The following is a 54,759-nucleotide window of genomic DNA, read 5'->3' as shown; positions in this document are numbered from 1 at the left end:
GTACGGCCAGCCGTCGAGCACGCCGAGCTGGAACGACCAGCAGCGCCACGACCAGCACCACGACCAGCAGCCGTACGCCGCCGCGCCCGCGCACGCCGGTGCCCCGGCCTGGCAGAGCCACGACGAGCCGAAGCCCAAGAAGAAGACCCTCGGTGTCGTGGCGTTCTTCCTCGGACTCGCCGCGCTCGTCATCGGCGTCATCGGCGGGTACGTGATGGGGTCGGCGCTCGCCAACAGCGACGCGATCAACAACCTCGTACCGAGCAGCGGTGCGACCCCGGACCAGCAGGAGCTGCAGCGTCAGCTCATGAACGACCCGGCCGTCATCTCGCAGATCGGGGTCGGTGCGGTGATCGCCGGCGTGGCCGCGATCCTCGGGCTCTGGGCGCTCGTGCAGGGCATCATCGCCGCCGTGACCAAGCGTGGTCGCGGCTGGGGCATCTTCGCGATCATCCTGGCCGTCGTGGCCACGATCGCGACGCTGGTCACCTACGTCGGCGTGGCCGCTGCCGCCGCGGTGGCCGCCAACTCCTGATCGACCGCTCGGAACGGCCCGTCGTGCTCCGGCACGGCGGGCCGTTCGTCGTCCCGGGCGGCACGCGGGGACGGCCGCACCCGCGCAACCTGAGCGCGTCGCACCGACCGCTCCCGGGAGACCGCGGCTACCCTCGAACCGATGTCCCTCCCGCCCGACGACCGCCAGCAGCCCGACCTGTCCGACCGTTCCCGTGAACCGCGCCACGCGGCTCCCGTGACGGCCGGAGTCAGCCCGGGCAGCACCTTCGCGCCCATCAGCCTGCGACCCGCGGTCGACGTCGACGCCGTGCACCAGCGGCTCCGTGACCTCGGCCAGAGCCGCAGCACCGACGCCCTCGCCGAACGGGCCGAACTCCTCCGCCTGCTCGGTCGACTGGACGAGTCGCTCGTCATCGCCGAGGAGGTGTTCCGCCTGGCGATGTTCACCGGGGAGCGCCAGGACAAGGTCGCCGCGCGGATCCGTCGTGCGCACGTCCTGCACGACCTCGGGCGGCACGACCGCGCCGCCACCGAGGCCGCCATGGCCCGCGACACCGCCGCCACCGAGGAGTGGCCCGAACTCGAGGGCGCCGCAGCCGAGATCGAGGGCTGGTCGCTGTTCGAGAACGACCGCTTCGACGAGGCCCGCGCCGCACTGTCGCGGGCGTACCAGGCCTTCCGACAGGCGGGGGCGCCGTCCGAGCGCACCGACGCGTTGCGCACCGCGGTCGAGGCCGCCATGCGGGCCTCGATCACCAACCCGGCGGAACCGTCCGACAAGCCACGGACCGCCCGCGAGGTCGCCGCCCGCCGTGCCGAGGACGAGGAACCCACCACCCGCGTCGCCGAGCCGGTGAAGCAGATCCCGCCGATCCGCCGCCGCGTGCTCGGTGCGCCCGACGCCGCACGGACCGAGGCCGACGACATCTGGGGCCGGATCGCGGCCCGGGCAGCGAAGAAGGGCCAGGCCGACCCGCGCGCCGAGCAGTGACCGCGCTCGAGACCGTCCGGCTCCGTGCCGAAGCGCTCATCGCCGAACACCTCGGTGCCGGCACGTGGGCGTTCGGCTTCGACCACGCCAAGACCCGCGCCGGCCAGTGCGACTTCGCGCGGAGGCGGATCACGGTGAGCCGTCACCTGGCCGCCCGGTTCTCCGACGACGACGTCGAGCAGGTCCTGCTGCACGAGGTCGCGCACGCACTCGCCGGCGCCCGGGCGGCACACGGACCGAAGTGGAAGCGCACGGCCGCGGCGATCGGGTACACCGGCTCCCGGCTGCACGACGGGCCGATCGCCAGTGAGCTCGCCCCCTGGATCGGCACCTGCCCCGCGGGGCACGAGCACTTCCGGTACCGCACGCCCACCCGTCCCCTTGCCTGCGCCCGCTGTTCCCGGCGGTTCGACGCCCGGAACGTCATCACCTGGCGGCGCCGGACCGCGGACGACGACGCGGCCACGATGGCGTCGACTACCGCATGAGGGTCCCGACGCACGGAGGCGCGCCGGTAACCCGTTAGCCTGGGCGGATGCACACGGGGCAGCACATCCGCACGGACGCCGGTTCCTCCTGGTTCTTCGACGCCGGACGGATCGCGCTCGACTTCGCGCACACGGGTGGCTTCGCCGACGACCCCACCGGACGCCGACCGCGGTCGCAGCTCGGGGAGCTGCTCGCGAGCCCGGCCGACCTGGACGAGTGGCTCAGCGAGCACACCGAGCCGATCGACGTCGGCGCCAGCGCCCGCGAGCTCCAGGACGCCCGGGCCCTGCGTGCCGCGATCGCCCGGCTCGCCGTGGCCGCCGCCCCCGCGCCGGCGAGCACCGCCGCGGAACGCACCGCCGTGGCGGCGGGCCTGCGTGCCGGAGCCGGCCGCACGCGCCCCGCGCCCGACGACATCGACACCGTCAACCTGTTCGCCGCCCTGCCGGACGTGCCCCCGAGCCTCCCGGGTGGCCGACGCCGCGCCGGAGCCAACCGGGTCCGCCTGGCGCAGGCCCTGTCGAGCGTCGCGCGCGACGCCGTCGCGCTCTTCACCGAGGTCGGCTTCGACGACGTCGAGGCCGACGGCCGGCCGACGCGGCTGAGCCGGTGCTCGGCCGAGGACTGCGGCCTGGTGTTCTACGACTCGTCGCGCGGTGGGACCCGTCGCTGGTGCTCGATGCAGCGGTGCGGCAACCGGGCGAAGGTCCGGGCGCACCGCGCCCGCCGCGCCGCGGAGTGACCACGAGCTGAGCACGAGCGGTCACGACACCCCGCTCACCCCCGCCGAGCGGTCACCAACTGTCGCCCGACGGCGTCGCAACCGACAGGTCGTGACCACCCGACGCAACGCAAGCGACGAGTCGCGACCACCCGACACACGCACGCTCGAGCGGCGGCCGGCCAGCGTATCAACACGTCGAATAAAAAGATTCGGGACGCCGAATTCTCTGGCAGGATCGGTGCATGACCGACACTGCCAGCCCCCGGCTCGACGAGCATCCATCCGGTGCCCCGCGTCGCCGCGCAGCCGGGCTCACCCTGCTCGGACCGGCCTTCGTCGCGGCCATCGCGTACGTCGACCCGGGCAACGTCGCCGCCAACCTGACCGCCGGCGCCGAGTACGGGTACCTGCTGCTCTGGGTGCTCGTGGCCGCGAACGCCAGCGCCGTGGTGGTGCAGTACCTGTCCGCCAAGCTCGGGGTGGTGACGGGCAAGTCGCTGCCCGAGCACCTCGGCCTGCGGATGCGGCGCACCCCGCGCCTGCTGTTCTGGGGTCAGGCCGAGATCGTCGCCGCCGCGACCGACATCGCCGAGGTCATCGGCGGCGCGTTGGCGCTCTCCCTGCTCTTCGGCCTGCCGCTCGTGGTCGGCGGGATCATCACCGGGCTCGTCTCGATGCTCCTGCTGACCCTGCACAGCCGCCGGGGCACGCGCCTGTTCGAGACCGTGGTGACGGCGATGCTCGCGATCCTGACGGTGGGCTTCTGTGCCGGGCTGCTGTTCGCCCGGGTGTCCCCGGCCGACCTGGTCGCCGGGCTCGTGCCGCGGTTCGAGGGCTCCGGGTCGGTGCTCCTGGCGGCCTCGATGCTCGGCGCGACCGTGATGCCGCACGCGGTGTACCTGCACTCGGCGCTCGCCCGGGACCGCCACGGGGACGTCCCCGCCGGGCCGGAGCGTCGCCGGGTGCTCGTCGCGACCCGGTGGGACGTCGGGCTCGCGCTGATCGTCGCGGGTGGGGTGAACATCGCGATGCTCGTCCTCGCCGCGGCCACCCTGCCGGGAGTCGAGGGCACCGACTCCATCCCCGGTGCGCAGCGCGCCATCGCCGAGAACGTCGGCCCGGTCGTCGGGGTGCTCTTCGCCGTGGGCCTGCTCGCGTCCGGCCTGGCCTCGACCTCGGTGGGCTGCATGGCCGGCGCGGAGATCATGCAGGGCCTGCTGCACGTGCGGATCCCGCTCGTGGCCCGGCGCGCGATCACCCTGGTGCCGGCGATCGTGCTGCTCGCGCTGAACATCGACGCGACGATGCTGCTCGTGGTCAGCCAGGTGGTGCTGAGCTTCGGGATCGCCTTCGCGATCGTGCCCCTGGTGGTCTACACGTCGCGACGGAGCGTGATGGGGACCGATGTGAACGCCGCGACCACCCGCGTGGTGGCGTGGGTGATCGCGGCGGTCATCGTGGCGCTCAACGTCGCGCTGGTCGTGCTCACCCTGACCGGCTGAGTCGCAGCCGGCCAGGGTGACGGGCGGTCGTCACTCGACGACCTGGACGTCCTTCCAGAACGCGACGTAGCCCGAGTAGTCCTTGCCGACGCGGTCGAACGACGACGGGATCGGCGTCGGGTACGACCACGCGCGGTCCTGCAGCGCCTGTCCGTCGACGTTCACCGTGAAGTACTGGGTGTCGCCCTTCCACGGGCAGTGGTACTGGGTGGGGCTCTCGGTGAAGAGCTCGGTCTTCACACTCGACGGCGGGAAGTACCAGTTGCCCTCGATCTTGATGAGGTCCTCTTCGGGGGCCTCCGCGATCACCGTGTCGCCGACGACTGCCTTCATGGCGTTGCTCCTTCGCTCGCTGGTTCCGTGACGGGGCGAACGCTACGCGCGCTCCCCCGATTCCCGCAGGACGGGCAGGTCGGGGCCCGCGGCGAGCGCCGCGTGCACGTCGTCACGGCTCAGGACGGCGGCTCCCTCGGACGCGCTGACCAGGTGCCGCACGGCACGGCGCAGCCCCGTGTACGCCGCGCAGGCCGCAGCGGCCTCGGGTGAGGTGTGGTCGATGCCGACCTCGGTGAGCGCGTCGACGACGGCTCCGGCGGCGAGCAGGTCCTCGACGGCGAAGTCGGGTGCGTCGGCCACGTCGACGGACTCCCCCGCCGCCTCGGCCGCGTCGTCGAGGGCTGCGGTGTGGTGCAGCCCGGCGGCCACGATCGCGACGACGCACCGGTCACCGCGTGCGGCCTGGAGGCTCGTCACCCGTTCCGCGACCGCCGCCGCGTTGCCGAGGTGGCCGAGCACGACCTCCGGCCCCTGCGGCAGCTGGGCGGTCACGTTCCGCAGCGCGCGCCGCTGTGCTGCGGCGTCGGGGGTCGGCGGCAGGGCGTCGACCCAGACGAGCAGGTGGGTGCCGTGGGCGATCCGTGCCGCACCTCCGGGACCCCACGCGAACCGGACCTGGTACTTCTCCTGGGTGCGTTCTGCCACGTCCGTCACGATAGCCGCCCGGGCGATGCTGTCCTTCTCCACAGGGTCGCCGTCCGACCGGGTTCCACCATGGTCGCCAACCCTAGGATGCATGGTCATGGAGATCGCCCCCGTACCCACCCTGACCGGCGACCGTGTGACGCTCGAGCCCCTCGGGCACGAGCACGCGGAAGACCTGCGGGCGGCGGTCGCGGACGGCGATCTGTGGCGCACCTGGTACACCTCGGTGCCCGCCCCGGCACAGGTCGAGGCCGAGATCGACCGGCGGCTCGCCGAGCACGAGGCCGGACGCATGGTGCCCTTCGCCGTGCGGGACCGCCCGACCGGCCGGGTGGTGGGTGCGACGACCTTCATGAACATCGACCCGGGCAACCGCCACGTCGAGATCGGCAGCACGTTCCTGGCCCGGTCCGCGCAGCGCTCGGGGATCAACACCGAGTCGAAGCTGCTCATGCTGTCGCACGCGTTCGAGGCCTGGCAGTGCATCGCGGTCGAGTTCCGCACCCACTGGCACAACCTGCAGTCCCGGGCGGCCATCGCGGGCCTCGGCGCGAAGCAGGACGGCGTGCTCCGGAACCACGCGATCGGCCGTGACGGCACGCTGCGCGACACCGTGGTGTTCTCGGTGATCGCGTCGGAGTGGCCGGCCGTGCGGCTCTCGCTGGCCGAGCGGCTCCGGCGGCACGACCGCGCCGAGGGGTCCCGCCGCCGGTCGGCCCGGCACGCCTGAGGCGTCGCGCCTGCGTCGTCGCCCAGCGCGCCACGGCGCACCGTCCAGCCCGCGGGCGTAGCGTCACCGCCATGCACGTCGGCCTCCGGATCGTCCTCGACGCGCCGGTCGACGCCGTGCGCGATGCCCTGCTGTCCCCGTCCGTGATGGTGGCGGTGACGAAGCCGTTCCTGGCGTACCGCTCGCGCGACCCCCGGGGGTTCCCGGAGCGCTGGGAGCCGGGACACCCGCACCCGATCACCGCGGACGCCTTCGGACTGGTGCCGAGCGGCGACACGCACGTCGACCTCGACCTGTACGAGGTCCGGGGAGTCCCCGTGCAGCGCGACAACGGCGGCGGCACGTCCGGGTTGTTCGGGCGGATGACGATGTCGCACCGGATGGCCGTCGTCCCCGCACCGGGTGGCCGGACCCTGCTGCTCGACCGCCTGACCTACCGGATGCGACCGGCCGTCCTCGGAGTCGCCCTGTGGCCCGGCATGTGGGTCACCTGGCAGTGGCGGGCGTTCCGGATGCGCGCCCTCGCGCCCACCTGGCGGACCAACGGCGAGTGACGTGACGCGGGTCGGGCCTCCCGTCCACCGCGGAGCGGGCGTAGCCTCGACCACGTGAGCCAGACGCGCCCCCAGGAGCCGACGACCGACGACCGCGTGCGCAGCACGCTGGCGACGACGGATTGGCGGCGGATGACGTTCGACCTGTACCGCCGCGTCCGCGCCACCCCGGACCCCCAGACGGCGCACGCGCTCTGGCGCGAGACCCGTGACGCGATGTTCGCGGAGCACCCCGCCTCGCCGCTGCTCGACGAGGACGCCCGCGACTTCGAGTCGCTGCCGGTGCCGGACTACGACCCGGCGTGGCGGTTCCAGGTCCGCATCGAGGCCACCGAGCCCGCCGAGTTCGACTTCGAGACCGGCACCGACGGTGTCGTCCACTTCGACCGGCTCGGACTCGTGCGGGTCCCCGGTGTCGGCACCCTCGACGTCTGGAAGCACGGCGGCTACGCGGGCGGGGTGTTCGTCCCGGTCAAGGACGCCAGCGCCGGCAAGGCCCGCGGCACCTACGGCGGCGGGCGCTACCTGCTCGACACCATCAAGGGCTCGGACCTGGGCGGCGACGACCTCGGGTCGCTCGTGCTCGACTTCAACTTCGCCTACAACCCGTCGTGCGCGTACGACCCGGCGTGGGCGTGCCCGCTCGCGCCTCCGGGCAACACCGTGCCGGTCCCGATCCCCGTCGGCGAGCAGTACGACTTCTAGGGTGGAACGCATGACAGGACTCGTCGCCCTCGACGTCGGTGGCCGCGTGCCGCCGTTCGAGCAGGTCCGATCGCAGATCGCCGCGCAGATCACCGCCGGGTACCTGGTGGACGGCGAACGGCTGCCGAGCGTGCGCGGGCTGGCGGACGAGCTCGGGCTCGCCGCGGGCACCGTCGCGAAGGCCTACCAGCTGCTCGAGGAGGCCGGGCTCGTGCACACCGCACGGGGCGCCGGTACCCGGGTGGTGCGGCCGGCGGCGGTGCCGGACGCGGTGGCCGAGGCCGCTCGTGCCCTGGCCGCCGCGGCGCGCTCGGCGGGGCTGTCGGCGGACCAGGCGGCCACCGCGTTGCGCGAGGCCTGGCCGGCGTAGCGCTGGCGGGGCTGGCGCTTCCGGGCGTACCTGGTCGTTCCGGGCGTACCCGGTCGGAAGTTCTGACCCGGTACGCCCGATCCGACCAGGCATCGCAGGCGTTCTGGGAAGGAACGTCCCGAGCGCTCAGCAGTGCTCGTACACGTACGCGTCGTCCTTCGGGGTCACCAGGTCGCGGTCGCGCAGGATCGTCATGGCCGGACGGCTCTTCAGCCCGCACACCGAACCCCACGAGCGCTCGAGGGTGTCCGCGTACTCCACGTCGATGACCCGCTTGCCGTAGGCCTTCGTGTACGCAGCGCACTCCCGGTACTGCACGCACTCCTCGGCGACGACGAAGTCGAACCCGGTCTGCTTCCGGCCGGATGCCCCGAGCTGCGGCGTGTTCTTCTGCCCGACGGCCAAGCCGTGCCGGTGCCCCTTGGCGACGAGCGACTTCGCGAGCGCCAGGTTGCCGGCACGGGTGAGCCGCTTGCCGCTCCGGGTCCACGAGTCGAGGTTGTCGAACTCCACGGCGTCGAACCCGCGGTCACCGCAGCGGGCGACGGTCTTCGCGAGCACCTTCGTGATCAGGGCACGCTTGGCCGCGGTCCGGGTGTCGAGGAGCATCTCGTCCGGCCACCCCGGGTCCGAGACCGGCTTGCCCGCGCGGTCGCGGAGGATCGCCGACGGGTACGACTTCTTCCACGTGCGGGCGGCCTCGGGCTGCGTCTGGAACCCGTTGACGTAGCAGATGTTGTACTTGCCCTTCGCCGGGCGGTCAGTGCTGTCGCGCTCGACGATCGTCACGCCGGCGGGCGGTGTGTACCCGCCGCCGAGCTGGTAGTCCACCCGGCCCGAGGTCGGCAGGTTGCGGTAGCTCGCGGCCGCGCTGGTCGTGGCGGCCTCGGCGCAGCCGGCCGTGCCGAGGACGGCCACCAGGGCCATCGCGGTGGTCAACAGGACGGATCGCATGCGCACCCCGGAATCCTCGCACGCGCAGGGCGAACGACCCCGCCCTCGCTGTTCCGGGGATGTGCACGCTATGCTGGTCGTACTCGAGGCGCCGATCGCCTCGTGCGTCGTACGGACGCCCCGAACTCCCGACCACCTGTCCCCGGACTCTGGTCGATGATCGAGCACCTCACGAAGGTGCCCAGGCTTCTCTGCTGCGGCGACTGCGCCAGCCACATCCGTTGGCGCGCATCCCGCCCGCGCGCTGCCTCAGAGCGCGCCCACAGCCGGACTGCTCCGGCTCGAAAGGTCACCATGACCACCGAAGACATCCGTTTCTCCGACCTCGGCGTCCCCGCTCCGATGGTCTCCGTCCTCGCCGACCAGGGCAAGGACATGGCGTTCCCCATCCAGGCGGACACCCTCCCGGACTCCCTGCAGGGCAAGGACGTCCTCGGCCGCGGCCGCACCGGCTCCGGCAAGACCATCGCCTTCGCGATCCCGCTCGTCGCCCGCCTCGCCGCCAGCGGCCGCAAGCGTCGCGCCGGCCGCCCCCGCGCCCTGGTGCTCGCACCGACGCGTGAGCTCGCGACGCAGATCGACGTCGCCCTCGCCCCGCTCGCCAAGGCCATGGGCCTCAACACCACGACCATCTTCGGTGGCGTCGGTCAGGGTCGTCAGGTCGACGCCCTGCGCGGCGGCGTCGACGTCGTGGTCGCCTGCCCGGGTCGCCTCGCCGACCTGATGCAGCAGGGTCATGTGAACCTGGGCGACATCGAGGTCACCGTCCTCGACGAGGCCGACCACATGGCCGACATGGGCTTCCTGCCCGGCGTCACCAAGATCATGCAGGCGACGCCCGAGAACGGGCAGCGACTGCTGTTCTCCGCCACGCTCGACAACGGCGTGGACAAGCTCGTCAAGAAGTTCCTGCACAACCCGGTGATGCACTCCGTCGACGAGGCGAACAGCCCCGTCGAGGCGATGACCCACCACCTGTTCGAGGTCGCCGACGCCGACGCGAAGAAGCACCTCGTGAGCGCCCTCGCCTCGGGCAACGGTCGCCGCATCCTCTTCATGCGCACGAAGCACCACGCCAAGCGCCTCGCCAAGCAGCTCAGCAGCCAGGGGATCCCGGCCGTCGACCTGCAGGGCAACCTGTCGCAGGGCGCCCGTGAGCGCAACCTCGCGAAGTTCTCCTCCGGTGAGGCCCTCGTGCTCGTCGCCACCGACGTCGCCGCCCGCGGTGTGCACGTCGACAACGTCGAGCTCGTCGTGCACGTCGACCCGCCCACCGAGCACAAGGCCTACCTGCACCGCTCTGGACGCACGGCGCGTGCCGGTTCGTCCGGTGACGTCGTCACCGTGACGATGCCCGCCGAGCGTCGCGACGTTGCGCAGATGATGCGTGCAGCCGCGATCAAGGTCACGCCGCAGCACGTCTCGGCGACCTCCCCGGCCGTCACCGCGCTCGTCGGCGAGGTCGCTCCGATCCGCCACGTGGCCGAGGAGCAGCCCACCCAGCAGCGTCAGCCCAAGCAGCGCTCGGCCGAGTCCGCCGGTGACGGTGGCGGTCGTCGCCGTGGTCGCGGCGGTCGGTCTGGAGGCGCGGCGCAGCCCGCGCGCTCCGGCTCGGCTGGCGAGTCCGCCGGTTCGGCCGGGGGCCGTCAGGGCCGTCCGGCCCGTGGCGCACGGACCGAGGGTGCCGGGCGCTCCGGTGCCGCGGCCGCCGGTTCGACCGGTGGTCGCCGCAGCGGCGGCAACCGCCGCTCGGGCAGCAGCGACGTCGTGCGCGGCGGCTCGTCGGCCGTCTGGTCGTCCGAGGGCGGCTACGCCGCGGGTCGGTCCGGCAACGAGTCGGGCGGCAACCGTCGTGGTGGCTCGCGCCGCGCCTCCCGTCCGGCCGGCGCTGCCGACCGCCACTGACCTGCGCGCTTGACCCACGCGGTCTGACCCGCTCGGCTTGAGCGCGTCGATGCCCGCAAGACACCGGTGTTCACCTTTCGAACCCCCGCATCCCGGGGTGTGATCCGTGAACACCGGTGTTTTGCGTGACTGCGCTGGCGAACCTTGGCGGGGGCTGGGGGTGGGGTACTCCACCGGGCGTACGGTCTGCTTCACCGGATGCCGCGCAAGCGGCTGACGGGGAACACGTCCGCTTCTGGAAGGAGTGCCTATGGCTGGCATCGATGACATCAAGAACGCCGCTGAGAAGGCGGCAGGCAAGGTCAAGGAAGCCGCCGGCAACGCGACCGGTAACGACCGCTTGAAGGCCGAAGGCCAGACCGACCAGGGCAAGGCCTCGGCGAAGCAGGGCGTCACCGACGTCAAGGACGCCGCGCACGGCGTCGCCGACAGCTTCAAGGACGACAAGCACTGAAGCCGGTTCGCAACCGCGCTGCGAAGCCCCCGGATCCGATCGGATCCGGGGGCTTCGTCGTGCGCGGGCTTCGTCGTGCGCGGGGCTAGTGCAGGGCTCCGACCGATGCCAGGCCGGCGCGGAGCAGTGCGCCGCGGCCGCCTTCCATCTCGTCGGCGACGGCGTCGGACGCGGCTTCCATCGGGGTCATCCACGTGAGCTCGAGGGCGTCCTGCCGGGGCTCGCACGTCCCCGTGACGGGGACGACGTACGCCAGCGAGATCGCGTGCTGCCGCTCGTCGGTGTACACCGAGGCGCCGGGCAGCGGGAAGTACTCGGCCACGGTGAACGGCGTCGGGCTCGAGGGCAGCTGCGGGAACGCCATCGGCCCGAGGTCCTTCTCCAGGTGGCGGAACAGCGCGGTGCGGATCGACTCGCCGAACATCACACGGCCGGACACCAGGGTGCGGGCGATCGAACCGCTCGGGGAGACACGCAGCAGCACGCCGACCTCGGTCACGACGCCGAGGCCGTCGGTGCGGACGGGGACCGCCTCGACGTAGCAGATCGGCAGACGACGGCGGACGTTCGCGAGCTCCTCGTCGGACAGCCAGCCGGAGTCGGGATCGGGGGTGCGCAGCGAGGACATGCACCGTGTCTACCAGGGACGGCGGCGAGTTCGGCGGAAGGCGCGGGAGTTGGGGATGGTTAGCGTTGTCCACATGATCGATGCGGACCTGGTGCAGTGGACCCGGAGTACCTCGGACCGGCGGGGCACACCCCTGCTCGTGGCGATGCACGGGGTCGGGTCGAACGAGCACGACCTGCGCGGGCTCGCCCCCGCGCTGCCGCCCGCGTGGACGGTCGCGTCGCTCCGGGCGCCGATGCCGTGGGGGGCCGGCTTCAGCTGGTACCCGCTCGGCACGCCCGGCTCCCCCGCGCCCGAGGCGGTGGACGCCGCGACCGCCGAGGTGCTCGACTGGATCGACTCCGTCGCCGCCGACCACCCGCGGATCGGGCTGCTCGGGTTCTCGCAGGGCGGCTCGATGGCGCTCCAGCTGCTGCGCGCCCGGCCCGCGGCGTTCGCGTTCGCCGTGTCGCTGTCGGGGTTCGTCGTGCCGGGCGTCACGGACTCCCGCGACGAGGCCGTGTCGGCCGTGCGGCCGCGGGTGTTCCTGGGGCACGGCGACCTCGACCCGGTGATCCCGCCCGAGGCCACCGCCCGGACGCAGGCGTGGGCCGCAGCGCACACCGACGTGACCGACCGTTCCTACGCGGGCCTGCCGCACGCCGTGTCGACGGCGGAGCTGGCGGACGTGGCCGCCTTCGTCGGCGCGGGGTAGCGCTGCGGAGCGCGCTTCGTGAGCACGAATGGTCGGGTCCGACGTGCGGACCCGACCACAGCTGCTCACGATGTGCGGACGGACTGGAGGCCCGGTGCCAGCTGGCACCGGGCCTCCTGTCCGTCAGTCGGCGAGGATCTGGAGCAGGTCCTTGCGGAGCTGGTCCACCTTGGCCGTGGCGGCCTTGGCCTGTTCCTCGGTCGCGGTGCTGCGGTACATCTGCAGGACGCCCATGGTCTTCCGGAGCGCCTCGAAGAACTCGCGCTGGGCGTCCGGGATGCCCGGGGCCCCGTCGAGTGCCGCGGCGATCTCGTCGGCCTTGGCCTCGGTCTCGGCCTTGCCGGCGTCGGTGAGCTCGAAGAGCGTCTTGCGGCCGTCGCCCGACGAGACCACGAGGTCTTCGTCGACGAGCTGCTGGAGCGTCGGGTAGACCGAGCCGGGGCTCGGCTTCCAGGCACCACCGGTGCGCTCGGCGATGGTCTTGATCACGGCGTACCCGTTCTGCGGGCCCTCGGCCAGCAGGCCGAGGATCGCGAGACGGACGTCACCGCGGCGACGGCGTTCGCGGCCGAAACCGGGCCCGCCGAAACCGGGGCCGAAGCCCATGCCCGGGCCGAAGCCGGGGCCGAACCCGCGGCCACCGAAGCCGCGGCCGCCGTGGTCGTGGTCACCGCGGTCACGGCCGGGGAAGCCGGCGCCGTGGTGCTGCCGCGCGCCGCCGAAGCGGGGGCCGCGCGGGCCGAACCCGCGCTGGTCGCGGGGGGACGTGTTGCTGTTGTCGTCATACGAGGGGCGCATGAGGAGTCCTTTCGTCGTGCTGAGTCGGCTCGCGACCGGTCTGACCTGATCGTCTTCGTCGTATCGCGATGTGTTTACGATAGATCGGTAACTATTGCTCTGTCAAGGGGTACGTGCGCTCGGCCTGCTGTCGGTGGTGGCGGGCAGGATGGGACGGACCATGACGGACGTCTTCGAGCGCTTCTCCCCCGCGACCACCGAGTGGTTCCGCGGCGCCTTCGACGCACCGACGCCGGCGCAGGCCGGGGCGTGGGACGCCATCTCGACCGGGCAGCACGCACTCGTGATCGCCCCGACCGGCTCCGGCAAGACCCTGGCGTCGTTCCTGTGGTCGATCGACCGGCTCATCAGTGCGACGGACCGTCCGCCGGCGAAGCAGCGCACGCGGGTGCTCTACGTCTCGCCGCTCAAGGCCCTCGGCGTCGACGTCGAGCGCAACCTGCGGAGCCCGCTCGTCGGCATCACCCAGACCGCTCGGCGGCTCGGCACGGAACCGCCCGACGTCACGGTCGGGGTGCGCAGCGGTGACACCCCGTCGTCCGACCGCCAGAAGCTCCTGCGCCAGCCGCCGGACATCCTCATCACCACGCCCGAGTCGCTCTACCTGATGCTCACCTCGCAGGCGCGCGAGACCCTGGTGAACGTCGACACCGTCATCGTGGACGAGGTCCACGCGGTTGCCTCGACCAAGCGCGGCGCACACCTGGCCGTGTCCCTCGAGCGCCTCGACGACCTGCTCGACAAGCCCGTGCAGCGCATCGGGTTGTCCGCGACCGTCCGCCCGCCGGAAGAGGTCGCGCGGTTCCTCGGCGGCCGCGCCCCGGTGACGATCATCGCGCCGCCCGCGCAGAAGACCTTCGACCTGCGGGTCGTCGTGCCCGTCGACGACATGACCGAGCTCGGGGCGCCGCCGGTCGGTGCGGACGCGTCCGAGTCGCCGACGAACGGGTCGATCTGGCCGCACGTCGAAGAACGTGTCGTCGACCTGATCGAGGAACACCGCTCGACCATCGTGTTCGCGAACTCGCGACGGCTGGCCGAACGGCTCACGGCGCGGCTCAACGAGATCCACGAGGAACGCGTGCTCGCCGCCGCCGGTGACGGCGTGCTGGTGCCGGCGGGGGCGTCACCGGACGACGACGGCCTCCCGGTGGCGCGGGGCCGCCCGCAGTCACCGGCCCGCACCTCGGCGCACGCCGTCGCACCCCAGGGGGCCAAGCGCCCGCCGGCGCAGCTGATCGGCGGGTCCGGGCAGACGGGCGGCGGGGGCTCGGACGCCTCCGTCCCGGTGCTCGCCCGCGCACACCACGGCTCGGTGTCGAAGGACCAGCGCGCGATCATCGAGGACGACCTGAAGTCCGGTCGGCTGCGGTGCGTCGTCGCGACGAGTTCACTCGAGCTCGGCATCGACATGGGCGAGGTCGACCTGGTCGTCCAGGTCGAAGCGCCGCCCTCCGTCGCGAGCGGCCTGCAGCGCGTCGGTCGTGCCGGACACCAGGTGGGCGAGATCTCCCGAGGCGTGCTGTTCCCGAAGCACCGGGCTGACCTGGTCAACAGCGCGGTCACGGTCGAGCGGATGGTCACGGGCCAGATCGAGTCGATCTCGGTGCCGGCGAACCCGCTCGACGTCCTGGCGCAGCACACCGTGGCGGCCGGGGCGATCGACACCCTCGACGTCGAGCACTGGTTCGAGCTCGTGCGGCGGAGCGCCCCGTTCAGCGGCCTGCCCCGATCGGCGTTCGAGGCGACGCTCGACCTGGTCACGGGCCGGTACCCGAGCGACGAGTTCGCCGAACTCCGGCCACGGCTGGTCTGGGACCGCGTGCACGGCACCCTGACCGGGCGCCCCGGTGCGCAGCGCCTCGCGGTGACGAGCGGCGGGACGATCCCCGACCGCGGCATGTTCGGCGTCTTCATGGTCGGCGAGAAGGCGTCCCGCGTCGGCGAACTCGACGAGGAGATGGTCTACGAGTCGCGCGTGGGCGACGTCTTCGCCCTCGGTGCGACGAGCTGGCGGATCGAGGAGATCACCCACGACCGCGTCGTCGTGAGCCCGGCGTTCGGGCAGCCCGGACGCGTGCCGTTCTGGAAGGGCGACGGCATCGGCCGGCCCGCCGAGCTCGGCCGGGCGACCGGTGCGTTCGTGCGCGAGGTCGAGGGCGCCTCGGACGACGACGCCCGCGCCCGCGTCGCCGCCGGTGGACTGGACGAGCGCGCGATCACCAACCTGCTGACCTTCCTGCGCGACCAGCGCGCGGCCACCGGTCACGTGCCGAACGACACCACGCTCGTCATCGAGCGGTTCCGCGACGAGCTCGGGGACTGGCGGCTCATCCTGCACTCGCCCTACGGCATGCAGGTGCACGCGCCGTGGGCCCTGGCCGTCGCCGCACGGCTGCGCGAACGGCACGGCATCGACGGTGACGCGATGGCGGCCGACGACGGCATCGTCGTCCGCATCCCGGAGACCGACGCCGAGCCGCCGGGTGCCGACCTGTTCGTGTTCGAGCGCGACGACCTCGAGGCCCTGGTCACCGACGAGGTCGGGGGCTCGGCGCTGTTCGCCGCGCGGTTCCGTGAGTGTGCGGCGCGCGCCCTGCTGCTGCCCCGACGGAACCCCGGGCAGCGGTCGCCGCTCTGGCAGCAGCGGCAGCGGGCCTCGCAGCTGCTCGAGGTCGCGCAGAAGTACCCGACGTTCCCGATCGTGCTCGAGACCGTGCGCGAGGTGCTGCAGGACGTCTACGACGTGCCCGCACTGCTCGGGATCGCCGACGACATCGCCGGACGCCGGATCCGCCTGGTCGAGACGGAGACCGAGCAGCCATCGCCGTTCGCCCGGTCGATCCTGTTCGGGTACGTCGCGGCCTTCATGTACGAGGGGGACACCCCGCTCGCAGAACGCCGGGCAGCGGCCCTGTCGCTCGACTCGACCCTGCTCGGCGAGCTGCTCGGCCGTGCGGAGCTGCGTGAGCTGCTCGACCCGGCCGTCATCACCTCGGTGGAGCGCGACCTGCAGCGGCTGTCGCCGGACCGCCGAGCCCGTGACGCCGAGGGACTCGTGGACGTGCTGCGGCTCGTCGGCGCGCTCGACCTCGACGAAGCGGTCGACCGGAGCTGGCTCGCCGACGCCGCCGACCGTCCAGCGGCCACCGCCGAACTGCGCAGCACGCTCCAGGTGTTGGAGCGCGACCGCCGGGTGCTCTCGTTCTCGCACGCCGGGGCGACGCGCTGGGCCGTGATCGAGGACGCCGCCCGTCTGCGCGACGCTCTCGGGGTCCCGCTGCCGATCGGTGTGCCCACGGCGTTCGTCGAGCCCGTCGCCGACCCGCTCGGTGACCTGATCGGCCGCTACGCCCGGTCGCACGGGCCGTTCTCCGCGCAGGAGGCCGCCGGTCGCCTCGGGCTGGGCATCGCCGTCGTGCAGGACACCCTGCGCCGACTCGTCGCCGACCGCCGGGTGGTGGAGGGCGAGTTCCGCCCCGACCGCCAGGGTGCCGAGTGGTGCGACGCCGAGGTCCTGCGACGGATCCGCACGAAGTCCCTCGCAGCGCTGCGGCACGAGGTCGAACCGGTCTCGCCGGACACCCTCGCCCGCTTCCTGCCCGCTTGGCAGCACGTGCAGACCCCCGGGAACCGCGGTGGGCTCCGTGGCGTCGACGGCGTCCTGCAGGTGATCGACCAGCTCGCCGGGGTCGCCCTGCCCGCCAGCGCCTGGGAGACCCTGGTGCTGCCGTCGCGCGTCACCGACTACTCGACGAGCATGCTCGACGAACTGACCGCAACCGGCGAGGTCCTGTGGTCCGGCGGGGGCACCCTGCCCGGCAACGACGGCTGGGTGCGCCTGCACCTGGCCGACACCGCGGCGACGACGCTCGCCGAGCCCTCCGGGGACGAGACGACCGAGCTGCAGCGGGACGTGCTCGGCGCCCTGGCCGGCGGTGGCGCGTACTTCTTCCGGCAGCTGGGCCAGGCCGTGGGCAGCAGTGACGACCAGGCGCTCACCACCGCGCTGTGGGACCTGGTCTGGGCCGGGCAGATCACGAACGACACGTTCGCCCCGCTGCGCTCGATGCTCGGCGGCAAGGCGAAGAGCTCGAGCGCTCCGCGGGCTCGGGCCTACCGCGGCCGTCGGCGGCCGACGATGCCGACGCAGTCCGGGCCGCCGTCCGTCGGGGGTCGCTGGTCGCTCCTGCCGCTGGCCGAGTCCGACTCGACCGTGCGGGCCGCGGCGACCGCCGAACAGCTGCTCGAACGCTACGGCGTCGTCACCCGCGGTGCCGTGCAGGTCGAGGGCGTCCGGGGTGGTTTCGCCGGGGTGTACCGGGTGCTCTCGCGCTTCGAGGAGTCCGGCCGGGCTCGTCGCGGGTACTTCGTCGAGGGGCTCGGTGCCGCCCAGTTCGCCACCGGTCCGACCGTCGACCGGCTGCGCACCTACGCCCGCGAACTCGGCGACGACGAGCGTGACGATCCGGACCGGAAGCGCGAGGCACTCACGCTCGCCGCGACCGACCCGGCGAACCCGTTCGGGGCCTCGTTGCCGTGGCCGACGGGCGACGCCGATCCCGCGGTTCCGGACGATGCCGTCGCAGCCGGTGTGGAGAGCACCGGCGCGAACGATGCGGCAAGCGGCGCGAAGGCCACCCGGGGTCACCGGCCCGGGCGCAAGGCGGGTGCCCTCGTCACGACCGTCGACGGCAAGCTCACCGTGTACGTGGAGCGCGGTGGCAAGTCGGTGCTGACCTTCACCGACGATGCCGCCGACCTCGCTGCCGCGGCGGCCTCGATCGCCGGCATCGTCCGGACCGGGCTGCGGAAGCTCTCGGTCGAGCGGGTCGACGGGGACTTCGTGCTGGAGACGCCGCTCGGTGGCGCGCTCCGGGCCGCGGGGTTCACGGCGACCCCGCAGGGGCTGCGGCTCCGTGTGTGAGGCGAGCCGCGCCTCCCGGCAGTGCAGCGACCACGTGCCGGAGGTGACCCGTGCCTGAAGGCGACACCGTCTACCGGGCTGCCCGCCGCCTGCACACCGCGCTGGCGGGCAAGGTCCTGACGAAGAGCGACTTCCGGGTCCCCGCGTTCGCGACGCTCGACCTGGTCGGCCGCACCGTAGACGAGGTCGTCCCCCGCGGCAAGCACCTGCTGCACCGCATCGGCGACCTGACCGTGCACTCGCACCTGAAGATGGAGGGCCGGTGGGACGTCTACGCGCCCGGTGACCGCTGGCGACGTCCGGCGCACCAGGCCCGGGCGATCCTGGACGCCGAGGGGATCTCCACCGTCGGCTTCGCCCTCGGGGTGCTCGAGGTGGTGCCGCGCGACCAGGAGTCCGAGGTCGTCGGACACCTGGGGCCGGACCTGCTCGGCCCCGACTGGGACGCCGACCTCGCGCTCGCCAACCTGACCGAGGACCCCGAACGCCCGGTCGGGCTGGCGCTGCTCGACCAGCGGGTGCTCGCCGGGCTCGGCAACGTGTACCGGAATGAACTCTGCTTCCTGCGCGGGGTGCTGCCGACGCGTCCGGTCGGGCAGGTGCCGGACCCGGCGCGGACGATCACGCTCGCCAGCCGACTGATCCTGGCGAACCGCGACCGCAGCGCCCGCGTCACCACCGGCGTCGACCGCCCCGGGCGACGGTTCTGGGTCTACGGCCGTGCCGGCAAGCCGTGTCTGCGGTGCGGGACACCGATCCGGCACGGCGAACTCGGCGACTCGGAACTCACCCTGCGCGACACCTACTGGTGTCCGCGCTGTCAGACCTGACGCGCGGAGTGCAGTCGCGCGGGGTGCAGTCGCGACGACGCGGTCGCACGGACGGCGTCGGTGACCCGTTCGAGCAGGGGTGACGCCAGGTTCCAGCGCTGCCACCACAGCGCCACGTCGGCGTGCCGACCCGGGGCCAGCTCGACCAGGACGCCGCTGTCGATCGCCTCGAGGCACTGTGCCTCGGGCAGCAGCCCCCACCCGAACCCGAGCGTGACCGCACGAGCGAAGTCGGCGGAGGTCGGGACGAAGTGACGCGGTCCGCCGGGAGCGTGGCCGAGGACCTGGCGCAGGTACCCCTGCTGCAGGTCGTCGTCGCGGTCGTAGTCGACGAGCGGGACCTCGTCGAGCCGCCGGAGCATCCGCCGCTCGGTGCCGGTGTCGCCGAGGTAGCGGGCGACGAACGCCGGGGACGCCACCGCCCGGTACCGGTCGATGCCGAGCGGCACCGACGAGCAGCCCTGCACCGGATCCGCCTCGGCCGTCACGGCACCCATCACCGTGCCGGCGCGGAGCAGTTCGGCAGTGCGGTCCTGGTCCTCGCGGTGCAGGTCGAAGACCACCTCGGTGTCGGCCCGGACGAGGGCGAGGGCGTCGAGGAACCAGGTGCCGAGCGAGTCGGCGTTCACGGCCAGCGGGATCGACGGCACCACCGACGATCCACCGCCGAGGGCTCGGGAGGTCTCCTCGTCGAGCAGCCGGACCTGCCGTGCGTGCCGGAGCACGACTGCGCCGTCCGCGGTCGGGCGCACCGGGGTGGTGCGCTGGAGCAGGACCCGGCCGACCTGCTGCTCCATCGACTTGATCCGCTGTGAGACCGCCGACGGGGTGATCGCCAGCGCGCGGGCCGCCGCGTCGAGCGTGCCGTGGTCGACGGCGGCGAGCAGCGTCTCGAGGTGCTCGCGCTGGAACCGGGTCATGCAGTTGAGCTTACGGTGCTGCAGGAACGTGAGCTGTACTACACCGGCAGGCGGCCCTAGCGTCGGACCGTGACCGCGCTCCTGCCCCTGCTCTCCGGCCTCGGCACCGGACTCGCACTGATCGTCGCGATCGGTGTGCAGAACACCTACCTGTTGCGCCTCGCCGTGAGCGCCGGGCTCCGGGTGGTGGCCGCGGCGGTCGTGGTGTGCGCGGTCTCGGATGCGCTGCTCATCGTCGCCGGGGTGCTCGGGGTCGGCGCCGTGGTCGAGCGGTTCCCCGTGGCGCTCCTGGTGATCCGGTTCATCGGTGCCGCGTTCCTGCTCACGTACGGGGTGCTCGCGGCGCGGCGTGCGCTGCGGCCCTCGGGGGACGCGATGCGGGTCGCCAACGAGGCGGCCGACGACGGTGTGGTGGGCGCCAGCACGGACGCGGGCGCGGGGGTGGACGCGACCACCGGCACGACGGTGGCGGCGGGGCGGACGCGCATCGCGCCTCCCGGCCAGGTGGTGACCATGCGGACGGCCGTGCTGACCATGCTCGTCTTCACGTGGGCGAACCCGCACGTCTACCTGGACACGCTGGTGTTCCTCGGGTCGGTGGCGAACCAGCAGGGTGCGGACGACCGGTGGCTCTGGACGATCGGTGCCGTCGCAGCGAGCTGCCTGTGGTTCGGGGCACTCGGGTTCGGCGGACGCCTGCTGCGGCCGCTGTTCGAGAAGCCGCTGACCTGGCGGGTGTTCGACGGGCTGGTCGCCGTCGTGATGCTCGCGTTCGGTGTGCTGCTGCTCGTCGGCGCGTAGCGGCGGCGCGGCGGGCGGGCGGGCGGTGGATGCAAAACACCGGTGTCCACACGTCGCGCCACGGTCTGCGGGTGTGCAACGTGCGAACACCGGTGTTTTGCGGGCCAGGCCGACCCGCGGAACCGCCCTACTGCATGCGCTGGCCGACGCGGCTGTGCCGACGGCTGTAGCCGAAGTAGATGACGAAGCCGATGGCCAGCCAGACGACGAACCGGAGCCAGGTCTCGACCTCGAGGTTCAGCATCAGCCAGAAGCACAGCACCGCCGAGATGATCGGGAGCACGGGCGACCACGGCACCCGGAAGGCCCGCGGGGCGTCGGGGCGCGAACGACGCAGCACGACGATGCCGATCGACACCAGGACGAACGCGGACAGCGTGCCGATGTTGATCATGCCCTCGAGCTTGTCGACCGCCGTGAACCCTGCCAGCAGCGCCACGACGACACCGGCGACGACCTGCACGCGCACCGGGGTCTGCGTCTTCGGGTTGGTCTTCGAGAACCAGCGGGGCAGCAGGCCGTCGCGGCTCATCGAGAAGACGATGCGGGACAGGCCGAGCAGCAGCACCATGACGACGGTGGTCAGACCGATCAGGGAGCCGATGGCGATGATGCCGGCGGCCCACGGCAGCCCGACGATGTTGAACGCCGACGCCAGGGACGGTGTGTCCTCCTCGGCCAGGCGCTGGTACGAGACCATGCCGGTGATGACGATGCTGACGCCGACGTAGAGCAGGGTCACGATGCCGAGGCCGATGAAGATGCCGCGCGGCAGGGTCTTCTGCGGATTCTCGGTCTCCTCCGCGCTCGTGGCGACGACGTCGAAGCCGATGAAGGCGAAGAACACCAGGGACGCCGCGGCGAGCAGGCCGAAGACGCCGTACTGGGCGGGCTCGGCACCGGTGAACCACGACACGAGTGACTGCGTCCAGACGCTGCCCTCGGCACCCTTAGCGGGCTCGGCCGGCGGGATGAACGGGGTGAAGTTCGCGGCCTTGACGAAGAACGCACCGGCGACGATGACGAACACGACGATCGCGACCTTGATGACGGTGATGACCGCCGACACCCGCGACGACAGGCGCGTGCCGAAGGCGAGGAGCACCGTGAAGATCCCGACGATGAGCACCGGCCCCCAGGTGAAGGGGATCGGGCCGAGCTGGATCGTGCTCGGCAGGTCGACGCCGAACACCTTGAACGCTTCGCTGAGGTAGATGCCCCAGTACTTCGCGATCACGGCGCTGGCGGTGAGGGTCTCGAGGATGAGGTCCCAGCCCACGATCCAGGCGAGCAGCTCACCCATCGTGGCGTAGGTGAACGTGTACGCGGAGCCGGCGACGGGGATCGTCGACGCGAACTCGGCGTAGCACATGATCGCCAGGCCGCAGGTGACGGCGGCGAGCAGGAAGGAGATGATGACGCCGGGCCCGGCGAAGTTCGCGGCGGCGTTCGCGCCGACCGAGAAGATGCCGGCGCCGACGGCGACCGCGATCCCCATCGCGGCGATGTCGAACGTCTTCAGGGAGCGTTTCAGGGACCTGCCCTGCTCCTCGGAGTCGGCCAGGGAGGCCTCGATCGACTTGATGCGGAGCTTCGTTGCCATGGGGTGGATCCCGTCATCGGCTGGCGGCGGACCTCGGAAGGGTACTGGTGTACCACTGTGTCACGCAAAGCGTCCGCCCGGACGGTGGCTCGGTCCGGCGACGGCCGCGAGGCGCGGCGGGGGTCCGGCGCGTACCGCTCGGCCGGCCGATGGGTGCGTCCAGAGCCGCGGCCGCGTCAGCGGGGCGCGGTTGCGGCCGCGGCCGCGGCCGCGTCAGCGGGATGCGGTTGTGCTCGCGTCAGCGGCCCGCGCGCCAGTCCGCCAGGAACCGGGCTCCGGCCTCGTCGTGGATCACGCCGTCGGGCGCGGTGAGCACCGGGTACGGCGTGGCCGGCACCCCGTCGGCGGGACGGACGTCGACGTGCGCAACCTCGTGGCCGTGGGCGTGCAGCCAGTCCGCCATGGCGTAGTCGCTGCGGGAGTCTCCCACGGTGCGCCAGGTGACCGGGAGCTCGCCGTCCTGCCCGAGGAGCTCGAGCGAGCGCTCGGCCCCCAGGTCCTTGCCGCTGCGGTCGGACTCGACGTCGGTCGAGATGATCGTCGGGTCGATGCGCCACTGCACGGCGCCGTCGGCGTCGGGTCGGACGTCGTCGAGGCGGCGGACACCGAGCCCGCGACGCTCGAGTGCGGCCATGGCCTTCGCGTCGAAGTCCGGCTGGCGGGCCAGGTAGGTGGCGTTCGGCACCTCGACGCGCTGCTCGATCGACACCATGGCGCGCTTCGTCTCGTCGAAGAACACCAGGTCGGCGTACTCGTCGCGGACCAGCTCGCGCATCTCGTCGGCGTAGTCCCGCGGCAGCGCGAGGTCCTCGGCGACCGTCAGTTCGCCCATGCCGCCGTCGTACTGCGGACCGATCGAGCACCACACGGCACCCTTCTCGCAGACGGCGTGGACGCGGCCACCCTCGGCGAGGCCCCCGGCGAGCAGGGGGCCGACGACCTCGGAGCGGATGAAGGCGTCGCTGCGGCCGGTGTTGAAGACGATCGGGATGCCCTCGGCGGCGAGCGCGACGAGGTCCGCGACGATGCTCGGGATCGCGATGGTGCGGGAGACCGGGCTGGCGATGGGCCCGTCGACGTCGAGCAGGAGACCGAGGCGGGGTGCGTTCACCCGCCCATCCTCTCGCAGTCAGCTGCTGGGCGAGACGATCCGGCTCCGGACGCGGTCGATCAGGGCTCCGAGGGCCGCGGGAGCGGGGACGTGTCCCTGCCCGGGCACCTCGGCGTACTCCGAACCGGGCACCGCGTCGACGACGGCTCGGGCGGCTCGTCGCATCCACTCGAGTCCGTCGCCACCGGCGCCGACGAGCACCGGCACACCCACGGCGGCAGCGACCCGCTCGGGCACGGCGAGGCCGTTCAGCACGCGGACCTCGCGGCTGAGCACGTGGGCGTCGACGACCAGGGAGCGCCAGAGCGACCCCTTGAGCCGCAGTGCCGTGACCTGGCCCATCGGGACCCCGAGCACCTGGGTCAGGAACCCGCGGACGGCCTGGGCGCGGCGGCCGGCACCGACGTGTTCGTCGAGCAGGTCGGCGAACACGACGTCGTCGGCGTGCGGGTCGACCGAGGCACGGTACGGCGGTTCCCACAGGACGGCGCCGTCGACCGGCAGTCCGGTGGCGAGCCCGTGCAGCACGACACCGGCGCCGACGCAGATGCCGACGGCGGTGGTCGGTGCGCCGATGCTCTCGACGACGGCGCGCAGGTCGTCGACCTCGCGCTCGATGGCCCACGTCGCGGAGTCACCGCTGGCACCACGGCCACGGCGGTCGTAGGTCACCACGCGGTGCGTCGAGCCGAGCTCGGCGACCACGCGGTCGAGGTACGGGGTCCCCCGGTGGTCGAAGGCACCGCCCACGACGACGACCGCCGGCCCGTCCCCTGCCTCGGAGACGGCGATGGTGGTGCCGTCGGAGGAGACGACCGTTCGGTCGACTGGAGGGAGCATGGGGTCCTTTGCGAGCTGTCGACGGCGATGCGTCGGGCCTCGGAGGGGACCGTGCGGATTACCGGTCCTCCGAGTGTCGCAGGCGTGGGAGTCCGTGTCTCCCCCCGCTTCCAGGGGCAGAACCCGGTCGCTCGACACCGTGGTGGTCGCCGTGCCATCCTGTTTGAGTACACCTGTACTCAAACGAACACCGCCACTGCAACGGGGAACCATGACACTCATCGCCATCGTCGCCTGCGAGATCGCCTTCTGGGTCGCGATCCTCGGCGGCCTGACCACCCGGTACCTGCTGCGACGGCCGCGCACGGGTGCGGCGATGCTCGTCGCGGCACCCGTGATCGACGTCGTGCTGCTCGCGGTCGTCGCGGTCGACCTGCTCGGTGGCGGAACCGCGTCGTGGCACCACGGACTCGCGGCGATCTACATCGGCTTGTCGGTCGCGTACGGGCACCGGATGATCGCGTGGGCGGACGTCCGGTTCACGCACCGGTTCGCCGGGGGTCCCGCACCGGAACGTCTGAGTGGACGGCGGTACACGGCCCGGTGCTGGGGCGACGTGCTGCGGACCGGGCTCGCCGTGCTGATCGCCGGTGGGATCATCGGTGCGCTCGTCCTCGTCGTCGGGGACCCGGAGCGCACGGACGAGCTGCAGGGCACGGTCGCACTGCTCGGGGTGGTCCTAGGCGTCGAACTGCTGTGGGCGATCAGTTACACGATCTGGCCGCGCCGAGTCACCACCGCAGCCGCGGACCCGGCCGGAGCGTCGAGCCGGCCGTAGGCTGACCCGGTGCCCCGCCGTGTCGACCTCGAGGAACGGGGATCCCTGGTGGCTGCGGCCTGCCTGCGGATCCTGGAGCGGGACGGCCTCAGCGCGCTGTCCGTGCGGAACGTCGCGGACGAGGCCGGCATCGCCCCGGCGTCACTCCGCCGCGTGTTCCCGACACAGCACGCCCTGCGCGAGCACTGCCTGACGATCATCGAGGAACGGGTCACCGTTCGGCTCGCCGCCCTGCGTTCGACGGGTCGTGCGCTCGCACTGGACGTCCTCGCCCAGGTGCTGCCGCTCGACGCCGAGCGCACGACCGAGATCCTGGCGCAGGTGCAGCTCGGCGTGCTCGCGCGCACCGACGACCACCTGGCCGCGAGTGCCCGACGTCTGAACGACGGGGTCCGCCGGGTGTGCACCCGGGCGCTGGAGATCCTGCGTGAGGACGGCGGCTTCGGCGACGGTCGCGACCTGACCGACGAGGTCGACCGGCTGCACGCGCTGATCGACGGGCTGGCGGTCGAGCACACGTGGGATCCGGCGGCACGTGCGCCCGAGCGGGTCCTGGCGCTCGTCGAACTGCACGTGGACAGCCTGCGCGGCGCGATCGCCTGACGGCTGACGGCTGCCGGCTGCCGGCTGCCGGCTGCCGGCTGCCGGCTCATCGGTCCCGGTAGACCTCGCGCCGGTGCCCGGCATCGACGACCACCACGATGAGCTTGCCGTCGTCGATCCGGTAGATCAGCCGGTAGTCCCCCGAGCGGACCCGCCACCCGGGCCGGTTCACGAGCTTGCGTGCGGCGGGTGGCCGGGGGTGCTCGGCGAGGATCGCGAGGAGCCCCTCGATCCGCCGTCGCCCGTCGAGCGGGAGCTTGCGGATGACGCGTTGCGCGGCCGGGATGACCTCGACCGAGTACGTCACCCGAGACCGAGTTCGCGCTTGAGGTCGTCCCACTTGACGTTCTCACCACCGATGCGGGCACTCTCCGCAACGGCTTCGTCGTAGGCGACCAGGTCGTCCAGGTCCTCCGCCGCCTCGAGCAACCGGTCGAGGACGGCCGCGTCGACCACGGCGGCGACGCGCTTGTTGCGCCGGGTCAGGTAGACGGGTTCGTGCCGGGCGTCGTCGATGATCGACGCCAGACGGCCGCGGGCTTCGGAGATCGACACTTCGCTCACCTGTACATTCTAGATCGTTTTGTACAAGTCAGACGAGTGCCGTGGTGCCCACTGACTCCCGTTCGAGCAGGGACCGTTTGACGTCGAGCCCCCACGCGAAGCCCCCGAGCGTGCCGTCCGAGCGCAGCACCCGGTGGCACGGGACGAAGAGCGCGGGAGCGTTCCGGGCGCACACGCTCGCCGCCGCGCGCACGGCGTCGGGCCGGCCCATCGCCGCCGCGAACCCGGTGTAGGTCAGGGTGCCGCCGGCGGGGATCCGGCGGAGCTGGCGCCACCCCTCGGTGAAGAGCTCGGTGCCGAACTGGCGCACGGGCACCTGCATGGCGTGCTCGACCTCGCCCGAGTAGAAGGCGTCGACCGCGTCGGCCGAGGCGACCACGCCGTCGAGCACCCGGTCGGGGCGGTGGCGGTCGGCCAGACGGGCGAGGATCCGCTCGACGGAGTCGGTCCACCCGGACGCGAGGACCCTGCCCTCGGCGTCTTCGAGCACGGTGAACGCCCCGTCAGGGGTGTCCAGGGTCTGGATGGTTGCGTCGGTCATCGGTCGTCCTTCCGGGGGTCCTCGGGGGCACGGGCTGCACGGGCGCCGGCGGTCGCGGTCATCGCGCGGTCGATGATCGGTCGCCAGCAGTGCATCGTGAGGTAGCTCCGCCAGGGGGCCACCTGCTCCGACCATAGGGAGAGCTCGCGCGCCGTTCCGGGCAGCCCGAGTTCCTGTGCACCGTTCCGCACAGCGAGGTCGCTGTGGAGGAAGATGTCCGGGTGGTGCCGGACCCGCAGCGCGACGTAGTCGGCGGTCCACGGCCCGATGCCCTTCACCGCGAGGAGTCCGTCGCGCAGGTCACCGAGGGACTGCCCACCGTCCACCACCAGGGACCCGTCGGCGAGCGCCGCAGCCACCCGCAGGATCGTGCCGACGCGGGCGGCGGGGCCGCGCAGCACCTCGTGCCCGCGTTCGGCGATCGCGACCGCGGACGGGAACAGCAGCCCGCCGGGCCGGATGGCGTCCGGCACCGTCGCGCCGAGTGCGGCCACGAGCCGGGTCTGCGCCGTGCGCGCCGCGGCCACCGAGACCTGCTGCCCGATCAGGGTGCGGAACACGATCTCGTGCGCGTCCACCGCGCCGGGGAGCCGGAGACCCGGCACCCGTCCGACGGGTCCGGCGAGCTCGGGCACGGCTCCGAGGACGGCGTCGACGGCGACCGGGTCGGCGTCGAGGTCGAACAGCGCACGCACCCGCGCCACGAGCGCGGGCAGGTCGGAGAGGTCGGTGACCCGCACGCGCAGGTCGATCCCGGTGCCCCGCCCGGCCACGTCGGGGACGGCTGCCGACGCGCTGAACCAGCCCGGGCCTCCAGGCAGGTCGACCAGCCGCCCGTACGACGTGACCCGGCCCGTGGGGTCGGTGTCCACCTGCTCCGTGCCCGGCAGGGCGTGCAGCGCGTGCCAGTCGAGCAGGCCCTGCGCGTCGAACGGCGCCCGGGCCGGCAGGTGGACGTGCAGTGCGCCGTCGCCGCCGTCCGTGGCACCGTCGCCTCGCCCGGACCGGCGTGCGCGGAGCTCCGTCGGGGTGACGGCGAAGACCTCGCGCACGGTGTCGTTGAACTGCCGGACGCTGGCGAAGCCCGCGGCGAACGCGACGTCGGCGACGGGCAGGTCGGACGAGGTGAGCAGGGTCCGCGCGGTCTGCGCCCGGTGCGCCCGGCTGAGCGCCTTCGGTCCGGCGCCGAGCTCGGCCGTCATGATGCGGTTGAGCTGCCGCTCCGAGTAGCCCACACGCGCGGCGAGCCCGGGGACGCCGTCGCGCTCGACGACACCGTCGAGGACGAGTCGCATCGCCCGGCCGGCGACGTCCTCGCGCAGGTCCCACTCGGGGCTGCCGGGGGTCGCCTCGGGCAAGCAGCGCTTGCAGGCGCGGAAGCCGGCCAGGTGCGCTGCGGCACTCGTGCGGTAGAAGGTGACGCCCGAGACCCTCGGCGTGCGGGCCGGGCAGCTGGGCCGGCAGTAGATGCCGGTGGAGTGCACGGCGGTGACGAACTGGCCGTCGAAGCGCGCGTCGCGCGAGGCGACGGCGCGGTGCCGTTCGGCGTGCAGCGCGTCCGGCTGTACGTCGGTGTCCGGGGTGGTCATGGACTCAGCCTGACATGCGCCGCCGACGTCGACTGGCGGGAATCGGACGGAGCAGCGCACGGCCGGGAGGCCCGGCTAGCGTTGGCCGGGTGACTTCCGCAGACGACGTGGCCGGTCTCGACGACCTGCCGTTCCGGACCGAGGTCGAGGTCGCGCTGCTGCTCGTCTCGCCGCGGCACCGGTACGAGGGACGCCCCGCCGACGGCGCGCTGCCGGTGGGCGCGGACGATCCGGACGAGTCACGCGACCGGATCGAGCTCCGGTCCGGGCTGGGCATCGTCGGCGACCGGTACTTCGCGGCCCGGGCGCACGTGCACGCCTCGGTCACGGTGATCGGCATGGAGGGTCTCGAGGCCGTCGGCGAGGCGATCGGGGCAACCGTCGACCCCGCTGCGACCCGGCGGAACGTGTTCCTCCGCGGTGCCGACGTCGAGGCGCTGCGGGGCGAGCCGTTCTCGTTGGAGAGCGTGCTTCCCGGTGGTGACGGCGGCGACGACCTCGGTCGTGCCGTCCGGTTCCGTGGCTACCGCGCGGCGAACCCCTGCGCCTGGATGGACCACGAGGTGGCCCCCGGGGCGTTCCGGGCGATGCGCGGCCGGGGCGGTGTGCGGTGCGATCCGGAGTCCGACGGTGTGCTCACCCTCGGACCCGCGGTGCTCCGCACGGCCCGCCCCGTCGCGCTCGGCTGACGCCACCGCCGGGCGGGGCGACCGCCCTGCGGCACAGTGCTCAGGCGGTGAGGGCGCTCTCGATCGCATCGACGAACGCCGGCAGGTCGTCCGGGGTGCGGGAGGTGATGAAGCCGCCGTCGACCTGGACCTCCTGGTCGACCCACTCGGCTCCGGCGTTGCGCAGGTCGGTCTGCAGCGACGGGAACGACGTGACGGTCTTGCCCGACAGCACACCCGCCTCGACGAGGGTCCACGGGCCGTGGCAGATCGCCGCGACCGGCTTGCTCGCCTCGGCGAAGGCCTGCACGAGCGTCGCCGCGCGGGACTCCTGGCGCAGCGTGTCGGCGTTGATCGTGCCGCCGGGGATCACGAGGGCGTCGAAGTCCTTCGCGTCGACACCGGCGATGGTGGTGTCCGGCTCGAGCGTCTGCCCGGGGTCCTTGTCGCCGACCAGCGTCTGGATCGTGCCGGTCTCCTTCGCCGCCACGGTCACCGAGGCACCGCGCTCACGCAGCTGCTCGGTGGGGACGACGATCTCGTCCTGCTCCACGCCGTAGTTCGTCGTGATGACGAGGATCTTCTTGCCGTCGAGGGTTGCCATGATCCGCTCCTTCCGCGGCCCGGTCGTTCCGGCCGCACACCCGAGGGTCGTCGAGGTCGGCTGGGCAGGCCTCCAGGGGCGGCTCGGGGGTCCGGTCGGGCGGTCGCAACACCCCGCTCACGTCCGCCGGGTGGTCGCGAAGTGTCGGCTGGCGGCGGCGCAGCCGACGGTTCCTGACCACTCGGCGCAGGCTGGGCGAGGTGTCCTGACCGGCCGGCGAGGCGCCGTGGACGCGCCCACAGTCGGCCTGGAGGCACGGTGCGGGCCCACCACGGGCCTCCAGGCCGCCGTCCGGGCGGTCGCAACTCCCCGCTCAGGTCCGCCGGGCGGTCGCGACGCGTCGGCTGGCGGCGGCGCAGCCGACGGTTCCTGACCACTCGGCGCGAGCCGGGCGGGGTGTCCTGACCGACGGCAGACCGCGGACAGGCAGGACGGGCGCCGGGCTCAGCCGCGGATGCGGAAGGCCTCGCCGTCGCGCTCGACGGTCAGGCCGTCGTACCCGTGGACCCGGTGCAGGCCGGCCGTCACCGGGTGCTCGAGCGGACCGACGACGACCGTGGTCGCGCCCGAGGCGATGGCGGACTCCAGCCCGGCCGGGGCGTCCTCGAACGCCACGCAGTCGGTCGGGTCGACACCGAGCAGGGCGGCTCCGCGCAGGTAGCCGTCGGGGTGGGGTTTGCCGTGCTCGACGTCCTCCGAGGGCACGAAGGCCTCGGGCACGGCGAACCCTGCGGCGGCCATCCGGCCCGCGGCGAGGTCACGCGGGGCGCTCGTCACGAGGGCCACCGGGACGCCGAGTTCGACGAGTCGCTGCACGAAGGCGACGGCTCCGGGGATCTCGAGGATGCCCTCGGTGCTCGCGGTCTCCTCGGCGACGAGCTCCGCCGCGATCCGCTGCTGCTCGGCCAGGGGCAGATCGGGGAGGAAGCGGCGCAGGGTGTCGATCGCCTGCCGTCCGTGCGAGAACGCGAGGATCTCGACGGGGTCGATGCCGTTCGCGTGGCCGAACCGGGTCCAGGTCGCCTCGACCACCGCGGTCGAGTCGACGAGGGTCCCGTCCATGTCGAAGAGGACCCCGGACGCCACGATGTCGATCACGCGCCCGACCCTAGCCCACGGGGGTCAGCGCGCCCCGGCACCAGCGCGGACGGGTCAGCGCGCCCGGACGTACCGGGTGAGCAGCACGCCGTCGGCGCCGAGCAGCACGTGCGCCGGTCGCATCCGCCGGAGTTCCGGCGAGGACCCCCGGGCGATGCGCGGCCCCTCCCCGCCCTCGAGCGACGGGTCGAGCGTCAGGGTCAGCTCGTCGACGGCGTCCGCGGCGATGAGCGCCCCGAGGAACGACGGCCCGCCCTCGCAGTGGATCATCCCGAGGCCACGGTCGGCCAACACGCCTCGGATCCGCCCGGCGTCCACCGAGTCCGGCTCGTCGTCCGCGCTGCAGGGCACGACGTCGGCGACCTCGGCGAGTGTCTGGGCCTTCGACGACGCAGCCGCCGTCGCCGACGTCAGGACGATCGGGCGCACCGGCGCCTCGGTGAACACCCGAGACCCCGGGTCGAGCGACAGCGAGCCGGTGACGATCGCGAACACGGGGTGGTCCGGCTTGCCGTGCGCCCGACGCCAGGCGACGTCGGCGTCGTGCAGGACCATCGGCCCGTAGCCCTCGTCGCGGACGGTGCCAGCGGCGACGAGCACGACGTCGGCCACCCGCCGGAGCAGGTCGAAGACGCGCAGGTCGTCGTCGCCGCCGAGCGACCCGGACACCCCGGCAGCCGAGGCCGAACCGTCGAGCGTCGCGACGAAGTTCACGCGGAGCCAGGGGGCCCCGGCGTCGGCGGTGTAGAGGTCGAGCAGGTCGTCGTCGGACAGGTCCGCGATCGACGGGGGCAGGACGTTCACGTGTTGTGCCTCGATTCCACGGGGGTGCGCCATCCGAGCGTGGCCTCGACCATGCGCATCGCGTCGACGCTCTCGGCGACGTCGTGCATCCGGACGATCCGGGCGCCGAGCATCGCGCTCACGGTCGCGACGGCGAGCGATCCGGAGAGCCGTTCCCCGCGGGGGCGTCCGAGCGACTCCCCGACGAAGTCCTTGTTCGACACCGCGGCGAGGACCGGGTAGCCGAGCGCGACGACCTCGGGCAGCCGACGGGTGAGCTCGAGGGTGTGCACGGTGTTCTTGTGCAGGTCGTGGCCCGGGTCGACGATGATCCGCGACTCGGGGATGCCCGCGGCGAGCGCTCGGTCGACCCGTTCGCGCAGGAACGCGACGACCTCGCCCGCGATGTCGCCGTACTGCGGGGGTGCGGGCAGCGGACGACGGGGTTCCGCGAGGGAGTGCGTGATGACGACGGTGGCCTCGGAGTCGGCGACCACGGCGGCCATCCGCGGGTCGGACAGGCCGGTGGTGTCGTTGACGACGGTCGCCCCGGCTGCGATCGCCGCTGCGGCGACCTCCGGGCGGAAGGTGTCGACGCTGATGACGACGTCGGACTGCTGGGCGAGCTGCTCGACGACGGGGACGACGCGGTCGATCTCGTCGGAGGCGGGCAGTTCCGGACCGGGGGCGAACTTCACGCCACCGATGTCGACCCAGTCGGCACCCTGCTCGGCGGCGCGGACCGAGGCGGCGACGGCCCGGTCGAGCTCGAAGGTGGCGCCGCGGTCGTGGAACGAGTCGGGGGTGCGGTTCACGATCGCCATCACGGCGATGCGGTGGTCGAAGTCGATGGTGCGGCGGCCGAACGTCCGGACCGGGTGGCGCAGGTCCGGCACGACCCAGCCGGGTCCGGCCGCGCCGGGTCCGGCTGCACCGTCCGGGAGGCCCGTCATGCGTCCGCCCCGGCACGCTCGTCGTGCCCGGCCTCGGTCCCACGCCCCGCACCGATGAGCGCGATCGCCTCGGCCCGTCCCGCGGCGTCGGCGAGCGAACCGTTCGCCGCCACCGTCACCGTCGTCGAACCGGTCTGGCGCTCCCCACGCGTCGTGACGCACTGGTGCTGCGCGTCGAGGACCACCAGGACGCCCTCGGCACCGAGCCCCTCGGCGATGGTCGCGGCGACCTGTTCGCCGAGCCGCTCCTGCAGCTGCGGGCGGGAGGCCACCGCGTCGAGCACCCGCGCCAGCGTGCCGAGCCCGATGAGACGGTCGCCCGGCGCGTACGCCAGGTGCGCGACCCCGAGGAACGGCAGCAGGTGGTGCTCGCAGACGGAGCGGAACTTCACGTCCCGGACGATGACGAGCCGACCGCGCTCACCGTCCTCGGCGTGCACGGTGCCGTCCCGGGCGATGGCGACCGCGTCGGTGCCGATCCCGGAGAAGAACTCGGCGTACGAGTCGGCGACCCGGGCGGGGGTGCGGGTGAGTTCCGGGCGGTCGGGATCCTCGCCGATGGCGAGCAGCAGCTCGCGGACGGCGGCCTGCACACGGGCGCGGTCCATGGGTGACGTCACCCGCTCATCCAACACCAGCCATGGCCGGAGAACGCGGGCAGACGCCCAGCGCGAGGTGCGCGATCCGCGCGGAACGGGCCTCCCGGCTGTCACAACCTGTGAGACCGGTGTGACACGCCCGAAACCCAGCGTCCTTTAAACTCTCGTGGTGAGCGCCCCGCAGACCGACACCACGCCCCGGAACCGCTTCGCGACCGGCCTCGATCGATTCTTCTCCATCACGCAACGCGGATCGTCGATCCCCCGCGAGGTCCGCGGTGGCCTCGTCTCGTTCGTGACGATGGCGTACATCGTCATCCTGAACCCCCTCATCCTCGGCGGGTTCAGCGCCGACCAGGCCGCCAAGGACGTCAGCGGCGGATGGCTCGAGAACGCTCAGGTGGCCGCGGCGACCGGCCTCGTCGCCGGCGTGATGACCATCGCGATGGGCATCATCGCGAACCTGCCGTTCGGCATCGCCGCGGGGCTCGGGATCAACTCGTTCCTCGCCGTCAGCGTCGTGCACCAGGTCACCTGGGCCGAGGCGATGGGCCTGGTCGTCATCAACGGTGTGATCATCGTGATCCTCGCGCTGACCGGCATCCGGACGATGATCTTCACCGCCGTCCCGGCCCAGCTCAAGGCCGCGATCACGGTCGGCATCGGCCTGTTCATCGCCTTCATCGGGCTCGTCGACTCCGGCTTCGTGCGGTCCTCCGGGCTCGCGTCGCCGCCGCTGCAGCTGGGCGAGGACGGCTCCGTCGGCGCCCTGCCGACCATCGTGTTCCTCATCGGCCTGATCATCATCGGCACGCTCATGGCCCGCCGGGTCAAGGGTGCGCTGCTCATCGGCATCGTCGCGACCACGATCATCGCGATCATCCTGCAGGCGATCTTCCAGGTGCCGACCTCGGTCGACTCGAAGACCGGCTGGAACCTCAACGCCCCCGGCCTGCCGAGCGCGCTGTTCGCCGTGCCGGACCTGTCGCTCGTCGGCCACGCCGACGTCTTCGGCGCCTTCACCCGCATCGGCCCGCTCGCCGCGTCGATGCTCGTCTTCACCCTGGTCTTCACGAACTTCTTCGACGCCATGGGCACCATGACCGGTCTGGCCAAGGCCGCCGGTGTCGCGAAGCCGGACGGCACGTTCCCCCGCCTGAAGTCGGCGCTCGTCGTCGAGGGCGTCGGCGCGATCGCCGGTGGTGGCGCGTCGGTGTCGTCGAACACGGTCTTCATCGACTCGGCCTCCGGCATCGGCGAGGGCGCCCGCACTGGCATGGCCTCGGTCGTCACCGGCCTGCTGTTCCTGGCGTCGATGTTCCTCACGCCGCTCACCCAGGTCGTCCCGCTCGAGGTCGCCGCCGCCGGGCTCGTCGTCGTCGGTGCGCTCATGGTCGCGCAGGTCGCGGACATCTCGTGGTCGGACTTCGGCTCGGCCCTGCCGGCGTTCCTGACGATCGTCGTCATGCCGCTGACCTACTCGATCGCGAACGGCATCGGCGCCGGCTTCATCAGCTGGGTGCTCATCAAGCTGCTGTCCGGCCGTGGCCGTGAGGTCTCGTGGCTGCTCTACGTCGTCGCCGCGGGCTTCCTGCTGTACTTCGCGCGCGGGCCGCTGGAGGCGCTGCTCGGCGTCGGCTGACGCTTTGCGGCTGGGCCTTGCTGGGCCTGCTGATCCGGGTCTGCCTGGACCTGGCGCAAGACGCCGTCGTGTCATCGAGACGCCGCCGATTCCGGCGGCGTCTCGACGTTTCCGGGGCGTCTTCCGCAGGACGCCGGCGTCTTCCGCAGGACTGGAGGCCCGTGCTCAGTCCGGCAGGTCGCTCGGCGTCGCCTCGTGGTGGCGCTGGTCCTGGGTGCGACGGTCTTCCTTCATGGCCGCCTCGAACAGGTGGCGACGGCCCTGCACGAGCTCGTCCCGCGCCGTGCGCTCGAGCTCCTTGGCGAGGGCGTAGTAGCCGTCGTCGTAGTCCTCGACGATCTGGAACGTCCAGCGGCCCGCGATGACGTTGCGGCCCACGAGTTCGGTGTCGATGCGTTCGGCGAGTTCGGTGTGCCCGGCCTTCCGCAGCTGCTCGACCGCCTCACCGAGGTTCAGGTCAGCGGTGCCGGTCAGGCGGTGGAACCCGTAGAGCAGGCCACGGGCGTGCTCGATGACCTCGACCGCGGCGGACAGGCTGCCGAGTGCCTCGACCGTGGCCTCCGACACCCCCTCGGGAACCTGGTGCTGCGCGTCGGGGCCCTGTGCGTCGTTCGTCATGGGTCCCGTCTACACGACGACTGCCGAGGCCGAGCGCAGTCACTTCGTCTGGTTGGGGTGGTGGGACTGCGTTCCGCTGCACCGCCACCACGTCGCGCCACCCCTGTTCCGCGCCATGTGTCCCGAAGACGATCGTGTACTCCGTCGAACGGATCGGCCGGGGGACCCCGCCGCGCCGGCCCGCCACCGCGTCAGGGCTTCTCGACGCGGATCGGCTCGGCGAGGATCTCCGGCTCTCCGGTGTCCCAGCCCGCGGCGATCGCCTCGGCACTGTTGCGCCACGCCTGCATCTCGAGCAGGAGTCTGCGCGGCTGCCGGAGCGAGAACGAGCCACGGGCGACGTCGACGATCTCCCGGGCGAAGCGTTGCTGGTCTGCGGCGCTGAGGAGCTTGATCCACGGGTACGGGATCGCCAGCCGATCGTGGAGTGGCAGTTGCTCGTTGAGCGTCACCGCGGCGATGAGCTGCGCCGCGATGTCGAGCACTGCGTCGTCGTCGTCGGATCGTTCCTTCGTGGTGAGGACGAGGGGCTTCCCGTCGCGACGGGTGACCTCGAGCGGGGCTTCCTCGGCGGCAGCGAACACCTGCTTGGCGTGGCGGGAGAGGTCAGAGGACTGCACCGACCGTCGGGATCGGGGCGGAGCGACGAGCGTCATGGATCGAGCCTATTCAGAACGTGTTCTGAATGCAACGGTCAGTTGCGACGTCGGAGGTCGACACCTACCATTCGAACACACGTTCGAACGAGGAGACCCGATGATGATCACCGACACGGCCGCCACGGTGTGGTGGGCCGAGGGCACGCCGACCCGGCTCGTGTGGGCCGGACGGCGCTGGCGGGTGAGCGACACCCCCACCCGGCTGACCGTGACGCGCGCCGAGCTGCCCACCGCGATCACCCACGCGCCCGAGCGCACCGTGGGCTGGCGGTTCCAGGCGACCAGCGACGACGACGGTGAGGCCCTGGTGGTCGACATCGTGCCGCAGGGTGCGGGTTGGGGCGTGGCCCGGACGTGGACGTGAGCGGCCCGGACCGCTACCGTCCGGACATGGACAGGTGGGTGGCGCTGCTGCGCGGGGTCAACGTGAACGGCATCACGATCCGGAGCGCTGAGCTCGCGGAGCTCTTCCGAGGGCTCGGGTTCGACGACGTCCGCACCGTGCTCGCCTCGGGCAACGTCGTGTTCTCCGCCGACGTGCCCGCCGAGCAGCTCAAGACGTCGATCGAGCAGGGGCTGCGCGACCGGTTCGGGTACGACGCCTGGATCGTGCTCGTCCGGCACGACGCCCTCGCGGCCGTGGTCGACGGGTTCCCCTTCGCGCGTGCCGACGAACGGCACGACTACGTCGTGTTCGGGTCCGACGACGATGCGCTCGACGCCTTGGTCGCGGACCTCGAACTCGACGACGCGGTCGAGCAGGTCACCCGCGGGGACGGGGTGATCTACTGGTCGTGTCCGAAGGGCTCGAGCACCGACACCGTGTTCGCCAAGCGGGCCGCCGCCGCACGCTTCAAGCGCACGACGACGACCCGCAACACGAACACCCTCCGGAAGCTCCTGTGACGATCGGCACGCTGCACCACGTCGAGCTGTACGTCGTGCTCGAATCGGCACCGCTGGACGGCGATCACGACCGCCGCCGACCGGGGCTCAGCCACCTGGCGTTCCACGCCGGTACTGCCGAGACGGTGGAGCGACTCTGGGCCGAGGCTCCCGGTCACGGCTGGGCACGCCTGTACGAGGACCGACACCCGTTCGCCGGTGGTCCGGAGCACCACGCGGCCTTCCTCGAGGACGCCGAGCGGTTCAAGGTCGAGCTCGTCGCCAGCTGACGGTGCCGCCGACGCCGCTGCGGCAGCTCAGGCCTGCGGCGGCTGCCCGTTGCTCGCCATGGTGCCGCCGTCCACCGGCAGGACCGCGCCCGTGATGAACGAGGCCGCGTCGCTGGCCAGGAACAGGATCGCCTCGGCGACCTCGGCAGAGCGACCTCCGCGGCCGAGGGCGATGCGCTCGGTGAACTTCGACTGCAGGGCCTCGTCCTCCGCCTGCTCCTGGGTCAGGTCGGTCCAGATGAGTCCCGGAGCGACGGCGTTCACGCGCACGCCGAACTGCCCGTTGTCGAGGGCAGCCGCCTTGGTGAAGTTCGTCACGCCGCCCTTCGCCGCGTTGTAGGGGCTCATCCGCCAGTCAGCGTCCTCACCGGAGACCGACGACGTGTTGACGATCGACCCCTTCGTCTCGCGCAGGAACGGCAGGGCCGCCCGGGTGCCGTAGAACACACCGGACAGGTCGGTCTCGATGACCCGGCGCCACTCGGCCGTGCTGATGTCGGTGATGTCGCCCGAGCTGAAGGTCCCGGCGTTGTTCACCAGGACGTCGAGCCGGTCGAAGCGGTCGATCGCCGCCGAGACGACGGTCTCCCAGTCCTCCGGGCTCGCCACGTCGGCGTGCAGGGCGACGACCCGGTGCGTCGGCAGGGAGTCACCCACCGCGCGGACCTTCTCCTCGACGCTGTCGGTCAGCACGACCGACGCGCCCTCGTCGATGAACGCCCGCGCCGTCGCCTCACCGATGCCGGACCCTGCGCCCGTGACGATCGCGACCTTGCCCTCGAACCGGTTGCCCATGATGTCTCCTCTCGTTGCACGAACCGTGCCCGGGGAGACGCCATCGACCCGAGGGGCACGGCAGACCACGGTGCCCCGGGCCGGCTGGACGCGCTCGGAGGCGCCGGCAACGTCCCGGGAACACAGGTCGCCCCGGCTCCGCGAGGCGGAACCGGGGCGACGTGCGACTGCAGCGCAGGGCAGGGCAGGTACTGGCGTCAGCCGGTCGAGTCGTCGAGGTCGAAGTCGCGCTCCAGGGAGATCGTCGGGATCGACGCGGTGATGACCGAGCCGTCCGCCCGCAGCGTGCCCTGGATGTCGCTCGTGGTCGGGGCGTGCCCGGACATCCGCGGCCCGTGGTGCAGCAGCGGCACCACGGTGGGCTCCCCCGCCTCGATGTCCCACTGCTGGTTGTGCACCCACACCGTGAAGCCCGAACCGGTCTCGACCGTGAGCGTCATGGCTTCCTGCTCGAGGTCGACCCGGACCCGCGATCCTCGCACCGTCAGACGGTAGGACAGACGGTCCCAGTGCTTCGGCAGCCGCGGGTTGAAGCTCATCCGGCCGCCGTGGTCGCGCATGCCGCCGAAGCCGTTGACGAGCGCACCCCAGATGCCACCGGTCGACGCGATGTGCACGCCGTCCGAGGTGTTGCCGTGCAGGTCCGCCAGGTCGACGTAGAGCGCGGTCTGGAAGTACTGGTCGGCGAGGTCGTGGTACCCGACCTCGGCCGCCATGATCGACTGCACGACCGCGGACAGCGTCGAGTCACCGGTGGTGAGTGCGTCGTAGTAGTCGAAGTCGCGACGCTTCTCGGCATCCGTGAACTCGTGCCCCTGTAGGAACAGTGCGAGCACGACGTCGGCCTGCTTCAGCACCTGGAACCGGTAGATGACCAGCGGGTGGTAGTGGAGCAGCAGCGGGCGCTTGGACTCGGGGGTGTTCTCGAGGTCCCAGAGTTCCTTGTCGAGGAACTGGGCGTCCTGCGGGTGGATGCCGCGGTGCGGGTCGAAGGGGATCTCCATCGACTCGGCGGCGTGCTCCCACTCGACGAGCTCGTCCGGCTGCAGACCGGTCCGGCGCACCATGCGGTCGTACTCTTCGGCGTCGTCGGCGGCGAGCTCGCGGCAGGCGTTGACGGCGAACCACAGGTTCGCCCGCGCCATGACGTTCGTGTAGAGGTTGTCGTCGACGACGGTCGTGTACTCGTCCGGCCCGGTGACGCCGTCGATGTGGAACTTCTTGTCACCGTTGGACCGCCAGAACCCGAGGTCGGCCCAGAGCCGGGCGGTCTCCACGAGCACGTCGATGGCGCCGCGCTTCAGGAACTCGCGGTCGCCCGAGGCCCGTACGTACTGCATGAGCGCATGCGAGATGTCGGCGTCGATGTGGTACTGCGCGGTGCCGGCGGCGTAGTAGGCGCTGGACTCTTCACCGTTGATCGTCCGCCACGGGAACAGGGCGCCGCGCTGGTTCAGCTCGCGGGCCCGAGCCCGTGCCGCGTCGAGCATGTTGTAGCGGAAGCGCAGGGCGTTCCGGGCGACGATCGGCGCCGTGTACGACAGGAACGGCAGGACGTAGATCTCCATGTCCCAGAAGTAGTGGCCGCCGTAGCCGGAGCCGGTGACGCCCTTCGCGGCGATGCCGTGGCCGTCGGTGCGGGCGGTGGCCTGCGCGAGCTGGAAGAGGTTCCAGCGGACGGCCTGCTGGATCGCGGGCTGACCGGCGATCTCGACGTCGCTGCGGGCCCAGTAGTCGTCGAGCCAGTCGCGCTGCTTCGCGAAGGTCTCGTCGACGTTCTCGGCGTGCGCGCGGTCGAGCGTGCGGTCGCACCGGTCGGCGAGCTCGCGCACGGGCACCCCGCGGGAGGTGTGGTAGACCACGTGCTTCACGAGCCGGATGGGCTGCCCCGCGCGGGCCTGCACCCGGTAGACGTGCTTCGCCAGGTCGTCCTCGATCGACGACGACTCGTCCCAGCTGTTCTCGGTCTCGATGTGGTGCTCGACGCCGACGCAGATCGTCATGCCGGAGCTGGACGCCTGGTACCCGAGGACCGAACGGCCGCCGGTGCTGCGCTTGAGCTTCGGCACGAGCACCCGCTCGGTGAACGACTCGGCCTTGCGGGGGTCGAAGGCGTTCGCCGCGGCCCGCATGCCGGCGTGGTACTCGTCCTGCACGTCCTGGCGGTTGAGGATCTGGCTCGACAGCAGGATCGAGGCGTCCGCGTCGAGCACGGTGACCTCGTAGTCGATGACGGCGAGGTGCCGGTCGGTGAACGACACGAGTCGACGTGCCCGGATGAGCACCCGCTTGCCGGACGGCGTCGACCACTCGGTCTCGCGGAACAGGTAGCCGCCGCGGAACTCCAGCCGACGCGTGTGCCGGAGGATGTCGGCCTCGGCCAGCACGAGCGGCTCGTCGTCGACGTACAGGCGGATGACCTTGGCGTCGGGCGCGTTGATGATCGTCTGCCCGGTCTTCGCGAAGCCGAAGGCGTCTTCCGCGTGCCGGATCGGCCAGGTCTCGTGGAACCCGTTGATGTACGTGCCGTACTGCACGCCGCCACGGCCTTCGTCGAGGTTGCCGCGCAGGCCGAGGTACCCGTTGCCGACGGCGAAGTTCGTCTCGGCGACGCCCTGCTCGTCGGGGGTGTACTCGGTCTCGACGAGGGCCCACTCGTCGATCGGGTAGCGGACGCGGTCGAGGGGGTCCGAGGTGATGGGGTTCATGCTGCTCCGTGGGAAGGGAGGGAGATGGGTACGTCGGTGCGGCCGGCAGCCAGGGAGCGTCCGGCCGGGTGGCCTACGTCGTGCTGGTGGCCGGTGCGGGCAGCTGGTCGATGAGTTCGTCGAGGTCGGACACGACGACGTCGGCACCGTGCTCGCGCAGGGCGTCCGCCCCGGCACCGCGGTCGACACCGACGACGAGACCGAACGACCCGTTGCGGCCGGCTTCGACCCCGCTGGTGGCGTCCTCGACCACGACGCACTCGGCGGCGGTGAGTCCGAACCGGGTCGCCGCGTCGAGGTAGGTGTCGGGCGCCGGCTTGCCGGTCAGGCCGTCCTGGCGCGCGACGAGCCCGTCGACGACGACGGGGAACCGGTCGAGGATGCCCGCCGTCCGGAGCACCGACGTGGCGTTCGCCGAGCTCGAGACGACCGCGACGGACATGCCTGCGGCGATCGCGGCGGTCAGGAACCGGAGCGACCCCGGGTAGGGCTCGACGCCGTGCTCGTCGAGCTCGGCGGTGAACTCCGCGTTCTTCCGGTTGCCGAGCCCGCACACCGTGTCGGTGTCCGGCGCGTCGTCGGGAGTGCCCTGCGGCAGGTCGATGCCGCGCGACTCGAGCAGCGAGCGCACGCCGTCGTAGCGGGGCTTGCCGTCGATGGAGGTGAAGTAGTCCTGCTCGGTGTACGGCGCGACCCCGTGTGCTTCGAGGTACGGCGTGAACAGTCGGCTCCACGCGCGCATGTGGACGTCGGCGGTCGGGGTGAGCACGCCGTCGAGGTCGAACAGGAGCGCGCGCTGGTCACTGAGTCGCGCGGGCGTGCGCTGGTCCTGCGTCGTCATCTGCGGTCCTCCGGGGACTGGTGGTGGACGTGTGGCTCCCGACGAGTCTAGGACCGCTCCAGTCCGGACGTTCCGACGCGCCGCACCCTGTGGAGCGAGTTCACCGGCCGCTCCGCCGTGCAGGGAGGACCCCCGCCACGGTGCACCTGTGAGGCCTCTGAGACAGGCCCCGGCACGCTGACCCGGACGAAAGGCACCACCATGACCAGCGACACCACGGCCGCACCCCACGACGGCACGCAGTCGAAGCTCCGCCAGGCGATCACCGGCCCGCTGCTGTTCCTCTTCATCCTCGGCGACGTGCTCGGTGCCGGCATCTACGCCCTGATGGGGACGCTGGCGAAGGACGTCGGCGGTGCGCTCTGGGCACCGCTGGTGCTCGCGCTCCTGCTGGCCCTGCTCACCGCGGGCTCCTACGCCGAACTCGTGACGAAGTACCCGAAGGCCGGCGGTGCCGCGGTCTTCGCCGAACGCGCCTACAAGGCGCCGATCGTCTCGTTCCTGGTCGGGTTCAGCATGCTCGCCGCCGGCGTCACGAGCGCCGCCGGTCTGTCGCTCGCCTTCGCCGGCGACTACCTCGGCACGTTCGTCGACCTGCCGCCCGTGCCCACCGCGATCGTCTTCCTCGCCCTGATCGCCTGCCTGAACGCCCGCGGCATCTCCGACTCGCTCAAGAGCAACGTCGTGATGACGATCATCGAGGTCTCCGGCCTGGTCATCGTGATCGTGGTCGTGGCCGTGATGCTCGGCGGTGGCGGCGGTGACGTCTCCCGGATCGGCGCGTTCCCGTCCGAGGCGAACCCGGCCCTGGCGACCCTGAGCGCCGCGATCGTCGCCTACTACTCGTTCGTCGGCTTCGAGACGTCCGCCAACATCGCGGAGGAGGTCCGCGACCCCCGCCGCGTCTACCCGAAGGCCCTGTTCGGTGCCCTCGCCACGGCCGGCGTCGTCTACGTCCTCGTCGCCCTCGCCAGTGCGATCGCCCTGCCCGCGTCGGAGCTGTCCGAGTCCAGCGGCCCGCTCCTCGCGGTCGTCTCCGCCACCGGCGTCCCGATCCCCGACTGGGTCTTCAGCCTCATCGCCCTGGTCGCCGTCGCGAACGGCGCGCTGCTCACGATGATCATGTCGAGCCGCGTGACCTACGGCATGGCCGAGCAGCGGCTCCTGCCCGCCCTGCTCGCGAAGGTCCTGCCGAACCGGAAGACCCCGTGGACCGCCATCGTCGCCACCACGGTCGTCGCGATGCTCCTGACCCTGGTGGGCGACGTGGGCGTGCTGGCCGAGACCGTCGTGCTCCTGCTGCTCTTCGTGTTCATCAGCACGAACGTCGCCGTGCTGGTGCTCCGCCGCGACCACGTCGAGCACGACCACTTCCGGGTCTGGACGTTCGTCCCGGTGCTCGGGGTGCTGTCGTGCATCCTGCTGCTGACGCAGCAGAGCGGTCAGGTCTGGCTCTACGCCGCGATCCTGCTCGCCGTCGGCGTGGTCCTGTACTTCGTCGCCCGGTTCACTGGGCGACGTTCAGGACGCGACCACGAGGCGGGCGTGATCCACTGACGTCACGCACCACGGGCCTCCAGGCAGACCGTCTGGAGGCCCGTGGTGCGTCCGCCGGTCCGCCCGCCTGGTCAGCGCAGGTCGCGCACCCAGGCCTCGATCGCGTCCGAGATCTGCTGGCGGGCATCAGCACGGCTGATGGTCGCCGTGCGGTCGCCCGGCTGGTCGCCGTAGGCACCGAAGTCGGCGTGGTTCGACCCCTGGATCTCGGTCATGGTGGCGGTCGACGGCAGCTTGTCCCGCGCGGCGTCGACCTTGGCCGGCGTCGACAGGCCGTCACGCGAACCGGAGACGCTCAGCACGTCGATGTAGGAGCGGCTGATGTCGTTCGCGCAGTAGCTGCCGAGCAGCAGCAAGCCGTCGGCGTCCTGGGCGAGCTGGCACGCGCGGACCCCGCCGAGGGAGTGCCCGCCGACCCCCCAGCGTGTGACCGAGGGCGCGTGGGCCTCGAACGTGGCGAGCGGCCGGGTGTCGAAGAACGCGAGGTTCAGCGTCGGCTTCGTGATGACCACCGTCGTGCCGTTGGCGACCACCTGCCGGAACGTGGCCATGTAGGCGTACGGATCGACCTTCGCGCCGGGGATGAAGACGATCCCGACCCCGTCGGCCTGGCCGGTCGGGGTCATCACCACCGAGTCACCGGCGTCCCGGACCGCGATCCGGTCGTCGCGCCAGACCTGCAGGGCAGCGCTGCGGGTGCCCTGCATCACGATGTGCGCCCACACGAGGAACACCACCGCGATCAGCACGACGACGGCGACGATCCAGGAGGTCCAGCGCAGCGCTCGGTTCATGTGGCCACCGTACGACGCATCCGGACCTCGGTCCGACCGTCCGGCAACGGATCGCCGGGTTCGTCGCGGGCGCTGAAGCCGACTCGCTCGTAGGCGCGGCGGGCGACGGCGTTGTCGGGCAGCACCGAGAGTTCGAGTTCGGTGGCTCCGGAGGTCGCCGCCCACACGGCGATCGCGTCGATGAGGGCGCGGGCAACACCGCGGCCGCGCGCTGCCGGGTCGACCCACATCGAGATGAGCTCGGCGGGGCCGTCGGGGCCGGTGGGTGGGATCCCGCTGGCCATCCCGACGACCGTGCCGGGAACCTCGGCAGCGGTGTCGACTGCGAGCAGGTCGAGCGCTCCCGGGATCGACAGGCGGGTGCGCCACCGGTGTTCGGGTGCGTTCGCCCAGTCCTGCAGCGTCGAGCCGAAGGCGTGCGGGGCATCGGCGAGCGCGCGGAGGCGCACTGGTCGCCAGGCTTCCCAGTCGTCGGCGGTCGCGCGGCGCAGTTCGATCCCCACGGCCCGACGCTACCGCGGGGCGGGGTGTGACCGCAGGGGCGGGAGCCAGTGAGCAGAAGACGTCGGGTGCGGTGGTCGCACTCGACGTCTTCTGCTCACTCGTTGACCGTCGCCCGAGGAGGGCGACTGGGACGCGCTACTTGATGGCGGCGCGGATCTCGGCGGCTGCTGCGCCGACGTCCGAGGCGCTGTAGATCGCGCTGCCGGCGACGGCGATGCGGGCACCGGCCTCCTGCACCGAGGCGACCGAGGACGCGTTCACGCCGCCCGCGATCGAGAACGGGACGCCCGAGTCCTTGCCGGCGTCGAGCAGGGTCGAGAACGTGAAGCCCTCTTCCGCCTGCTCGTCGAGCCCGGCGTGGACCTCGACGAACTCGGCGCCGAGCGCGACGACCTCGCGGGCGCGGGCGGCCTTGTCGGAGACGCCGATCAGGTCGACGACGATGCCCTTGCCGTGCTTCTTGGCGGCCTTGACGGCGCCGACGATCGTCGAGTCGCCGGCGACACCGAGGACGGTGACCAGGTCGGCACCGGCCGAGAAGGCGATGTCAGCCTCGAGCTCACCGGCGTCCATGGTCTTGAGGTCGGCGAACACGATCTTGTCGGGGTGTGCTTCCTTGATCGCGGTGACGGCGGACAGGCCGGCGCTCTTGATCAGGGGCGTGCCGAGCTCGAGGACGTCGACGTGCGGCGCGGCCGCGGCGGCGAGCTCGAGGGCGGCTTCGGTGGTCAGGGTGTCCATGGCGAACTGGAGCTGCATGGGTGTGCCTTTCATTCGAGGTTGGCGTGACGGGGCCAGAGGTCGTCGGCGGACTGCCCGCCTCGGGTCCACAGGGCGTGGAACACGGCGTCGCCCACCAGGGCGACCGCCTGTTCGAAGAGGCCACCGGCGTACTGGGCCGAGGCGGTGCCGGAGCGGTCGGTCTTCGTCGCGGCGGGCAGCACGATCGTGACGTCCGCCAGCTCGGAGAGCGGGGAGTCGTCGGTGGTCGAGAGCGCCACGACGGATGCGCCGACCTCGTGCGCGGTGCGCGCGGCCTGCACGATGCCGGTGGTCGTACCGGAGCCGCTCGCGACGAGGAGCAGGTCACCCGGACGGATGGCCGGAGTGGTGACCTCGCCGACGACGTGGGCGTCGAGCCCGAGGTGCATGAGGCGCATCGCGGTCATGCGGAGGGCGAGGCCGGAGCGACCGGCGCCGTGGACGAACACCCGGTCGGCGCCCTCGATGAGGTCGAGTGCGCGCTGGGCCGGGGCGTCGTCGAGGCGGGCCGCCAGGTCGCCGACCTCGCGGACGACCAGGTCGAGCGCTGCGGAGACGGTGGTTGCTGCCATGCCCTCGATCCTTCCGTCGCGCGCCCCGGCACGCCGCTACCCGCCCCGGCAGGGACCCCATCCCATCGGGTGGGCCCGTCCGCTCGGGTGGGACGGGTACGGTCGCGTCCATGGACGCATCGGTCGACACCCTGGAGGCCCGGGGCGGCTCCGCCATCCGGCTCGCGGCCGCCGAGCACGCCCGGACCGTCGCCGAGCAGGCGGACCGGCACGCGCTCACCCTGGAGTCCGTCCTCGCCGTGCTCCGGTCGTCGCGGGTCACCGACGCGGCTGCCCGGGCGGAGGCCGTCGAGATCGCCTCGGCCGCCCTCGTCGACCTGCGCACCGTGACCGATCAGCAGCGGAGCACCCTGCTCGAACCCGTCACCGGTGCGTTCTCGCGGTTGCGCGCCGACCTGCGACCGCTCGTGCGCTTCGGGGACCTCGACGTGCAGTTCGTCGAGCCGCCGGCCACCGGCCGCGCGCTCCCGGGTGACGTCGCCCACGCGGCCCGGGCGATCGTCCGGACCGCGGTGCTCGCCCTGGTCGACGACGGTGCGGCGAAGCGGGTGCGCATCCAGTGGGACTGCGACGGCCGGAACCTGCTCATGCAGCTCCGGGACGACGGCTCCGGCACGCTCGACGTGCAGGACGACGCCATGCGACCGATCGCGGAGCGGGTCGTCACGCTCGACGGGCGGGTGCAGGTCGCGAGCACGCCCGGCTGGGGGTCCGTGCTCGACATCTCACTGCCGCTCGACCCGCGGCCGACCGAGGTGGACGCGGTCGACGACGGCGACCTGACCCCGCGGGAGCGCGACGTGCTGCGGCTCGTGGCGACCGGTGTCGGCAACCGGGAGATCGCCGAGGGGCTCGGCATCAGCGTCAACACGGTGAAGTACCACGTGGCGAACCTGCTCCGGAAGCACGGCGCCCGGACCCGGGCGGAGCTCGCGGCGTTCAGCTCCCGGGCGTGAACCGACGGGACCGCGACGAGGCGTCCCGACGAGACCGCGACAACGGGTACCGACGGTCGAGCGCGGGCTCGACGACGGTCGCCATCAGGAACTGCGAGAGCAGCCGCCCACCCGCCCAGTAGATGGGGATGACGAAGATCGCGGCCCCCGGCCAGATGCGCGAACCGATCAGTGCCAGGGTGCCGAGCGTCACGACGATGCCGACGCCGGAGTACAGGTACTGCCAGCCGCGCGAAGCAGCGTCGCGCTGCGCCTGCTCCCGCTCGGCGCGCTCGTCGAGCCCGCGCACCCCCGGGTCGAGCGAGGCCGGCTCCTCGGTGGCGAACAGGTCGCGCACGGGGACCTCGAGGGCCGTGGCCACCGCGGACAGCGACTCGAGGCTCGCGTCGTTGCCGCTCTCCATCCGTTGCACCGTCCGCACGGCGATGCCGCTCGTCTCGGCCAGTCGTTCCTGGGTCCAGCCCCGCAGTCGTCGGAGTTCACCGATCCGCATCTCGTTCATGTCCTGAACAGTAGGGAACCGCGGAACGCCGCACCACGACAGGGACCCGCCACCGACACGACAGTTCCCCGACAGCGACCCGCCAGGGTGTCCGCGGCGGCGGTCCGCCCTACGCTCCGGGGGCGAAGCGGTACCCCATGCCGGACTCCGTCACCAGGTAGCGCGGGTGCGCGGGATCGGGCTCGAGCTTCCGCCGCAGCTGGGCCATGTAGAGGCGCAGGTACCCGGAGTCGTTGCCGTGCGTCGGGCCCCAGACCTCGGTCAACAGCATCTCGCGGGTCATCAGGCGGTCGGGGTTCGTGACCAGGACCTCGAGCAGGCGCCACTCGGTGGGCGTCAGGCGGATCGCGGGGCCCTCGGCCGGGGTGACCTGCTTCGCGACGAGGTCCACGAGCAGCGGTCCGATCGCGATCGTCGGGGTCTCCTCGGACGCCACCACACGGCGCCGCCCGAGTGCCCGCAGCCGGGCGAGGAGCTCGTCCATCTGGAACGGCTTCGTCACGTAGTCGTCCGCACCGGCGTCGAGCGCGTCGACCTTGTCCGACGAGTCGGTGCGCCCCGAGAGCACGAGGACCGGCACCTGCGACCAAGCCCGGACGCCCTCGAGCACCCCGATGCCGTCGAGCCGGGGCATGCCGAGGTCGAGCAGCACCAGGTCGGGGCGCTCGGTGATGACGGCGTCGATCGCCTCGCGCCCGTCCCGAGCCGTGACGACGTCGTACCCGCGCGCCGAGAGCGTCACCGACAGCGCGCGGACGAGCTGCGCGTCGTCGTCAGCGATCAGGACCTTCATCGGATCTCCACTCCCACGTGCCCGGCGATCGGCAGCCGCACCACGACGGTGAGCCCACCGCCCGGGGTGTCGTCGACCTCGATCGTGCCGCCCATGCCCTCGGTGAACCCGCGCGCCAGGGCCAGGCCGAGCCCGAGGCCGGTCTCGTTGTCGGTGTCTCCGAGCCGCTGGAACGGCTGGAACACCTCGTCGCGGCGGTCCTCGGGGATCCCGGGGCCGTGGTCGGCGACGCGGAGTTCGACCCCGCCGGCGAAGGCGCTGGCGGCGACCCGGACGTGGGTGCCGTCCGGTGCGTACCGGGCGGCGTTGGCGAGCAGGTTCACGACGACGCGCTGCAGCAGGACCGGGTCGGCGAGCACCGGCGGCAGGTCCGCGGGCAGGTCGAGGTCGACGTCGTCGGGGCCGAGCTCCAGCTCGTCGAGCGCCGGCGCGACCACCGTCTCGAGCGCGATCGCCGCCGGGGTGACCGCGAGGACTCCGGCCTGCACGCGGCTGACGTCCAACAGGTCTGCCAACAGCACCGCCAGCTGACCGAGGCTCTCGTCGGCGGTCGCGAGCAGCGCCTCCCGGTCGGCCCCGGACAGGTCGATGTCGGACGCACGCAGCGTCTGCACGGCGGCGGAGGCCGCGGCGATGGGTCGGCGCACGTCGTGGCCGACGGCCGCGAGCAGCGCGCTCCGGACCCGGTCGGCGGCGGCGATGCGCTCGGCGCCGACGGCGGTGCGGGTCAGCTCCCGGTGCTCGACGGCGGCGTCGAGCTGCTGCTCGACGACCCGCAGCAGCCGGCGTTGGGTCGGGTCGTCGGGCGCACCGGCGAACTCGAGCACGGCGCCGGACGCCAGCGTCGTCGACGCGTCCGGCGTCGCACCGAACTCGCCGGAGGTCGCCGGCACCTCGTCGCCCTGGCGGATCCGGACGCCGGCGAAGCCGAAGGCTTCACGGGTGCGGTCGAGCAGCGCCTGCAGGGCGTCGTCGCCGCGGAGCACGCTGCCGGCGATGCCCATCAGGAGCCCGGACTCGGCCGAGGCCCGACGGGCAGCGCGCGACCGCCGAGCAGACCGGTCGACCACGAAGCTGACCAGCACCGCACTGATCACGTACATGACCAGGGCGAACAGGTGCCACGGCTGCTGGACGGTGACCATGTAGAGGGGTTGCACGAAGAAGTAGTCGAGGCTCAGTCCGGACAGCACGGCCGTGAACACCGCCGGCCACATCCCGCCCACGAGCGCCACGACCAGGACGAGCAGCTGGTACGCCAGTACGTCCACCGTGATGGCGTCCGGATCACTGCCGATCGACAGCACCCACGTGAGCAGCGGCCCGACCAGGACCGACAGGACGAACGCGGCGACCACCCGGCCGCGCGACAGGCTGCCGCCGAGCTTCGGCAGGGTGATCCCGCCGCCGGCTCGCTCGTGCGTGACGACGTGCACGTCGATGTCGCCGGACTCGCGGATCACGGTGTTGCCGATCCCCGGGCCGGTCATGGCGGCCGCGAGCCGACTGCGGCGGCTGACCCCGATCACGATCTGGGTGGCGTCGATCGACCGCGCGAACCGCACCAGCGTGCTCGGCACGTCGTCGCCGACGACCTGGTGGTACGTCCCACCGAGCTGCTCGAGCAGGGTCCGCTGCTTGCCGAGCGCGCCGGGGTGCCGGACGCGCAGGCCGTCGTTCGTCGTCACGTGCACGGCGGCGAGTTCACCGCCGGCACTGCGGGCGGCGATGCGGGCGCCGCGGCGCAACAGGGTCTCGCCCTCGGGGCCGCCGGTCAGGGCGACGAGCACGCGCTCCCGGGTCTCCCACCGGTGCTCGATGCCGTGCTCGGCGCGGTAGGCCTTGAGCGCGTCGTCGACCTCGTCGGCGAGCCAGAGCAGAGCGATCTCGCGCAGTGCGGTGAGGTTGCCGAGGCGGAAGTAGTTCGACAGCGCGGCGTCGATCCGGGCCGCCGGGTACACGAGCCCGTCGGAGAGCCGTTCGCGCAGCGCTGCCGGGGCCAGGTCGACGACCTCGATCTGGTCGGCCGCGCGCACCACGGCGTCGGGGACGGTCTCGCGCTGCACGGTGCCGGTGATCTCGCGGACCACGTCGCCGAGGGACTGCATGTGCTGCACGTTGACGGTCGAGATGACGTCGATGCCGGCGTCCCGCAGCGCTTCGACGTCCTGCCAGCGTTTCTCGTTCGGGCTCCCCGGGGCGTTCGTGTGCGCGAGTTCGTCGACCAGCGCGACCTCGGGTGCCCGGGCGATGACGGCGTCGAGGTCGAGGTCGTCCAGGTCGACACCCCGGTGCGAGACGGTGCGGCGGGGCACGACCTCGAGCCCGTCCACCAGTGCCGCGGTGGCGGCGCGCTCGTGCGTCTCGACGACGGCGACGACCACGTCGCGTCCCTCGTCGAGCAGCCGACGCCCCTCTTCGAGCATCGTGTAGGTCTTGCCGACACCGGGCGCCGCACCGAGCAGGACCCGCAGCTTCCCGCGCTTCACGTGCTCATCCTCTCGCGTGCGGGGGTCGGTCTCCGCAAAACACCGGTGTTCACCTGTCGCACCGCGGATTGCGGGTGTTCGACGCGCGAGCACCGGTGTTTTGCGGAGGGGTCACCCACGGTCAGGACAGCTTCGCCAGGGCCAGGTTCAGCGACAACACGTTCACCACGGGCTCACCGAGGAACCCGAGCTGCCGCGACTCGGTGTGCGACGCCACGAGCTGCCGCACGGTTGCGACGGGCAACCCCCGCGCCGAGGCCACTCGAGCCACCTGCTGGGACGCGTAGGCCGGGCTGATGTCCGGGTCGAGCCCCGAACCGGATGCGGTCACGGCGTCGGCAGGCACCTGCGCGGCGGGGACCCCGTCGGCCTTCGCCAGCGCCGCACGACGCTCCTCGACGGCCTTGAGCAGGTCGGCGTTGTTCGGCCCGAGGTTCGAGCCGGAGGACGCCCCCGCGTCGTAGCCGTCCCCGGCGGCGGACGGCCGCGACTGGAACCAGCGGTCGGCCTGCTTGCCGGTGAACGACTGCCCGATCAACGAGGAACCGACGACCTTGCCGGACGAGTCCGTGACCATCGAACCGTTGGCCTGGTCGTGGAACGCCGCCTGGCCGACTCCCCAGACGGCGAGCGGGTAGCCGACGCCCAGGACGACGGTGGCGACGAGGGTGAGGCGGATGGCCACACCGGCGGAACGGAAGGTGGAACGTGCAGATGCCATGACTAGAACCCCGGGATGAGACCGACCACGAGGTCGATCAGTTTGATGCCGATGAAGGGGACGACCACGCCGCCCAGCCCGTAGACGAGCAGGTTGCGGCCGAGGATCGACGACGCTGCGGCCGCGCGGTACTTGACGCCACGCAGGGACAGCGGGATGAGCGCCACGATGACGAGCGCGTTGAAGATGACCGCCGACAGGATCGCGGACGACGGGCTGTGCAGCCCCATGATGTTGAGCGCCGCGAGCCCGGGGAACGCCGCCTGGAACATCGCCGGGATGATCGCGAAGTACTTCGCGACGTCGTTGGCGATGGAGAAGGTGGTCAGGGCACCGCGGGTGATGAGCAGCTGCTTGCCGATGCGGACGACGTCGATGAGCTTGGTCGGGTCGGAGTCGAGGTCGACCATGTTGCCCGCCTCCTTCGCCGCCGTCGTGCCGGTGTTCATCGCGACGCCGACGTCCGCCTGGGCCAGGGCCGGGGCGTCGTTGGTGCCGTCACCGGTCATGGCGACGAGGTTGCCGCCCTCCTGCTCGCGCTTGATGTAGGCGAGCTTGTCCTCCGGGGTGGCCTCGGCGAGGAAGTCGTCGACGCCGGCCTCGTGGGCGATGGCGGCCGCGGTGCGGGGGTTGTCGCCGGTGATCATCACCGTGCGGATGCCCATCGACCGGAGCTCGGCGAACCGCGACGCCATGCCGTCCTTGACGACGTCCTTCAGGTGCACGACGCCGAGCAGGGCGACCGCGCCCGTTGACGAGCGGCGACCGACGACGAGCGGGGTGCCGCCCTGGTCGGAGATCTCCGCGACGGTCGCGTCGATGGCCGAAACCACACCGGCATCGGTGGTGTCCGCCCAGGCGAGCACTGCCGCAGCGGCGCCCTTCCGGATCTGTGAGCCGTCGGGCAGGTCGAGACCGGACATGCGCGTCTGCGCCGTGAACGGCACCTCGACAGCGCCGTCCGGCAGTGCCGGCGCCACCCCTGCGTCAGCAGCGAGCGACACGATCGAGCGGCCTTCCGGTGTCCCGTCGGCGGCGCTCGACAGCGCGGCTGCCGCCATGAGCGAAGCCTCGCTCACGCCCGGCACCGGCACCACGCGGGATGCCCGACGGTTGCCGTAGGTGATCGTGCCGGTCTTGTCGAGCAGCAGCGTCGTGATGTCGCCGGCGGCCTCGACCGCGCGGCCCGACATCGCCAGCACGTTGTGCTGCACGAGCCGGTCCATGCCGGCGATGCCGATCGCGGAGAGCAGGGCTCCGATGGTGGTCGGGATGAGGCAGACGAGCAGGGCGATGAGCACCGGCACGCTGACCGTCGCACCGACGAGTCCCGCGATGGGCTGCATCGTCAGGCAGACGATCACGAAGACGATCGACAACGAGGCGAGCAGGATGTTCAGCGCGATCTCGTTCGGCGTCTTCTGCCGTGCCGCACCCTCGACCAGGCGGATCATCCGGTCGATGAAGGTCTCACCCGGCGTCGAGGTGATGCGCACCACGATCCGGTCCGACAGCACCCGGGTGCCGCCGGTGACGGCACTGCGGTCACCGCCGGACTCGCGGATGACCGGTGCGGACTCGCCGGTGACGGCCGACTCGTCGACCGACGCGATGCCGTCGATGACGTCACCGTCGCCGGGGATGACCTCGCCGGCGACGACCACGACCACGTCGCCCTTGGCCAGGTCGACGGACGCGACCTCCTCGGTCTCGTTGCCGGTCGCGGCCGCGTCGGTCGTCGCGTACCCGAGCACCCGACGGGCGCTCGTGGTCGAGCGGGTCTTCCGCAGGGTGTCGGCCTGCGCCTTGCCACGGCCCTCGGCCACCGACTCCGCCAGGTTGGCGAAGACGACGGTGAGCCAGAGCCAGACGGCGATGGCGATCGTGAACGCGGACGGCTCGACGACGGCAGCCGCCGTCGTCAGCGCCGCGCCGACCTCGACGATGAACATGACGGGGTTCCGCCACATGAGTCGCGGATCGAGTTTCCGCAGGGCGCCCGGGAGGCCCGCCACCAGTTGGCGGGGTCCGAATGCGGACGAGCGGGTGGCCGGTTCCACGGCGGTGCGCGGTTCCGACTCCGTGGTCACGGGGGTGGTCATGACAGTCCTTCTGCGAGCGGACCCAGTGCGAGCACCGGGAAGTAGGTGAGTGCGGTGACGATGACGGCGACGCCGCCGAGCAGCCCGATGAACAGCGGGCGGTGGGTGGGCAGCGTGCCGGCGGTCTCCGGCACCCGGTCCTGCGCGGCGAGGGACCCGGCGAGCGCCAGGACGAACACCATCGGCACGAAGCGGCCGAGCAGCATCACGACGCCGAGCGAGGAGTTCATCCAGGTGGTGTTCGCGGTGAGCCCGCCGAAGGCCGAGCCGTTGTTGTTCGCACCCGAGGTGAAGGCGTAGAGCAGCTCGGTCAGCCCGTGGTTGCCGGGGTTGAAGATCGACGTCCCGAGCACCTGTTCGCGGACCCCGGGGATCACGAGCGAGAGCCCGGTGGCCAGGAGCACGAGCGTCGGCGTGACGAGGATGTACAGCGCCGCGAAGGTCATCTCCTTGGCGCGGATCTTCTTGCCGAGGTACTCCGGGGTGCGACCGACGAGCAGGCCGCCGATGAACACCGTGATCACGGCGAGCACGAGCATGCCGTACAGGCCGGATCCGACGCCGCCGGGGGTGACCTCGCCGAGCATCATGTTGACGAGCGCCATCATCCCGCCGATCGGGGTGTAGCTGTCGTGCATCGCGTTGACCGCACCGGTGGACGTCGAGGTGGTCGCGGTCGAGAAGAGCGTCGAACCGAGGATGCCGAAGCGGCTCTCCTTGCCCTCCATCGCGGCACCGGCAGCGTGTGTGGCGACACCGCCGCCGCCGAGTTCGGCGATCGACATGACCGACAGCGACACGAGGAAGATCGCGCCCATCACGGCGAGGATCGCGTACCCCTGGCGGTCGTCGCCGACCAGGCGCCCGAACGTGCGCGGGAGCGAGAACGGGATGACGAGCATCAGGAAGATCTCGACGAGGTTCGTCCACGCCTGCGGGTTCTCGAACGGGTGCGCCGAGTTCGCGTTGAAGTAGCCACCACCGTTCGTGCCGAGCTCCTTGATCGCCTCCTGCGACGCGACGAACCCGTCCGGGATGTGCTGCGTGCCACCGATGAGCGTGGTGACGTCGGTGCCGCTCCCCCACGACTGGACGACCCCGCCGGCGACGAGGATGATCGCGAAGACGAACGCCCCGGGCAGCAGCAGTCGGCCGAGCCCGCGGACGATGTCCACCCACACGTTGCCGAGCGTGCCCGACTTGCGACGGGCGAACCCGCGCACCAGGGCCACGGCAACCGCCAGGCCGACGGCCGCGGACAGGAAGTTCTGCACCGCCAGGCCGGCCATCTGCACCGTGTAGCCGAGGGTGACCTCGGGCGAGTACGACTGCCAGTTCGTGTTCGACACGAACGACGCCGCGGTGTTGAACGCGAGCGAGGGTCCGACGCCGGGCAGCCCGAGGTCGCCGGGCAGGACGACCTGGATGCGCTGCAGCAGGTAGACGAGCAGGAGCCCGGCGACGCTGAAGAGCAGCACGCCGCGCAGGTACACGGGCCACGACTGCTCGGCGTCCGGGTCGACCCCGATCAGCCGGTAGACCCCGCGCTCGACCCGGTTGTGGCGGACGGGCGTGAAGACCTTCGCCATCCAGTCACCGAGCGGGCGGTACGCGACGACGAGCAGCAGGACGAGCGTGGCGACCTGGGCGATGCCCGCCCAGACGTCCGCGGCGCCCACTAGAAGCGCTCCGGACGCACGAGCGCCCAGACGAGGTACACGACTGCGGCGATGCCGAGGACGGCGGCCGCGATGGTGATGCC

Annotated in this window: 58 protein-coding genes (2 of these 58 running past the window's edge); 24 read left to right on the top strand and 34 right to left on the bottom strand. The window is 72.2% G+C overall.

From position 1 onward, the window contains the following. The 5 genes from DEJ01_RS03380 to DEJ01_RS03360 all read left to right on the top strand — a co-directional run. Positions 1-535, top strand: the 3' portion of a protein-coding gene (locus DEJ01_RS03380) for a DUF308 domain-containing protein (RefSeq protein ID WP_111092212.1). It extends 233 nt beyond the left edge of the window; the window shows 535 of its 768 coding nt (coding positions 234-768); its start codon lies beyond the left edge, outside the window; the stop codon is at positions 533-535. A gap of 141 nt (positions 536-676) precedes the next feature. Continuing rightward, positions 677-1,507, top strand: coding sequence for a hypothetical protein (locus DEJ01_RS03375; protein ID WP_111092211.1), 831 nt, complete (start codon positions 677-679; stop codon positions 1,505-1,507). Beyond that, positions 1,504-1,995: a SprT-like domain-containing protein gene (locus DEJ01_RS03370; protein ID WP_111092210.1), complete on the top strand. Its 492-nt coding sequence runs from the start codon at positions 1,504-1,506 to the stop codon at positions 1,993-1,995. Before DEJ01_RS03375 ends, DEJ01_RS03370 begins: the two co-directional genes overlap by 4 nt. A 47-nt stretch (positions 1,996-2,042) precedes the next feature. Then, complete coding sequence (locus tag DEJ01_RS03365; RefSeq protein ID WP_027466753.1) at positions 2,043-2,738, top strand: CGNR zinc finger domain-containing protein; 696 nt, start codon at positions 2,043-2,045, stop codon at positions 2,736-2,738. Positions 2,739-2,962: 224 nt separating this feature from the next. Then, on the top strand, positions 2,963-4,222 hold the full coding sequence (locus DEJ01_RS03360) for an Nramp family divalent metal transporter (RefSeq protein ID WP_111092209.1): 1,260 nt from the start codon (positions 2,963-2,965) through the stop codon (positions 4,220-4,222). A gap of 30 nt (positions 4,223-4,252) precedes the next feature. On the opposite strand, the gene DEJ01_RS03355 is transcribed toward DEJ01_RS03360, so the two are convergent. Both DEJ01_RS03355 and DEJ01_RS03350 read right to left on the bottom strand, forming a co-directional pair. Next, positions 4,253-4,555 carry a DUF427 domain-containing protein gene (locus tag DEJ01_RS03355; RefSeq protein ID WP_027466755.1) on the bottom strand — a complete coding sequence of 101 codons (303 nt, stop codon included), beginning with the start codon at positions 4,553-4,555 and terminating at the stop codon, positions 4,253-4,255. A gap of 42 nt (positions 4,556-4,597) precedes the next feature. Further along, the gene (locus DEJ01_RS03350; protein ID WP_258375631.1) at positions 4,598-5,203 is read right to left on the bottom strand and encodes a 2-phosphosulfolactate phosphatase; all 606 of its coding nucleotides are present in this window, start codon (positions 5,201-5,203) and stop codon (positions 4,598-4,600) included. A gap of 91 nt (positions 5,204-5,294) precedes the next feature. Between DEJ01_RS03350 and DEJ01_RS03345 the strand changes: the two genes are divergently transcribed. The 4 genes from DEJ01_RS03345 to DEJ01_RS03330 all read left to right on the top strand — a co-directional run bounded on the left by DEJ01_RS03345 (position 5,295) and on the right by DEJ01_RS03330 (position 7,562). Then, positions 5,295-5,933 (top strand): GNAT family N-acetyltransferase, encoded by a 639-nt coding sequence (locus DEJ01_RS03345; RefSeq protein WP_111092208.1) that lies wholly within the window; start codon positions 5,295-5,297, stop codon positions 5,931-5,933. Between the two features lie 71 nt (positions 5,934-6,004). Beyond that, positions 6,005-6,487: a hypothetical protein gene (locus DEJ01_RS03340; RefSeq protein ID WP_111092207.1), complete on the top strand. Its 483-nt coding sequence runs from the start codon at positions 6,005-6,007 to the stop codon at positions 6,485-6,487. Positions 6,488-6,619: 132 nt separating this feature from the next. Next, positions 6,620-7,192, top strand: coding sequence for a DUF1684 domain-containing protein (locus tag DEJ01_RS03335; protein ID WP_051597091.1), 573 nt, complete (start codon positions 6,620-6,622; stop codon positions 7,190-7,192). A gap of 10 nt (positions 7,193-7,202) precedes the next feature. Continuing rightward, positions 7,203-7,562 carry a GntR family transcriptional regulator gene (locus DEJ01_RS03330; protein WP_035809483.1) on the top strand — a complete coding sequence of 120 codons (360 nt, stop codon included), beginning with the start codon at positions 7,203-7,205 and terminating at the stop codon, positions 7,560-7,562. Between the two features lie 126 nt (positions 7,563-7,688). Here the strand turns inward: DEJ01_RS03330 and DEJ01_RS03325 are convergent, their stop codons facing one another. Beyond that, the gene (locus tag DEJ01_RS03325) at positions 7,689-8,516 is read right to left on the bottom strand and encodes an endo alpha-1,4 polygalactosaminidase (RefSeq protein ID WP_258375635.1); all 828 of its coding nucleotides are present in this window, start codon (positions 8,514-8,516) and stop codon (positions 7,689-7,691) included. Positions 8,517-8,810: 294 nt separating this feature from the next. Here DEJ01_RS03325 and DEJ01_RS03320 point away from each other — a divergent pair, with 294 nt between their 5' ends. After that, positions 8,811-10,421, top strand: a complete 1,611-nt coding sequence (locus DEJ01_RS03320) for a DEAD/DEAH box helicase (protein ID WP_111092205.1) — start codon at positions 8,811-8,813, stop codon at positions 10,419-10,421. Positions 10,422-10,671: 250 nt separating this feature from the next. Next, positions 10,672-10,875 (top strand): CsbD family protein, encoded by a 204-nt coding sequence (locus tag DEJ01_RS03315; protein ID WP_027466762.1) that lies wholly within the window; start codon positions 10,672-10,674, stop codon positions 10,873-10,875. Positions 10,876-10,960: 85 nt separating this feature from the next. On the opposite strand, the gene DEJ01_RS03310 is transcribed toward DEJ01_RS03315, so the two are convergent. Next, positions 10,961-11,503: an NUDIX hydrolase family protein gene (locus DEJ01_RS03310; RefSeq protein WP_071406188.1), complete on the bottom strand. Its 543-nt coding sequence runs from the start codon at positions 11,501-11,503 to the stop codon at positions 10,961-10,963. Between the two features lie 73 nt (positions 11,504-11,576). Between DEJ01_RS03310 and DEJ01_RS03305 the strand changes: the two genes are divergently transcribed. Then, complete coding sequence (locus tag DEJ01_RS03305; RefSeq protein WP_111092204.1) at positions 11,577-12,197, top strand: alpha/beta hydrolase; 621 nt, start codon at positions 11,577-11,579, stop codon at positions 12,195-12,197. A gap of 123 nt (positions 12,198-12,320) precedes the next feature. On the opposite strand, the gene DEJ01_RS03300 is transcribed toward DEJ01_RS03305, so the two are convergent. Then, the gene (locus DEJ01_RS03300) at positions 12,321-12,995 is read right to left on the bottom strand and encodes a PadR family transcriptional regulator (protein ID WP_111038468.1); all 675 of its coding nucleotides are present in this window, start codon (positions 12,993-12,995) and stop codon (positions 12,321-12,323) included. 160 nt (positions 12,996-13,155) lie between these two features. Here DEJ01_RS03300 and DEJ01_RS03295 point away from each other — a divergent pair, with 160 nt between their 5' ends. Then, positions 13,156-17,922: a DEAD/DEAH box helicase gene (locus DEJ01_RS03295; protein ID WP_111092203.1), complete on the top strand. Its 4,767-nt coding sequence runs from the start codon at positions 13,156-13,158 to the stop codon at positions 17,920-17,922. 50 nt (positions 17,923-17,972) lie between these two features. Next, positions 17,973-18,752 carry an Fpg/Nei family DNA glycosylase gene (locus DEJ01_RS03290; protein WP_111046447.1) on the top strand — a complete coding sequence of 260 codons (780 nt, stop codon included), beginning with the start codon at positions 17,973-17,975 and terminating at the stop codon, positions 18,750-18,752. Here DEJ01_RS03290 and DEJ01_RS03285 read toward each other — a convergent pair. After that, on the bottom strand, positions 18,743-19,672 hold the full coding sequence (locus DEJ01_RS03285) for a LysR family transcriptional regulator ArgP (protein WP_111092202.1): 930 nt from the start codon (positions 19,670-19,672) through the stop codon (positions 18,743-18,745). The genes DEJ01_RS03290 and DEJ01_RS03285 overlap by 10 nt on opposite strands. Before the next feature lie 69 nt (positions 19,673-19,741). On the opposite strand from DEJ01_RS03285, the gene DEJ01_RS03280 reads away from it, so the two are divergent. Continuing rightward, entirely contained in the window at positions 19,742-20,473 is a 732-nt protein-coding gene (locus tag DEJ01_RS03280) for a LysE/ArgO family amino acid transporter (RefSeq protein WP_111092201.1), read from the top strand. Between the two features lie 127 nt (positions 20,474-20,600). Here the strand turns inward: DEJ01_RS03280 and DEJ01_RS03275 are convergent, their stop codons facing one another. The 3 genes from DEJ01_RS03275 to DEJ01_RS03265 all read right to left on the bottom strand — a co-directional run bounded on the left by DEJ01_RS03275 (position 20,601) and on the right by DEJ01_RS03265 (position 24,027). Next, positions 20,601-22,076 (bottom strand): APC family permease, encoded by a 1,476-nt coding sequence (locus tag DEJ01_RS03275; RefSeq protein ID WP_110863247.1) that lies wholly within the window; start codon positions 22,074-22,076, stop codon positions 20,601-20,603. 238 nt (positions 22,077-22,314) lie between these two features. Next, the gene (locus tag DEJ01_RS03270; protein WP_111092200.1) at positions 22,315-23,187 is read right to left on the bottom strand and encodes a hypothetical protein; all 873 of its coding nucleotides are present in this window, start codon (positions 23,185-23,187) and stop codon (positions 22,315-22,317) included. A gap of 18 nt (positions 23,188-23,205) precedes the next feature. Next, the gene (locus DEJ01_RS03265) at positions 23,206-24,027 is read right to left on the bottom strand and encodes an alpha/beta fold hydrolase (RefSeq protein ID WP_111087718.1); all 822 of its coding nucleotides are present in this window, start codon (positions 24,025-24,027) and stop codon (positions 23,206-23,208) included. Between the two features lie 211 nt (positions 24,028-24,238). Between DEJ01_RS03265 and DEJ01_RS03260 the strand changes: the two genes are divergently transcribed. Both DEJ01_RS03260 and DEJ01_RS03255 read left to right on the top strand, forming a co-directional pair. Then, the gene (locus tag DEJ01_RS03260) at positions 24,239-24,805 is read left to right on the top strand and encodes a hypothetical protein (protein WP_111092199.1); all 567 of its coding nucleotides are present in this window, start codon (positions 24,239-24,241) and stop codon (positions 24,803-24,805) included. Between the two features lie 9 nt (positions 24,806-24,814). Then, positions 24,815-25,408: a TetR/AcrR family transcriptional regulator gene (locus DEJ01_RS03255; protein WP_111092198.1), complete on the top strand. Its 594-nt coding sequence runs from the start codon at positions 24,815-24,817 to the stop codon at positions 25,406-25,408. A gap of 46 nt (positions 25,409-25,454) precedes the next feature. Here DEJ01_RS03255 and DEJ01_RS03250 read toward each other — a convergent pair whose 3' ends face one another. From DEJ01_RS03250 to DEJ01_RS03235, 4 genes are read right to left on the bottom strand one after another with little or no spacing between them, the layout of a single operon-like run. After that, the gene (locus tag DEJ01_RS03250; RefSeq protein ID WP_111028942.1) at positions 25,455-25,715 is read right to left on the bottom strand and encodes a type II toxin-antitoxin system RelE/ParE family toxin; all 261 of its coding nucleotides are present in this window, start codon (positions 25,713-25,715) and stop codon (positions 25,455-25,457) included. Further along, entirely contained in the window at positions 25,712-25,972 is a 261-nt protein-coding gene (locus DEJ01_RS03245) for a type II toxin-antitoxin system Phd/YefM family antitoxin (protein ID WP_027466775.1), read from the bottom strand. The genes DEJ01_RS03250 and DEJ01_RS03245 overlap by 4 nt, the downstream gene beginning before the upstream one ends. A 28-nt stretch (positions 25,973-26,000) precedes the next feature. Further along, positions 26,001-26,513, bottom strand: a complete 513-nt coding sequence (locus tag DEJ01_RS03240) for a methylated-DNA--[protein]-cysteine S-methyltransferase (RefSeq protein ID WP_111028941.1) — start codon at positions 26,511-26,513, stop codon at positions 26,001-26,003. Then, the gene (locus tag DEJ01_RS03235) at positions 26,510-28,102 is read right to left on the bottom strand and encodes an AlkA N-terminal domain-containing protein (RefSeq protein WP_111092197.1); all 1,593 of its coding nucleotides are present in this window, start codon (positions 28,100-28,102) and stop codon (positions 26,510-26,512) included. The genes DEJ01_RS03240 and DEJ01_RS03235 overlap by 4 nt, the downstream gene beginning before the upstream one ends. 89 nt (positions 28,103-28,191) lie before the next feature. Here DEJ01_RS03235 and DEJ01_RS03230 point away from each other — a divergent pair, with 89 nt between their 5' ends. Beyond that, positions 28,192-28,791, top strand: coding sequence for a molybdenum cofactor biosysynthesis protein (locus DEJ01_RS03230; RefSeq protein ID WP_258366977.1), 600 nt, complete (start codon positions 28,192-28,194; stop codon positions 28,789-28,791). A 40-nt stretch (positions 28,792-28,831) separates the two neighbouring features. On the opposite strand, the gene DEJ01_RS03225 is transcribed toward DEJ01_RS03230, so the two are convergent. The 5 genes from DEJ01_RS03225 to folE all read right to left on the bottom strand — a co-directional run bounded on the left by DEJ01_RS03225 (position 28,832) and on the right by folE (position 32,816). Further along, positions 28,832-29,374, bottom strand: coding sequence for a type 1 glutamine amidotransferase domain-containing protein (locus tag DEJ01_RS03225; RefSeq protein WP_071245566.1), 543 nt, complete (start codon positions 29,372-29,374; stop codon positions 28,832-28,834). Positions 29,375-29,818: 444 nt separating this feature from the next. Further along, positions 29,819-30,472: an HAD-IA family hydrolase gene (locus tag DEJ01_RS03220; protein ID WP_111092196.1), complete on the bottom strand. Its 654-nt coding sequence runs from the start codon at positions 30,470-30,472 to the stop codon at positions 29,819-29,821. Between the two features lie 54 nt (positions 30,473-30,526). Continuing rightward, positions 30,527-31,276, bottom strand: a complete 750-nt coding sequence (locus DEJ01_RS03215) for a pyrimidine reductase family protein (protein WP_258371274.1) — start codon at positions 31,274-31,276, stop codon at positions 30,527-30,529. Next, entirely contained in the window at positions 31,273-32,208 is a 936-nt protein-coding gene (folP, locus tag DEJ01_RS03210) for a dihydropteroate synthase (RefSeq protein ID WP_111028936.1), read from the bottom strand. The genes DEJ01_RS03215 and folP overlap by 4 nt, the downstream gene beginning before the upstream one ends. Next, on the bottom strand, positions 32,205-32,816 hold the full coding sequence (folE, locus tag DEJ01_RS03205) for a GTP cyclohydrolase I (RefSeq protein ID WP_111092195.1): 612 nt from the start codon (positions 32,814-32,816) through the stop codon (positions 32,205-32,207). Before folE ends, folP begins: the two co-directional genes overlap by 4 nt. Before the next feature lie 157 nt (positions 32,817-32,973). Between folE and DEJ01_RS03200 the strand changes: the two genes are divergently transcribed. Continuing rightward, positions 32,974-34,449: an NCS2 family permease gene (locus DEJ01_RS03200; RefSeq protein ID WP_027466783.1), complete on the top strand. Its 1,476-nt coding sequence runs from the start codon at positions 32,974-32,976 to the stop codon at positions 34,447-34,449. A 165-nt stretch (positions 34,450-34,614) separates the two neighbouring features. On the opposite strand, the gene DEJ01_RS03195 is transcribed toward DEJ01_RS03200, so the two are convergent. Together DEJ01_RS03195 and DEJ01_RS03190 are read right to left on the bottom strand one after the other, a co-directional pair. Then, on the bottom strand, positions 34,615-35,067 hold the full coding sequence (locus DEJ01_RS03195; RefSeq protein ID WP_111092194.1) for a hypothetical protein: 453 nt from the start codon (positions 35,065-35,067) through the stop codon (positions 34,615-34,617). Between the two features lie 191 nt (positions 35,068-35,258). Beyond that, complete coding sequence (locus DEJ01_RS03190; RefSeq protein ID WP_027466785.1) at positions 35,259-35,723, bottom strand: hypothetical protein; 465 nt, start codon at positions 35,721-35,723, stop codon at positions 35,259-35,261. 103 nt (positions 35,724-35,826) lie between these two features. On the opposite strand from DEJ01_RS03190, the gene DEJ01_RS03185 reads away from it, so the two are divergent. The 3 genes from DEJ01_RS03185 to DEJ01_RS03175 are packed head-to-tail and all read left to right on the top strand — an operon-like array spanning position 35,827 to position 36,901. Beyond that, a complete protein-coding gene (locus tag DEJ01_RS03185; RefSeq protein ID WP_244993283.1) occupies positions 35,827-36,090 on the top strand; it encodes a hypothetical protein in 264 nt (87 codons plus the stop codon). A 26-nt stretch (positions 36,091-36,116) separates the two neighbouring features. Beyond that, positions 36,117-36,632 carry a DUF1697 domain-containing protein gene (locus tag DEJ01_RS03180; RefSeq protein WP_111092256.1) on the top strand — a complete coding sequence of 172 codons (516 nt, stop codon included), beginning with the start codon at positions 36,117-36,119 and terminating at the stop codon, positions 36,630-36,632. Then, entirely contained in the window at positions 36,629-36,901 is a 273-nt protein-coding gene (locus DEJ01_RS03175) for a hypothetical protein (protein ID WP_258375630.1), read from the top strand. The genes DEJ01_RS03180 and DEJ01_RS03175 overlap by 4 nt, the downstream gene beginning before the upstream one ends. Positions 36,902-36,928: 27 nt before the next feature. Here the strand turns inward: DEJ01_RS03175 and DEJ01_RS03170 are convergent, their stop codons facing one another. The 3 genes from DEJ01_RS03170 to DEJ01_RS03160 all read right to left on the bottom strand — a co-directional run bounded on the left by DEJ01_RS03170 (position 36,929) and on the right by DEJ01_RS03160 (position 41,245). Then, the gene (locus tag DEJ01_RS03170) at positions 36,929-37,696 is read right to left on the bottom strand and encodes an SDR family NAD(P)-dependent oxidoreductase (protein ID WP_071406210.1); all 768 of its coding nucleotides are present in this window, start codon (positions 37,694-37,696) and stop codon (positions 36,929-36,931) included. A 197-nt stretch (positions 37,697-37,893) separates the two neighbouring features. Beyond that, positions 37,894-40,404: a glycoside hydrolase family 65 protein gene (locus DEJ01_RS03165; protein ID WP_111092193.1), complete on the bottom strand. Its 2,511-nt coding sequence runs from the start codon at positions 40,402-40,404 to the stop codon at positions 37,894-37,896. A gap of 73 nt (positions 40,405-40,477) precedes the next feature. After that, positions 40,478-41,245, bottom strand: a complete 768-nt coding sequence (locus DEJ01_RS03160) for an HAD family phosphatase (protein ID WP_071406212.1) — start codon at positions 41,243-41,245, stop codon at positions 40,478-40,480. Between the two features lie 201 nt (positions 41,246-41,446). Between DEJ01_RS03160 and DEJ01_RS03155 the strand changes: the two genes are divergently transcribed. Beyond that, positions 41,447-42,802, top strand: coding sequence for an APC family permease (locus tag DEJ01_RS03155; RefSeq protein WP_111023338.1), 1,356 nt, complete (start codon positions 41,447-41,449; stop codon positions 42,800-42,802). A 71-nt stretch (positions 42,803-42,873) separates the two neighbouring features. Here the strand turns inward: DEJ01_RS03155 and DEJ01_RS03150 are convergent, their stop codons facing one another. The 4 genes from DEJ01_RS03150 to hxlB form a co-directional block, all read right to left on the bottom strand. After that, positions 42,874-43,596, bottom strand: a complete 723-nt coding sequence (locus tag DEJ01_RS03150; protein ID WP_111092192.1) for an alpha/beta hydrolase — start codon at positions 43,594-43,596, stop codon at positions 42,874-42,876. After that, positions 43,593-44,099, bottom strand: coding sequence for a GNAT family N-acetyltransferase (locus tag DEJ01_RS03145; protein WP_111023340.1), 507 nt, complete (start codon positions 44,097-44,099; stop codon positions 43,593-43,595). Before DEJ01_RS03145 ends, DEJ01_RS03150 begins: the two co-directional genes overlap by 4 nt. 136 nt (positions 44,100-44,235) lie before the next feature. After that, the gene (gene hxlA, locus DEJ01_RS03140; protein ID WP_071406215.1) at positions 44,236-44,859 is read right to left on the bottom strand and encodes a 3-hexulose-6-phosphate synthase; all 624 of its coding nucleotides are present in this window, start codon (positions 44,857-44,859) and stop codon (positions 44,236-44,238) included. A gap of 11 nt (positions 44,860-44,870) precedes the next feature. Then, positions 44,871-45,434 carry a 6-phospho-3-hexuloisomerase gene (gene hxlB, locus DEJ01_RS03135; protein WP_071406216.1) on the bottom strand — a complete coding sequence of 188 codons (564 nt, stop codon included), beginning with the start codon at positions 45,432-45,434 and terminating at the stop codon, positions 44,871-44,873. A gap of 110 nt (positions 45,435-45,544) precedes the next feature. Between hxlB and DEJ01_RS03130 the strand changes: the two genes are divergently transcribed. Next, positions 45,545-46,390 carry a LuxR C-terminal-related transcriptional regulator gene (locus DEJ01_RS03130; RefSeq protein WP_017887946.1) on the top strand — a complete coding sequence of 282 codons (846 nt, stop codon included), beginning with the start codon at positions 45,545-45,547 and terminating at the stop codon, positions 46,388-46,390. Here DEJ01_RS03130 and DEJ01_RS03125 read toward each other — a convergent pair. The 7 genes from DEJ01_RS03125 to DEJ01_RS03095 form a co-directional block, all read right to left on the bottom strand. Beyond that, complete coding sequence (locus tag DEJ01_RS03125; RefSeq protein ID WP_027466794.1) at positions 46,374-46,892, bottom strand: helix-turn-helix domain-containing protein; 519 nt, start codon at positions 46,890-46,892, stop codon at positions 46,374-46,376. The two genes, DEJ01_RS03130 and DEJ01_RS03125, sit on opposite strands and share 17 nt — an antisense overlap. 109 nt (positions 46,893-47,001) lie before the next feature. After that, the gene (locus DEJ01_RS03120; RefSeq protein WP_027466795.1) at positions 47,002-47,685 is read right to left on the bottom strand and encodes a response regulator; all 684 of its coding nucleotides are present in this window, start codon (positions 47,683-47,685) and stop codon (positions 47,002-47,004) included. Then, complete coding sequence (locus tag DEJ01_RS03115) at positions 47,682-50,174, bottom strand: ATP-binding protein (RefSeq protein ID WP_111092191.1); 2,493 nt, start codon at positions 50,172-50,174, stop codon at positions 47,682-47,684. The genes DEJ01_RS03120 and DEJ01_RS03115 overlap by 4 nt, the downstream gene beginning before the upstream one ends. A 121-nt stretch (positions 50,175-50,295) precedes the next feature. Continuing rightward, entirely contained in the window at positions 50,296-50,895 is a 600-nt protein-coding gene (kdpC, locus tag DEJ01_RS03110) for a K(+)-transporting ATPase subunit C (RefSeq protein WP_111092190.1), read from the bottom strand. A gap of 2 nt (positions 50,896-50,897) precedes the next feature. After that, entirely contained in the window at positions 50,898-52,997 is a 2,100-nt protein-coding gene (gene kdpB / locus DEJ01_RS03105) for a potassium-transporting ATPase subunit KdpB (protein ID WP_111092189.1), read from the bottom strand. Continuing rightward, on the bottom strand, positions 52,994-54,676 hold the full coding sequence (gene kdpA, locus DEJ01_RS03100) for a potassium-transporting ATPase subunit KdpA (protein WP_111028926.1): 1,683 nt from the start codon (positions 54,674-54,676) through the stop codon (positions 52,994-52,996). The genes kdpB and kdpA overlap by 4 nt, the downstream gene beginning before the upstream one ends. Further along, positions 54,676-54,759: the 3' portion of a potassium-transporting ATPase subunit F gene (locus tag DEJ01_RS03095; RefSeq protein ID WP_017887940.1), read on the bottom strand. The gene runs 6 nt beyond the window's last position; the window shows 84 of its 90 coding nt (coding positions 7-90); its start codon lies beyond the right edge, outside the window; its stop codon occupies positions 54,676-54,678. The genes kdpA and DEJ01_RS03095 overlap by 1 nt, the downstream gene beginning before the upstream one ends.

Origin of the sequence: Curtobacterium sp. MCLR17_040 (assembly GCF_003234735.1) — a bacterium.
GTDB classification, from domain to species: domain Bacteria; phylum Actinomycetota; class Actinomycetes; order Actinomycetales; family Microbacteriaceae; genus Curtobacterium; species Curtobacterium flaccumfaciens.
This window is presented reverse-complemented; position numbering and strand designations above follow the sequence as displayed.

Bases quoted from the DNA above. Each gene is read 5' to 3' on its own strand.
- DEJ01_RS03120 (WP_027466795.1), bottom strand. From the start codon at position 47,685: ATGAAGGTCCTGATCGCTGACGACGACGCGCAGCTCGTCCGCGCGCTG.
- DEJ01_RS03170 (WP_071406210.1), bottom strand. From the start codon at position 37,696: ATGGGCAACCGGTTCGAGGGCAAGGTCGCGATCGTCACGGGCGCAGGG.
- folP (WP_111028936.1), bottom strand. From the start codon at position 32,208: ATGACGGGCCTCCCGGACGGTGCAGCCGGACCCGGCGCGGCCGGACCC.
- DEJ01_RS03180 (WP_111092256.1), top strand. From the start codon at position 36,117: ATGGACAGGTGGGTGGCGCTGCTGCGCGGGGTCAACGTGAACGGCATC.
- DEJ01_RS03330 (WP_035809483.1), top strand. From the start codon at position 7,203: ATGACAGGACTCGTCGCCCTCGACGTCGGTGGCCGCGTGCCGCCGTTC.
- DEJ01_RS03190 (WP_027466785.1), bottom strand. From the start codon at position 35,723: ATGACGCTCGTCGCTCCGCCCCGATCCCGACGGTCGGTGCAGTCCTCT.
- folE (WP_111092195.1), bottom strand. From the start codon at position 32,816: ATGGACCGCGCCCGTGTGCAGGCCGCCGTCCGCGAGCTGCTGCTCGCC.
- DEJ01_RS03130 (WP_017887946.1), top strand. From the start codon at position 45,545: ATGGACGCATCGGTCGACACCCTGGAGGCCCGGGGCGGCTCCGCCATC.
- DEJ01_RS03165 (WP_111092193.1), bottom strand. From the start codon at position 40,404: ATGAACCCCATCACCTCGGACCCCCTCGACCGCGTCCGCTACCCGATC.
- DEJ01_RS03315 (WP_027466762.1), top strand. From the start codon at position 10,672: ATGGCTGGCATCGATGACATCAAGAACGCCGCTGAGAAGGCGGCAGGC.
- hxlB (WP_071406216.1), bottom strand. From the start codon at position 45,434: ATGGCAGCAACCACCGTCTCCGCAGCGCTCGACCTGGTCGTCCGCGAG.
- kdpB (WP_111092189.1), bottom strand. From the start codon at position 52,997: ATGACCACCCCCGTGACCACGGAGTCGGAACCGCGCACCGCCGTGGAA.
- DEJ01_RS03150 (WP_111092192.1), bottom strand. From the start codon at position 43,596: ATGAACCGAGCGCTGCGCTGGACCTCCTGGATCGTCGCCGTCGTCGTG.
- DEJ01_RS03295 (WP_111092203.1), top strand. From the start codon at position 13,156: ATGACGGACGTCTTCGAGCGCTTCTCCCCCGCGACCACCGAGTGGTTC.
- DEJ01_RS03360 (WP_111092209.1), top strand. From the start codon at position 2,963: ATGACCGACACTGCCAGCCCCCGGCTCGACGAGCATCCATCCGGTGCC.
- DEJ01_RS03260 (WP_111092199.1), top strand. From the start codon at position 24,239: ATGACACTCATCGCCATCGTCGCCTGCGAGATCGCCTTCTGGGTCGCG.
- DEJ01_RS03340 (WP_111092207.1), top strand. From the start codon at position 6,005: ATGCACGTCGGCCTCCGGATCGTCCTCGACGCGCCGGTCGACGCCGTG.
- DEJ01_RS03155 (WP_111023338.1), top strand. From the start codon at position 41,447: ATGACCAGCGACACCACGGCCGCACCCCACGACGGCACGCAGTCGAAG.
- DEJ01_RS03345 (WP_111092208.1), top strand. From the start codon at position 5,295: ATGGTCATGGAGATCGCCCCCGTACCCACCCTGACCGGCGACCGTGTG.
- hxlA (WP_071406215.1), bottom strand. From the start codon at position 44,859: ATGCAGCTCCAGTTCGCCATGGACACCCTGACCACCGAAGCCGCCCTC.
- DEJ01_RS03195 (WP_111092194.1), bottom strand. From the start codon at position 35,067: ATGACGAACGACGCACAGGGCCCCGACGCGCAGCACCAGGTTCCCGAG.
- DEJ01_RS03355 (WP_027466755.1), bottom strand. From the start codon at position 4,555: ATGAAGGCAGTCGTCGGCGACACGGTGATCGCGGAGGCCCCCGAAGAG.
- DEJ01_RS03310 (WP_071406188.1), bottom strand. From the start codon at position 11,503: ATGTCCTCGCTGCGCACCCCCGATCCCGACTCCGGCTGGCTGTCCGAC.
- DEJ01_RS03300 (WP_111038468.1), bottom strand. From the start codon at position 12,995: ATGCGCCCCTCGTATGACGACAACAGCAACACGTCCCCCCGCGACCAG.
- DEJ01_RS03325 (WP_258375635.1), bottom strand. From the start codon at position 8,516: ATGCGATCCGTCCTGTTGACCACCGCGATGGCCCTGGTGGCCGTCCTC.
- DEJ01_RS03240 (WP_111028941.1), bottom strand. From the start codon at position 26,513: ATGACCGACGCAACCATCCAGACCCTGGACACCCCTGACGGGGCGTTC.
- DEJ01_RS03365 (WP_027466753.1), top strand. From the start codon at position 2,043: ATGCACACGGGGCAGCACATCCGCACGGACGCCGGTTCCTCCTGGTTC.
- DEJ01_RS03235 (WP_111092197.1), bottom strand. From the start codon at position 28,102: ATGACCACCCCGGACACCGACGTACAGCCGGACGCGCTGCACGCCGAA.
- kdpC (WP_111092190.1), bottom strand. From the start codon at position 50,895: ATGGCATCTGCACGTTCCACCTTCCGTTCCGCCGGTGTGGCCATCCGC.
- DEJ01_RS03185 (WP_244993283.1), top strand. From the start codon at position 35,827: ATGATCACCGACACGGCCGCCACGGTGTGGTGGGCCGAGGGCACGCCG.
- DEJ01_RS03335 (WP_051597091.1), top strand. From the start codon at position 6,620: ATGACGTTCGACCTGTACCGCCGCGTCCGCGCCACCCCGGACCCCCAG.
- DEJ01_RS03125 (WP_027466794.1), bottom strand. From the start codon at position 46,892: ATGAACGAGATGCGGATCGGTGAACTCCGACGACTGCGGGGCTGGACC.
- DEJ01_RS03375 (WP_111092211.1), top strand. From the start codon at position 677: ATGTCCCTCCCGCCCGACGACCGCCAGCAGCCCGACCTGTCCGACCGT.
- DEJ01_RS03320 (WP_111092205.1), top strand. From the start codon at position 8,811: ATGACCACCGAAGACATCCGTTTCTCCGACCTCGGCGTCCCCGCTCCG.
- DEJ01_RS03160 (WP_071406212.1), bottom strand. From the start codon at position 41,245: ATGACGACGCAGGACCAGCGCACGCCCGCGCGACTCAGTGACCAGCGC.
- DEJ01_RS03305 (WP_111092204.1), top strand. From the start codon at position 11,577: ATGATCGATGCGGACCTGGTGCAGTGGACCCGGAGTACCTCGGACCGG.
- DEJ01_RS03275 (WP_110863247.1), bottom strand. From the start codon at position 22,076: ATGGCAACGAAGCTCCGCATCAAGTCGATCGAGGCCTCCCTGGCCGAC.
- DEJ01_RS03225 (WP_071245566.1), bottom strand. From the start codon at position 29,374: ATGGCAACCCTCGACGGCAAGAAGATCCTCGTCATCACGACGAACTAC.
- DEJ01_RS03285 (WP_111092202.1), bottom strand. From the start codon at position 19,672: ATGACCCGGTTCCAGCGCGAGCACCTCGAGACGCTGCTCGCCGCCGTC.
- DEJ01_RS03265 (WP_111087718.1), bottom strand. From the start codon at position 24,027: ATGCTCCCTCCAGTCGACCGAACGGTCGTCTCCTCCGACGGCACCACC.